Origin of the sequence: Methylobacterium oryzae (assembly GCF_021398735.1) — a bacterium.
GTDB lineage: Bacteria > Pseudomonadota > Alphaproteobacteria > Rhizobiales > Beijerinckiaceae > Methylobacterium.
On the sequence record NZ_CP090349.1, the window covers coordinates 502,501 to 558,519 of the forward strand.

Annotated in this window: 51 protein-coding genes, 1 tRNA gene, 2 pseudogenes and 1 other annotated feature (1 of these 55 only partly in view); of the genes and pseudogenes, 30 read left to right on the top strand and 24 right to left on the bottom strand. The window is 72.6% G+C overall.

Features of this window, described 5'->3' with window-relative positions; translation table 11 throughout:
• Positions 1-4 precede the first annotated feature (4 nt).
• Positions 5-1,233 (bottom strand): annotated as a pseudogene (locus LXM90_RS02385) (IS3 family transposase).
• Positions 836-952: a sequence feature (AL1L pseudoknot), on the bottom strand. It overlaps the preceding pseudogene by 117 nt.
• Positions 1,234-1,280: 47 nt before the next feature.
• Here LXM90_RS02385 and LXM90_RS02390 point away from each other — a divergent pair.
• Positions 1,281-2,290 (top strand): annotated as a pseudogene (locus LXM90_RS02390) (transposase); the annotation flags it as partial.
• A 279-nt stretch (positions 2,291-2,569) separates the two neighbouring features.
• On the opposite strand, the gene LXM90_RS02395 reads toward LXM90_RS02390, so the two are convergent.
• Together LXM90_RS02395 and gcvA are read right to left on the bottom strand one after the other, a co-directional pair.
• Positions 2,570-4,714, bottom strand: coding sequence for a helicase-related protein (locus tag LXM90_RS02395; protein WP_234081631.1), 2,145 nt, complete (start codon positions 4,712-4,714; stop codon positions 2,570-2,572).
• Between the two features lie 198 nt (positions 4,715-4,912).
• Positions 4,913-5,800, bottom strand: coding sequence for a transcriptional regulator GcvA (gcvA, locus tag LXM90_RS02400; protein WP_234081632.1), 888 nt, complete (start codon positions 5,798-5,800; stop codon positions 4,913-4,915).
• Positions 5,801-5,893: 93 nt separating this feature from the next.
• Between gcvA and LXM90_RS02405 the strand changes: the two genes are divergently transcribed.
• Positions 5,894-7,165, top strand: coding sequence for an MFS transporter (locus LXM90_RS02405; RefSeq protein WP_234081633.1), 1,272 nt, complete (start codon positions 5,894-5,896; stop codon positions 7,163-7,165).
• A 123-nt stretch (positions 7,166-7,288) separates the two neighbouring features.
• Here LXM90_RS02405 and LXM90_RS02410 read toward each other — a convergent pair whose 3' ends face one another.
• The gene (locus LXM90_RS02410) at positions 7,289-9,013 is read right to left on the bottom strand and encodes an adenylate/guanylate cyclase domain-containing protein (protein ID WP_234081635.1); all 1,725 of its coding nucleotides are present in this window, start codon (positions 9,011-9,013) and stop codon (positions 7,289-7,291) included.
• A 153-nt stretch (positions 9,014-9,166) separates the two neighbouring features.
• Here LXM90_RS02410 and LXM90_RS02415 point away from each other — a divergent pair, with 153 nt between their 5' ends.
• The 14 genes from LXM90_RS02415 to LXM90_RS02480 all read left to right on the top strand — a co-directional run bounded on the left by LXM90_RS02415 (position 9,167) and on the right by LXM90_RS02480 (position 22,700).
• Entirely contained in the window at positions 9,167-9,745 is a 579-nt protein-coding gene (locus LXM90_RS02415) for a DNA-3-methyladenine glycosylase (RefSeq protein WP_234081637.1), read from the top strand.
• A gap of 109 nt (positions 9,746-9,854) precedes the next feature.
• The gene (locus tag LXM90_RS02420; RefSeq protein WP_234082917.1) at positions 9,855-11,000 is read left to right on the top strand and encodes a zinc-dependent alcohol dehydrogenase; all 1,146 of its coding nucleotides are present in this window, start codon (positions 9,855-9,857) and stop codon (positions 10,998-11,000) included.
• Positions 11,001-11,010: 10 nt separating this feature from the next.
• A complete protein-coding gene (locus LXM90_RS02425; protein WP_020096065.1) occupies positions 11,011-11,505 on the top strand; it encodes a hypothetical protein in 495 nt (164 codons plus the stop codon).
• Positions 11,506-11,615: 110 nt separating this feature from the next.
• Positions 11,616-12,770, top strand: coding sequence for a transporter substrate-binding domain-containing protein (locus tag LXM90_RS02430; RefSeq protein ID WP_020096064.1), 1,155 nt, complete (start codon positions 11,616-11,618; stop codon positions 12,768-12,770).
• Positions 12,767-13,393 carry an ANTAR domain-containing response regulator gene (locus LXM90_RS02435; RefSeq protein ID WP_020096063.1) on the top strand — a complete coding sequence of 209 codons (627 nt, stop codon included), beginning with the start codon at positions 12,767-12,769 and terminating at the stop codon, positions 13,391-13,393. Before LXM90_RS02430 ends, LXM90_RS02435 begins: the two co-directional genes overlap by 4 nt.
• 175 nt (positions 13,394-13,568) lie before the next feature.
• Positions 13,569-14,414, top strand: a complete 846-nt coding sequence (locus LXM90_RS02440) for a nitrilase family protein (protein WP_020096062.1) — start codon at positions 13,569-13,571, stop codon at positions 14,412-14,414.
• Positions 14,415-14,451: 37 nt separating this feature from the next.
• Positions 14,452-15,618 carry a substrate-binding protein gene (locus LXM90_RS02445; protein ID WP_020096061.1) on the top strand — a complete coding sequence of 389 codons (1,167 nt, stop codon included), beginning with the start codon at positions 14,452-14,454 and terminating at the stop codon, positions 15,616-15,618.
• Between the two features lie 357 nt (positions 15,619-15,975).
• Complete coding sequence (locus LXM90_RS02450; RefSeq protein WP_020096060.1) at positions 15,976-16,809, top strand: branched-chain amino acid ABC transporter permease; 834 nt, start codon at positions 15,976-15,978, stop codon at positions 16,807-16,809.
• On the top strand, positions 16,802-18,631 hold the full coding sequence (locus LXM90_RS02455) for an ABC transporter permease subunit (protein WP_020096059.1): 1,830 nt from the start codon (positions 16,802-16,804) through the stop codon (positions 18,629-18,631). The genes LXM90_RS02450 and LXM90_RS02455 overlap by 8 nt, the downstream gene beginning before the upstream one ends.
• Positions 18,624-19,367, top strand: a complete 744-nt coding sequence (locus tag LXM90_RS02460; protein ID WP_234081639.1) for an ABC transporter ATP-binding protein — start codon at positions 18,624-18,626, stop codon at positions 19,365-19,367. Before LXM90_RS02455 ends, LXM90_RS02460 begins: the two co-directional genes overlap by 8 nt.
• Positions 19,368-19,516: 149 nt before the next feature.
• On the top strand, positions 19,517-20,449 hold the full coding sequence (locus LXM90_RS02465; RefSeq protein WP_020096057.1) for a DUF1028 domain-containing protein: 933 nt from the start codon (positions 19,517-19,519) through the stop codon (positions 20,447-20,449).
• On the top strand, positions 20,430-21,842 hold the full coding sequence (locus tag LXM90_RS02470) for an amidase (protein ID WP_020096056.1): 1,413 nt from the start codon (positions 20,430-20,432) through the stop codon (positions 21,840-21,842). The genes LXM90_RS02465 and LXM90_RS02470 overlap by 20 nt, the downstream gene beginning before the upstream one ends.
• A 166-nt stretch (positions 21,843-22,008) precedes the next feature.
• Positions 22,009-22,239 (top strand): hypothetical protein, encoded by a 231-nt coding sequence (locus LXM90_RS02475; protein ID WP_020096055.1) that lies wholly within the window; start codon positions 22,009-22,011, stop codon positions 22,237-22,239.
• A gap of 44 nt (positions 22,240-22,283) precedes the next feature.
• Positions 22,284-22,700, top strand: a complete 417-nt coding sequence (locus LXM90_RS02480) for a DUF1236 domain-containing protein (RefSeq protein ID WP_020096054.1) — start codon at positions 22,284-22,286, stop codon at positions 22,698-22,700.
• 203 nt (positions 22,701-22,903) lie between these two features.
• Here the strand turns inward: LXM90_RS02480 and LXM90_RS02485 are convergent, their stop codons facing one another.
• The 5 genes from LXM90_RS02485 to LXM90_RS02505 all read right to left on the bottom strand — a co-directional run bounded on the left by LXM90_RS02485 (position 22,904) and on the right by LXM90_RS02505 (position 31,588).
• Positions 22,904-26,380: a CheR family methyltransferase gene (locus LXM90_RS02485; RefSeq protein ID WP_020096053.1), complete on the bottom strand. Its 3,477-nt coding sequence runs from the start codon at positions 26,378-26,380 to the stop codon at positions 22,904-22,906.
• A complete protein-coding gene (locus LXM90_RS02490; protein WP_020096052.1) occupies positions 26,361-26,921 on the bottom strand; it encodes a PAS domain-containing protein in 561 nt (186 codons plus the stop codon). The genes LXM90_RS02485 and LXM90_RS02490 overlap by 20 nt, the downstream gene beginning before the upstream one ends.
• Positions 26,922-27,148: 227 nt before the next feature.
• A complete protein-coding gene (locus LXM90_RS02495; RefSeq protein WP_234081641.1) occupies positions 27,149-29,731 on the bottom strand; it encodes a PAS domain-containing protein in 2,583 nt (860 codons plus the stop codon).
• 235 nt (positions 29,732-29,966) lie between these two features.
• Complete coding sequence (locus tag LXM90_RS02500; protein ID WP_026605381.1) at positions 29,967-30,323, bottom strand: hypothetical protein; 357 nt, start codon at positions 30,321-30,323, stop codon at positions 29,967-29,969.
• Between the two features lie 164 nt (positions 30,324-30,487).
• On the bottom strand, positions 30,488-31,588 hold the full coding sequence (locus tag LXM90_RS02505) for an SMP-30/gluconolactonase/LRE family protein (RefSeq protein WP_020096049.1): 1,101 nt from the start codon (positions 31,586-31,588) through the stop codon (positions 30,488-30,490).
• 226 nt (positions 31,589-31,814) lie between these two features.
• Between LXM90_RS02505 and LXM90_RS02510 the strand changes: the two genes are divergently transcribed.
• The 4 genes from LXM90_RS02510 (at position 31,815) to LXM90_RS02525 (ending at position 35,412) form a co-directional block, all read left to right on the top strand.
• Entirely contained in the window at positions 31,815-32,069 is a 255-nt protein-coding gene (locus LXM90_RS02510) for a DUF6894 family protein (RefSeq protein ID WP_020096048.1), read from the top strand.
• Complete coding sequence (ruvB, locus tag LXM90_RS02515) at positions 32,070-33,092, top strand: Holliday junction branch migration DNA helicase RuvB (RefSeq protein WP_205833905.1); 1,023 nt, start codon at positions 32,070-32,072, stop codon at positions 33,090-33,092.
• A gap of 67 nt (positions 33,093-33,159) precedes the next feature.
• A complete protein-coding gene (locus tag LXM90_RS02520) occupies positions 33,160-33,780 on the top strand; it encodes a glutathione S-transferase N-terminal domain-containing protein (RefSeq protein ID WP_234081644.1) in 621 nt (206 codons plus the stop codon).
• Between the two features lie 60 nt (positions 33,781-33,840).
• Complete coding sequence (locus LXM90_RS02525) at positions 33,841-35,412, top strand: ABC transporter substrate-binding protein (RefSeq protein ID WP_020096318.1); 1,572 nt, start codon at positions 33,841-33,843, stop codon at positions 35,410-35,412.
• A 28-nt stretch (positions 35,413-35,440) separates the two neighbouring features.
• Here the strand turns inward: LXM90_RS02525 and LXM90_RS02530 are convergent, their stop codons facing one another.
• Positions 35,441-37,360 (bottom strand): putative bifunctional diguanylate cyclase/phosphodiesterase, encoded by a 1,920-nt coding sequence (locus LXM90_RS02530; protein WP_020096317.1) that lies wholly within the window; start codon positions 37,358-37,360, stop codon positions 35,441-35,443.
• 446 nt (positions 37,361-37,806) lie between these two features.
• Here LXM90_RS02530 and LXM90_RS02535 point away from each other — a divergent pair, with 446 nt between their 5' ends.
• Positions 37,807-38,151, top strand: coding sequence for an MliC family protein (locus LXM90_RS02535; RefSeq protein WP_020096316.1), 345 nt, complete (start codon positions 37,807-37,809; stop codon positions 38,149-38,151).
• 120 nt (positions 38,152-38,271) lie between these two features.
• A complete protein-coding gene (gene gph, locus LXM90_RS02540; RefSeq protein WP_020096315.1) occupies positions 38,272-38,970 on the top strand; it encodes a phosphoglycolate phosphatase in 699 nt (232 codons plus the stop codon).
• Positions 38,971-38,977: 7 nt separating this feature from the next.
• Here the strand turns inward: gph and rclC are convergent, their stop codons facing one another.
• The 4 genes from rclC to LXM90_RS02560 all read right to left on the bottom strand — a co-directional run bounded on the left by rclC (position 38,978) and on the right by LXM90_RS02560 (position 41,856).
• Positions 38,978-39,601 carry a reactive chlorine resistance membrane protein RclC gene (gene rclC / locus LXM90_RS02545; RefSeq protein ID WP_020096314.1) on the bottom strand — a complete coding sequence of 208 codons (624 nt, stop codon included), beginning with the start codon at positions 39,599-39,601 and terminating at the stop codon, positions 38,978-38,980.
• Positions 39,602-39,637: 36 nt separating this feature from the next.
• Positions 39,638-39,985 carry a carboxymuconolactone decarboxylase family protein gene (locus LXM90_RS02550; protein ID WP_020096313.1) on the bottom strand — a complete coding sequence of 116 codons (348 nt, stop codon included), beginning with the start codon at positions 39,983-39,985 and terminating at the stop codon, positions 39,638-39,640.
• Positions 39,986-40,072: 87 nt separating this feature from the next.
• Entirely contained in the window at positions 40,073-41,056 is a 984-nt protein-coding gene (locus LXM90_RS02555) for a cupin domain-containing protein (protein ID WP_020096312.1), read from the bottom strand.
• 86 nt (positions 41,057-41,142) lie between these two features.
• The gene (locus tag LXM90_RS02560) at positions 41,143-41,856 is read right to left on the bottom strand and encodes a TetR/AcrR family transcriptional regulator (protein WP_051123804.1); all 714 of its coding nucleotides are present in this window, start codon (positions 41,854-41,856) and stop codon (positions 41,143-41,145) included.
• 165 nt (positions 41,857-42,021) lie between these two features.
• On the opposite strand from LXM90_RS02560, the gene LXM90_RS02565 reads away from it, so the two are divergent.
• From LXM90_RS02565 to LXM90_RS02580, 4 genes are all read left to right on the top strand, one after another.
• Positions 42,022-43,227, top strand: coding sequence for an acyl-CoA dehydrogenase family protein (locus LXM90_RS02565; RefSeq protein ID WP_020096310.1), 1,206 nt, complete (start codon positions 42,022-42,024; stop codon positions 43,225-43,227).
• A gap of 124 nt (positions 43,228-43,351) precedes the next feature.
• The gene (bktB, locus tag LXM90_RS02570; RefSeq protein WP_205833904.1) at positions 43,352-44,530 is read left to right on the top strand and encodes a beta-ketothiolase BktB; all 1,179 of its coding nucleotides are present in this window, start codon (positions 43,352-43,354) and stop codon (positions 44,528-44,530) included.
• Between the two features lie 17 nt (positions 44,531-44,547).
• Positions 44,548-45,588 carry a phosphotransferase family protein gene (locus LXM90_RS02575; protein WP_205833903.1) on the top strand — a complete coding sequence of 347 codons (1,041 nt, stop codon included), beginning with the start codon at positions 44,548-44,550 and terminating at the stop codon, positions 45,586-45,588.
• Complete coding sequence (locus LXM90_RS02580; protein WP_091683258.1) at positions 45,585-45,914, top strand: DUF6285 domain-containing protein; 330 nt, start codon at positions 45,585-45,587, stop codon at positions 45,912-45,914. Before LXM90_RS02575 ends, LXM90_RS02580 begins: the two co-directional genes overlap by 4 nt.
• Positions 45,915-46,052: 138 nt before the next feature.
• On the opposite strand, the gene LXM90_RS02585 is transcribed toward LXM90_RS02580, so the two are convergent.
• The 6 genes from LXM90_RS02585 to LXM90_RS02610 all read right to left on the bottom strand — a co-directional run bounded on the left by LXM90_RS02585 (position 46,053) and on the right by LXM90_RS02610 (position 50,150).
• Positions 46,053-46,448: a CsbD family protein gene (locus LXM90_RS02585; protein WP_020096306.1), complete on the bottom strand. Its 396-nt coding sequence runs from the start codon at positions 46,446-46,448 to the stop codon at positions 46,053-46,055.
• 79 nt (positions 46,449-46,527) lie between these two features.
• Complete coding sequence (locus LXM90_RS02590; RefSeq protein ID WP_020096305.1) at positions 46,528-46,731, bottom strand: CsbD family protein; 204 nt, start codon at positions 46,729-46,731, stop codon at positions 46,528-46,530.
• Positions 46,732-46,828: 97 nt separating this feature from the next.
• The gene (locus LXM90_RS02595; RefSeq protein WP_020096304.1) at positions 46,829-47,752 is read right to left on the bottom strand and encodes a hypothetical protein; all 924 of its coding nucleotides are present in this window, start codon (positions 47,750-47,752) and stop codon (positions 46,829-46,831) included.
• A gap of 77 nt (positions 47,753-47,829) precedes the next feature.
• On the bottom strand, positions 47,830-48,333 hold the full coding sequence (locus LXM90_RS02600) for a CsbD family protein (protein ID WP_020096303.1): 504 nt from the start codon (positions 48,331-48,333) through the stop codon (positions 47,830-47,832).
• Positions 48,334-48,423: 90 nt separating this feature from the next.
• Positions 48,424-48,594, bottom strand: a complete 171-nt coding sequence (locus LXM90_RS02605) for a CsbD family protein (protein WP_020096302.1) — start codon at positions 48,592-48,594, stop codon at positions 48,424-48,426.
• A gap of 95 nt (positions 48,595-48,689) precedes the next feature.
• A complete protein-coding gene (locus LXM90_RS02610) occupies positions 48,690-50,150 on the bottom strand; it encodes a helix-turn-helix transcriptional regulator (protein ID WP_205833901.1) in 1,461 nt (486 codons plus the stop codon).
• 260 nt (positions 50,151-50,410) lie between these two features.
• On the opposite strand from LXM90_RS02610, the gene LXM90_RS02615 reads away from it, so the two are divergent.
• On the top strand, positions 50,411-50,830 hold the full coding sequence (locus tag LXM90_RS02615) for an RNA polymerase subunit sigma-70 (protein ID WP_234081646.1): 420 nt from the start codon (positions 50,411-50,413) through the stop codon (positions 50,828-50,830).
• 383 nt (positions 50,831-51,213) lie between these two features.
• The gene (locus tag LXM90_RS02620) at positions 51,214-51,597 is read left to right on the top strand and encodes a hypothetical protein (RefSeq protein WP_020096299.1); all 384 of its coding nucleotides are present in this window, start codon (positions 51,214-51,216) and stop codon (positions 51,595-51,597) included.
• 53 nt (positions 51,598-51,650) lie between these two features.
• Here LXM90_RS02620 and LXM90_RS02625 read toward each other — a convergent pair whose 3' ends face one another.
• Both LXM90_RS02625 and LXM90_RS02630 read right to left on the bottom strand, forming a co-directional pair.
• Positions 51,651-52,979, bottom strand: a complete 1,329-nt coding sequence (locus LXM90_RS02625; protein ID WP_103985951.1) for an alpha-amylase family glycosyl hydrolase — start codon at positions 52,977-52,979, stop codon at positions 51,651-51,653.
• A gap of 270 nt (positions 52,980-53,249) precedes the next feature.
• Positions 53,250-53,325: transfer RNA gene (locus LXM90_RS02630), tRNA-Ala, on the bottom strand.
• 123 nt (positions 53,326-53,448) lie between these two features.
• On the opposite strand from LXM90_RS02630, the gene LXM90_RS02635 reads away from it, so the two are divergent.
• Together LXM90_RS02635 and LXM90_RS02640 are read left to right on the top strand one after the other, a co-directional pair.
• A complete protein-coding gene (locus LXM90_RS02635; RefSeq protein ID WP_020091350.1) occupies positions 53,449-53,751 on the top strand; it encodes a YggT family protein in 303 nt (100 codons plus the stop codon).
• 12 nt (positions 53,752-53,763) lie between these two features.
• Positions 53,764-54,807 (top strand): MaoC family dehydratase, encoded by a 1,044-nt coding sequence (locus tag LXM90_RS02640; protein ID WP_020091349.1) that lies wholly within the window; start codon positions 53,764-53,766, stop codon positions 54,805-54,807.
• A gap of 50 nt (positions 54,808-54,857) precedes the next feature.
• Here the strand turns inward: LXM90_RS02640 and LXM90_RS02645 are convergent, their stop codons facing one another.
• Together LXM90_RS02645 and LXM90_RS02650 are read right to left on the bottom strand one after the other, a co-directional pair.
• Complete coding sequence (locus LXM90_RS02645; protein ID WP_020091348.1) at positions 54,858-55,490, bottom strand: outer membrane protein; 633 nt, start codon at positions 55,488-55,490, stop codon at positions 54,858-54,860.
• A 93-nt stretch (positions 55,491-55,583) separates the two neighbouring features.
• Positions 55,584-56,019, bottom strand: the 3' portion of a protein-coding gene (locus LXM90_RS02650) for a formaldehyde-activating enzyme (protein ID WP_012321386.1). It continues 113 nt past the right edge of the window; 436 of the gene's 549 nt are visible here — the last part of the coding sequence; its start codon lies beyond the right edge, outside the window — the gene reads right to left on this strand; it ends in the stop codon at positions 55,584-55,586.

The window sequence follows — 56,019 nt, forward strand, 5'->3', positions numbered from 1 at the left end:
TGGCTCAGGCGGCCAAGGCTTGGACCTCGGCCTGGGCATAATAGCGTGCCTCCGCCTCGGCGGGAGGGATGTGGCCGATTGGTTCGAGCAGCCGACGGTGGTTGAACCAGTCCACCCATTCCAGCGTGGCGTACTCGACCGCCTCAAAGGACCGCCACGGCCCGCGTCGATGGATGACCTCCGCCTTGAACAGGCCGATCACCGTCTCGGCGAGAGCGTTATCGTACGAGTCGCCAACACTGCCGACGGAGGGTTCGACGCCCGCCTCGGCCAAGCGCTCGGTGTAGCGGATGCTCACATATTGCGATCCGCGATCCGAGTGACAGACGAGGCCGCTGCCGGCGAAGGGGCGGCGCTCGTGCAGGGCCTGCTCCAAGGCATCGAGCACGAAGTCGGCCCGGGCCGAGCGCGACACACGCCAGCCCACGATCCGGCGGGCGAAGACGTCGATCACGAAGGCCGCATAGACGAAGCCGCCCCAGGTGGCGATGTAGGTAAAATCCGCCACCCATAGCCGGTTCGGGCATTCGGCCCTGAACTGTCGATTGACCCGGTCGAGCGGGCAGGCCGCCGCCGGATCGGGAACGGTGGTGCGAACCCTCCGCCCCCGGACGACGCCAGCCAAGCCCATCGTTCGCATCAGCCGGACCACCGTGCAGCGCGCCACAATGATCCCTTCGCGGGCGAGCTGCCGCCAGACCTTGCGCACGCCGTAGACCCGGAAGTTTGCCTCGTACACGCGCCGGATCTCGACCATGAGTGCCGCGTCCCGCTTGGCTCGAGCCGACAGCCTCCCGGGATCGGCTCGTCGCGCGGCATGGGCGTGGTACGTCGACGGGGCGATCGGCAGAACCTTGCAGATCGGCTCGACCCCGTAGAGCGCACGATGATCGTCGATGAAGGCGATCATGACCGGAACCGGCGGTCGAGCTCCGCCTGGGCAAAATACGCGCTCGCCTTCCTGAGGATCTCGTTGGCCTGCCGGAGCTCGCGGTTCTCCCGCTCCAGCGCCTTGATCCGCTCGCGCTCATCCGTCGTCGGTCCGGCCCGCACGCCCCGGTCGCGCTCGGCCTAACGGACCCACTTGCGCAGCGTTTCGCCAGAGCAACCGATTTTGGCCGCGATCGACTGGATCGCGGCCCATTGCGAACCGTGCTCGCTCTCATGCTCCCGGGCCAGCCGGACTGCCCGCTCGCGAACCTCAGGGGAAAAGGGTGGGGTATGCTTCGTCATGGCTCCAGTCTCTCAAGAGTTGGAGCCTCCGAAAATCCCGGGGCGATTCAGATCGCTGGCATTTCCTTCTGAACGCGCGCCAGATGCTGGAGCGCTGGTTGGTCGGCGCTCATGCCCGCTTGCGTGCCATTCCCGTCCCCTCCGGCTCGGCGGCTCCCGCTCCTGATTACGCCCGCGACCACGCCTTCCACGCAGCCGCACAGATCAAGCTGCCGCGCAGGAGGCACAACGTTGGAGAGCCGTGCGTCATGCACAGGTCCAGCGCCGCCGCGCGGCCGGCGAGTCGATCATGGCGATCGCGCGCGATCCCTCTGGCACCGGCAACGGTGCGGCGCTACGCCTCCATGGATAGGCCCCCGGAACATGGCGAACGGCGGATCGGATCGAGTCAGCTCGACCCCTGGCTGGCCTATCTCAAGCGCCGCCGTGCCGAGGGCTGCGAGAACGGATTGCAGCTCCTGCGAGAGCTGCGCGAACACGGTTACGCGGGCGGCTCGCGGCAGGTCCACAAATGGCTGCAGAGTCGACGGACGAAGGTCGCGATCACCACACCCCGACGCTGGCGTGACGCCATCCCCGGCATGACGGCCCCGGCTCGGCCGAGCTGCCGGCGCGGCGCGAGCAACTGTCGGGATCGAAGGTCCTCGCCTGGATCATGACGGTGGCGCCGGACCGGCTGAGCCCGGCCGATAGCGCTCTTCTCGTGCGCATCGTGCAGGATCCCGACGCGGCCACCCTACACAGGCTCATCCAGCGCTTCGTCGTGTTCGTACGCGAGGCCGGGAGGAAAAGGAACGGATCGTCCGCACATGGCGATCGACGCCTGGCGGCGTTCGGGGCTTGGATCGTCGAGGCGAAGGCGAGCGGCATCCGAGCCGCGCAGACGTTCGCCAGCGGGCTCGTCGTTGATGCTGCCGCGGTAAGGGCAGCGTTGACGATGCCGTGGAGCTACGCTCAATCCGAGGGCCAGATTACGAAACTGAAGCTGATCAAGCGACTGATGTACGGCCGGGCCGGCTTCGACCTTCTACGCCGTCGCGTGCTTCTGGCTCCTTGACCCACACGAAATGACGAAGAGCCACTGAACCGAAGCACGTCCAAAAGGAAGTTGAGCCTGTCTCGGGTTGAGAGGCTACTCCGGTAATTTCGGTATAACTCTTTCGATCAGTCGCGAGAATAGAGCGTTGCATTCCCTCGTAATCAACGATCTGTGCTCAGAACGAATCGCCGGATTGCGCCGAGATCGGGTGTTGCGGGGACCCGCAACCAACGTCATCTGACAGAGCCCGCTGCGCCGAACGCGCAGCGGGCTTTTTTCATGGCCCGATGCCGCGTCTCACCGCGCCCCGACAGGTCGCCGGCTGCGCCGCTCGGCCTTGCGGGTCGCGGTCTCGCGCAGGTGCTGCTCGATGGCGTCGTTGGCCCGGCCGCGCATGTGGCGGATGGCGTCCACGTCGTCGAAGGTCTCGGGGAAGCGCCGCGACAGCCACAGATAGGCGCTGGCGAGCTTCACGGTCCGCTCCTGGTAGTCGAGCGCGCCCGAGAGGTTGCCGCGCAGAGCCGGGACCGTGAGGCCGGCGGCGCGCGCCTGGCACCAGCGCTCCAGCAGCCCCATGGCGATCTCGTCGCGCCGGTCGATCGGGCAGACCGAGAAGGCGAACTTCTCCTCGATCGGCAGCCGCGCCCGGTCGACGATCCGGGCCACCTCCAGCACCTCATCCAAGGCCGAGGGCTGGAACGGCGAGCCCGCGTAGAAAGTCGCCCGGGCGAAGTGGGTCAGCACCTCGTGCAGGCTGTGCGTGCGCATCTCCTCGGCCACCGAGCGGATCGCCCCGAGATCCGGGCGGACGAAGAAGCGCGTGTCGGCCGCCGGCGCCGTCGGGGCACCCGAGAGGGCGGTGCGGATCGGCTCGGCGCCGTACGGGTCGGTCGCCGCCACGTAGCCGACATCCTGGTGGCCGTAGCGGCCGGCCCGGCCGGCGATCTGCCGGATCTCGGAATGGGTCAGCGCCCGCTCGGCGGTCCCGTCCCACTTGCGCACCGCCGAGAACACGATCCGCTTCAGCGGGCCGAGGTTGAGCCCCATGCCGATCGCGTCGGTGGTCACCAGCACGTTGGCCTCGCCGGAGCGGAAGCGCGCGGCCTCGGCCCGGCGGACCTCCGGCGACAGGGCGCCGTAGATGGTCGCGACCCGGTGGCCGCGGGCGACGAGGACCTCGCGATTCTCGTGCACGGCCCGGCGGGAGAAGGCCACGACCGCGTCCCCGGCCTCGACCTTCTCCAGCGGCACCGGCTCCTCCAGCAGCAGGAGCGGCGACTTGCGGGTGAAGGGGATCACCTCCAGGGACTCGTCGGCGGCCTCGGCGGCGCGGCGGACATACGACAGGGCGTCGTCGGAGCCGCAGACGATCACGGTCCTGGCGGCGACGCCGAACAGCGCGTTGGTCCAGGCCCAGCCGCGGTCGGGGTCCGACAGCATCTGGATCTCGTCGATCACCGCGACGTCGATGGGGCGGGTCAGGTCGGCGGTCTCGATGGTGCGGGCGGTGTGGGTCGGGTCAGCCTCGCCCAGCACTTCCTCGCCGGTGATCATGCCGGCGCGCAGGCCCCGCTCGCGCAGGGTCTCGTAGTTCTCCAGCGCCAGCAGCCGGAGCGGCGCGAGATAGGCCCCGGTCTCGGCCGCCGTCAGGTGCTGGAGGGCCGCGTAGGTCTTGCCGGAATTGGTCGGCCCCATGTGGAACACGATCTTCCGGTCGAGGCGCCGGGCGGCGGTGAACCGCTCGATATAGGCGCCGAAGCCGACCTGATCGCGCAGCCGCCGCAGGCGCGAACCCTCGCGCGCCACCGCCTTGGCGTGGCGGCGGACGGGGGTGAGCGTGTCGTTGAGGCCGCGGGCGAGCTTCGGGCCGTACGTGAAGACCCGCGACCGGAGCGAGCGGTCCATGTGGGCGATGTAGGCGGCGGCGTCAGCCCCGACCTCGCGCAGGTCCACGAGGAGCTGCGCCCGCAGCCGGTCGACCGGCTTGTGCAGGGCGCGGGTCGCCTGGAGGGCCGTGCGCGCCACGGCCTCGCGCAGGTCCTCCAGCCGGTGGGCCGGGTCGTTCCGGGCGGCCATGCGGGCGAGGATCTCGGCCGCCTCCGGCTCGGGGGCCATGTCGAGGCGCAGGTCCAGGCGGCCGTTGTCGAGGAGCGGGATCTCGGTCCGGATCAGCCAAGTGATGCGGTGGTCCTTGGTGACCACGGCCCGGAGGTTGGGGATCGCCTTCCGGATCGCCGGGACGCCGGTCTCCGCGAAGGCCCGGGCGGCCCGCATCTCCCGGAGCGCCCGGGCGACGCGGTCGTCGTCGACCTCGGCGCCGTAATCGGGCAGGTCGAGCTGGGCGAGCAGCCGGTCGAGGTCGACCGCCTCCGGGGCGACGCCGAGCCGCCCCAGGGACTCGATCAGGCTCTCGATCGTCGGGCGGAGACGCTTGCGCGCCATGCGGTCACCTTCGGCAGAAGCGTCTGACGCCAACCCCGACGCGGTCGGGGGCGTTCCGGATCCGATCCATGCGCCGAACTGCGTTCGGGCGCTACGGTGACATCGTCTTTGCGAGCGCAGCGAAGCAATCCAGCAGCGCCACGGGTCCCAGCGTTGCGCGACACTGGGTTGCTTCGCTGCGCTCACAAAGACGGAATCTCACGGATGCCGCGCCGCCTCGGCGAGCCAGCCGCAGAAGGCCCGCACCGCCGGATCCTCCGCCCGTGGCTCCGGGACGTAGGTGTAGTAGCTCCGCGCCGGCAGGGCGGGGCCCGGGAAGGGCAGGGTCAGGCGGCCGGCCGCGACGTCGTCGGCGATCAGCCGCTCGGGCCCCATGGCGACGCCGAGCCCGTCGAGGGCGGCCTGGAGGGTCAGGTAGAAGTGCTCCAGCGTCACCGTGGCCCGCGGCGCCAGCTCCGGGACGCCCGCCGCCCGCAGCCAGTCGGGCCAGACCCGCGGCAGCGTCGCGGCGTGCAGCAGCGTGTGTTGCCGGAGATCCGCCGGCACCCGGAGAGGCAGCCGCCGCAGCAGGTCCGGGCTGCAGACCGGGATGCGCCGCTCGGACAGGAACGGCTCCGCGCGGTGGCCCGGCCGGCTGTCCGGCCCGCCCCGGATCGCCACGTCGAACGGCTCCGCCAGGCTGGCGAGGGGCACGTTCGAGGTGGTCAGCCGCACCTCGATCGACGGGTTGGCCCGCTGGAAGCCCGACAGGCGCGGGATCAGCCAGCGGAGTGTGAAGGTGGCCAGCGCGTTCACGTGCAGCAGGCGCGGCCGGCCGCGCTCGGCCTGCCGGGCGGTGGCAAGGGCGATGCGGTCGAGGGCGGCGCCGATCTCGGTGGCGTAGGCCGTGCCGGCCTCGGTGAGGACCACGCGCCGGTTGTGGCGCTCGAACAGCGGCAGCCCGAGCCAGCCCTCCAGCGTCTGGACGTGCCGGCTGACCGCCCCGTGGGTGACCCGCAGCTCGCCCGCCGCGCGGGTGAAGCTCCCATGCCGCGCGGCCGCCTCGAAGGCTTTCACGGCGTTGAGGGGCGGCAGGCGACGGTGCACAGGTCAGGTTTCCTCACGCGAGCGTCAGCATAAGTCGTTTGTCAGCTCCGGGCCAGGGCGCCATCCTGCCGCCGCACCACGAAGGATGGCTGGATGTCCGTCGCGTCCGATCTGACCGCGTCTTCCGAACCCGCGTCTTCCGAACCCGCGTCTTCCGAAACTGCGTCCTCCCGGGCCGCGTCCCTGCCGGACGCCCGGCGCACGCTGGTGGCCACCGGCGTGAACCACGCCCTGCACGACGGCTACACGGACCTGATCTACGTGCTGCTGCCGGTCTGGCAGGCGGAGTTCGGCCTCGACTACGTCGCCCTGGCCTTCCTGCGCTCCCTCTACAACGGCGCACTGGCGGCGCTGCAGATGCCGGCGAGCCGCCTCGCCCAGGCCTGGGGTGCCCGCACCGTGCTGGTGCTCGGCACGGTGCTCAGCGCGGCCGGCTACGCGATCGCCGGCGCCTCGGGCGGCCTCGTCGGGCTCGGGATCGGCCTCCTGCTCGGCGGCGCCGGCAGCAGCACCCAGCATCCGCTGGCCTCGGCGGTGATCGCCCGGGCCTACGGACCCGGCGCCCGCGGCCCGCTCGGCACCTACAATTTCACCGGCGATCTCGGGAAGGCGGCGGTCCCGCCCCTGGTCGGCCTGCTGCTGACCCTGACCGGCTGGCGGCACGCGCTCTGGGTGATCGCCGGCGCGGGGATCGTGGTCGCGCTCGCGGTCGCGCGCCTGCTGCCGCGTGATCCGGCGTCACGCAGCTGCGCCGCTGCGCGTCCGGCGCCCCATCCGTCCGCGACCGGGCGGGGGAGCGGCACGGGCTTCCGCCTGCTCGTCGCGATCGGCATGCTCGACAACGCCGCGCGGCCGGCCTTCCTGCTCTACCTGCCGTTCCTGCTGCAGGAGAAGGGCGCGGCGCTGACCACGGTGGGCCTCGCCCTGTCGCTGGTCTTCGTCGGCGGCGCGCTCGGCAAGGCGGTCTGCGGGCGCCTCGGGGAACGCCTCGGCGTGACCCGGACCGTGATCCTCACCGAGACCGGGACCGCGCTCGCGATCCTGGCGGTGATCGTGCTGCCGCTGGCCCCCGGGCTGATCCTGCTGCCGCTGCTCGGCGTGATGCTGAACGGCACCTCGTCGGTGCTCTACGGGACCGTCCCGGAGTTGGCGCCCGGCGGCCGGGTCGAGCGGGCCTTCGCGGTGTTCTACACCTGGACGCTCGGCGGCAGCGCGCTGGCGGCACCGCTGCTCTACGGCCGGCTCGGCGACGCCGCCGGCCCGCACTGGGCGGCCGTGGCGGCGGCCGGGACGGCGCTCGCCGTGGTGCCGCTGATGCTGGCCCTGGCGCCGCGCCTGAGGACGGCGCACCGGCAGCGGGCCTGAGGCGCGCCGTCCGCTCGGATCACCCGTCATCGCGAGCGCAGCGAAGCGACCCAGGGCAGCGGGACTTCTCGGCAGCGCGACGCCACCCTGGATTGCTTCGCTCCGCTCGCGAAGACGTTTGCGTCAGGCGTTTCCGAGGGTGCTGACCCTGACGGCCTCGGACCGGCCGTCCACCGCCACGTCCCGGATCTCCGCCGGCGCCACGCGGGCCGCCGCGTAGACCGCCTCCGACACCACCGCCACGCAGCCGAGGACCTTGGTCAGGCCCTGGAGCCGGGCCGCGACGTTGACGGTGTCGCCGAGCGCCGTGAACCGCGCGTCGGTGGCGTCGCCCATCTCGCCGACGATCGCCGGGCCGGCATGCACGCCGATCCCGTACCGGAGGGTGTGCTCCAGGTCGGCCGCCAGGAGCCCGTTCAGGGTGTCGACCGACTCGGCGATGAGGTCGATCGCCTTCAGGGCCTCCCGGGCGGCTGCCTCGGCTTCCGTCTCCAGGCCGAACAGGGCCAGCAGACCGTCGCCGAGGAACTGGTTGGTCGAGCCGCCGGCCTCGCGGACGGCGTCGCCGACCGCGCCCAGGAAGCGGTTGATGATGAACACCGTGTCGTAGGGCAGGCGCTCCTCGGCGAGCCGCGTCGAGCCGCGCAGGTCGACGAACATCGCCACGATGAAGCGCTCCTCGCCGGACTGCGCCCGGTCGAGCAGGTCGGCCTGGCGCATGCGCGGCTGCGGCGGCAGCAGCGGCACCACGGCCATGTCGGTCTCGGGCCGGAACTGGCAGGCGAGGCGCACCCCCGGGCCGGCCGCGATGCGCTCCAGCACCGCCCGCTCCGTGCGGCCGGGCGCCGGTGCCCCGTCGCTGCCGTCCGTCACCCGGATCCGGCAGGTCGAGCACCGGCCGCGGCCGCCGCAGACGCTGGCGTGGGGGATCCGGTTGCGCCGGCTCGCCTCCAGGACGCTCGTGCCGCGGGGCACCCGCACCACCCGGCCGTCCGGGTAGCTGAGCCGGATCGTGCCGCGCTTGATCTCGGCGAGCGTCCGCGCGCCGCGGGCCGCGATCACCGCCGCCACGAGGCCCGCGTAGGTCCCGAGCAGCCCGTCCCGGATCGCGGCGAGCCGCGCCACCTGTTCGGGCAGCCCGACATGGACCGGCCGGAGCGCCGCCGCGCGCCACGCCGGATCCTGCGCCAGGGTCAGGACCATCCGGCCGCCCTGCGCGAAGCCCAGCAGCGACAGGACCGGAACCAGCACCGCGAGCGCCAGCAGCCAGGGCGCCATGCGGTCGAAGCCGGGCTTCAGCCGCAGCCAGAAATACAGGCCCATGCAGCCGTGGATCCAGGCGACGACCAGGACCGTGACCTGCATCAGGCCGAGGATCGGCGAGGCGATCCAGAAGGCGTAGAGTTCCTGCGCGTAGCCCTTGTCGAGCCCCTCGGTGACGAAGGAGACCCGGGTCCCGACGATGTGGCTGATGAGCAGCGGCGGGATCAGCAGGCCCGAGACCAGCTGCAGGGTCTCGGACGGCCGCCAGTGGAAGAAGCGGGCCGCGTAGAGGGCCTGGAGCCCGAGCAGCAGGTGGACCACCAGGGCGCCGTAGAGCAGCGTCAGGCCGACGGGGTTGAGCCAGACGGCCGTGACGAGGTCGAGGCCGTCTTCCATGGCGTCGAGGGAGACGTTGCCCAGGGCGTGGTTCAGCAAGTGGGTCAGCACGTAGCCGAACAGGATCAGGCCGCTGGCCAGCCGGAGGCGCCGCAGGTTCAGGCGGAGCCGCGCGGCGCGCGGGGCGGACCGGGGTTGCGCGCCCGACTCGGCGGACCGGAGCGTCGCGATCGAGGCTGTGCGCACCATGCTGGAGGTCCGAGGGGATCGGTTCTGGGCCCGCCATTCACGGGCCCCTCGTACCAGCAAGACTTCCGCGGCGTCCGATTTATTTCTAATCGCCCGCGCTCCGCCGGATCCCGGCGACGCGGATCGCGCGGGGCCGCCCGCGCCGGAGCCCCGATGCTGGATACGTTCTTCGCCCGCGCCGCCGCCGCGGTGGCCTCTGACCTGATCGGCGCCCGCCTGTTCGTCGGCGCGGCCGGCGGGATCATCGTCGAGACCGAGGCCTACGACAGCACCGATCCGGCCTCCCACAGCTTCCGCGGCCCGACCCGGCGCAACGCCAGCATGTTCGGCCCGCCGGCCCACGCCTACGTGTACCGGTCCTACGGGATGCACTGGTGCCTGAACCTCGTCTGCGAGCCCGGCAGCGCCGTGCTGCTCCGGGCCCTCGCGCCGACCGAGGGGCTTCCCGCGATGCGGGCGCGCCGCGGCCTGGAGGATCCGCGCCTCCTCTGCGCCGGCCCCGGCCGCCTCTGCCAGGCCCTCGGCGTCACCGACGCGCTCGACGGGGCGCCCCTCGCGCGGGCGCCGTTCCGGTTCGAGCCCCGCGCTGCGGGTGATTCCGGGGGCGTCGACGTGGTCAGCGACCGGCGCATCGGCATCACCCGCGGCGCCGAGACGCCCTGGCGCTTCCTGCTCGCCGGCTCCCGGTTCGTGAGCCGCCCGGCGCGGAAGGCGGGGCCGGCCGCCGGCTGAGGGCGGCCGCCCGCCGCGCCCCACCTCGCGCCCCGCCGCGGCCGCCGGGAACTTGGGCATCCGCCTGCGGTTCCCCGGTCGTGGACGAGGGAGCCCCAGCATGCTGGCGATGAACTACCGCGGACCGTACCGCGTGCGCGTCGATCGCAAGCCGATCCCGGTGTGCGAGCATGTTGAGGATGCGGTCATCCGAGTTACGCGGACCTGCGTCTGCGGATCTGATCTTCACCTGTACCATGGAATGGTGCCGGATACGCGCGTCGGCATGACGTTCGGCCACGAATTCACGGGCGTTGTTGAGGAGGTCGGCTCCGGCGTGCGCAATCTCGCCGTCGGCGACCACGTGCTGGTCCCGTTCAACATCGCCTGCGGCCGCTGTCACTTCTGCAAGCAGGGGCTGTTCGGGAACTGCCACGAGGCGAACGCGCAGGCGACCGCGGTCGGCGGCATCTACGGATACTCGCACACCGCCGGCGGCTACGACGGCGGCCAGGCCGAGTACGTGCGGGTGCCCTACGCCGATGTCGGCCCCTGCAAGATCCCCGAGACGATGGACCTCGACGACGCGGTGCTGCTCACCGACGTCGTGCCGACCGGCTATCAGGCGGCCGAGATGGGCGGGATCCAGCGCGGCGACACCGTCGTGGTCTTCGGCGCCGGACCGGTCGGCATCATGGCGGCGCGCTGCGCGTGGCTGTTCGGGGCCGGGCGGGTGATCGTCATCGACCACGTCGAGTACCGGCTCGACTTCGCGCGGCGGTACTGTCCCGCCGAGGTCTACAATTTCCGCTCGATCGGGGATCCCGTGGTCTTCCTGAAGAAGACCACCGACTCCCTCGGGGCCGACGTCTGCATCGACGCGGTCGGCGGCGACGCGGCGGGGAGCGCCCTGCACACCCTGATGGGGACCAAGCTGAAGCTCGAGGGCGGCTCGGCGGTGGCGCTCCACTGGGCGATCAACTCGGTCAAGAAGGGCGGGATCGTCTCGATCGTCGGGGTCTACGGGCCGACCGGCAACCTGATCCCGATCGGCAACGTCCTGAACAAGGGCATCACCATCCGGGCCAACCAGGCCTCGGTGAAGCGCCTGCTGCCGAAGCTGATCGCCCATATCGAGGCGGGCCGCCTGAACCCCAAGGAACTGATCACCCACAAGGTGCCCCTCGAGGAGGCCGCGGATGCCTACCACCTCTTCTCGGCCAAGCTCGACGGCTGCATCAAGCCGGTCCTGGTCCCCCCGACGGCACGCGCGTGAGGAGGGGGCGATGAGAAACCGTCCGATCGATCCGTCGACGGTCCCGGGCTGGGGCGTCGACGCGGATCCGCAGAACGATCCGACCTACCCGATGCGCGACATCGCGCGCGACGACAGCCGGGGCATGAACTGGACGCGGCCGCCGCAGCAGCGGGCGCGCGTCGAGGTCCTCACCTCGATCGAGTACAACGCCCGGCCGGCGGTCGTCGGCACGTCGACCCCGCCGCGCGGCGTGAGCGGCGTCATCCGCCGGCAGGCGTTCCGCTACAGCGAGTCCCAGTGGGCGCACTGGCTGATGCTGATGGCCGCCGACCGGGTGAACGTGGTCGAGGGCGTGGTCGACGACCTCGCGCGGGGCCGCGTCCCCAACGTCCCGGCCGAGATGGGCGCCCGGGCCGAGCTGGCCCACAACCGGTCCGGGCTGGCGGCGAAGCTCGCGCTGACCGGCGCGGCGATCGGGCTCGGGATCCTGGTCTCGCGCCTGGCCCGGGCGCAGCGGCGCTAGGGCCGCCCCCGGACGACGGCGCGGGGAACGGCTTTCGCGGCGGGTCCTCCCTCGGCTAGGACAGCGGGGCGCGCAGCCCTCCGGGTGCCTGCGGCGAGCCCGGGGGGACCATGGCGGCCAAGGATGAAGCGACGTGGCGGGTCGGCGTCCTGTTCTCCCGCAGCGGGGTGAGCGGCATCACCGAGACCGAGCACTTCCTCGGCACCGCCCTGGCGATCGAGGAGATCAACCGGGCGGGCGGCGTGCTCGGGCGCCCGATCGAGCCCGTCTGCTACGACCCCGCCGGCGACAACGACGCCTACCGCACCCTGGCCCGGCGGATGCTCGCCGAGGACGGGGTCGAGGTGGTGTTCGGCTGCTCGCTCTCGGCGAGCCGGAAGTCGGTCATGTCCACCGTGGAGCGGCACAACGGCCTGCTCTGGTACCCGTCGATCTACGAGGGCTTCGAGTACTCGGAGAACATCATCTACACCGGCGCGACCCTCAACCAGAACGTCTTCGCCCTGGCCGACTACCTGATGCAGGAGCACGGGCCGCGGATCTTCCTGATCGGCTCCGACTACATCTACCCGCGGGAATCGAACCGGGTCATGCGCGACCTGATCGAGGCGAAGGGCGGGACCATCGTGGGCGAGCTGTACGCGGCCCTCGACGCGGACGACGCGGCCCACGCCGCCATGATCGCGGCGATCCGCGACGCCGCTCCGGACGCGGTCTTCTCCACGGTGGTGGGGCGCGGCGCCGAGCGGCTCTACCGCGCCTACGCCGCGTCCGGCATCGACCGCGCCCGCTGCCCGATCGCCAGCCTCACCCTGGCGGAGGGCCAGATCCGCGCGATCGGCCCCGAGCACTGCACCGGCCACGTCCTCGCGGCGCCGTATTTCGGCGCGCTGCCCGGCGAGGAGAACCGGCGCTTCGTCGCCGCCTTCCAGGCCCGGTTCGGGCCTGAGCGCCCCACCAGCATGTGGTCGGAGACCGCCTACGCGCAGGTCCACCTCTTCGCCCGGGCGCTCGCGGAGGCCGGCACCCTCGACGCCGAGCGCCTCGGCGCGGCGGCCCTGCGGCAGCGCCTCGCGGCGCCGGAGGGCGAACTCGCCTTCGACGGCGAGACGCGCCACATCTGGCTCACCCCCGGCATCGGGGTCGCCCGCGCGGACGGGCAGTTCGACGTCGTCTGGCGGGCGCGGCGGCCGGTGCGGCCCGACCCGTACCTCGCGTGGTCCCGGTTCGAGACGAACTGGCTGGAGGAGGGGCTCGCCGCGTGACCGCCCCCGCCCGCAAGATCCTGGACGACCTGCGGCGCGCCCGCGCCCTCGTCATCCATCCCCGGGACGAGGAGGCCGCCGCTTTGCTGGAGCAGCTCCGCCGCCTCGGCTGCGCGGTCTCCCTGGCGTGGCCGCCGCCCGCCGCCCTGCCGGCCGACATCGACACGCTGTTCATCCAGCTCGACGACGCCCAGGTGATGCACCTGCTGCCGTCGATCGAGGCGATCGAGCCGGCGGTCATCGCCATCGTGGCCTACGAGAGCCCGACCTCGCTGAAGGCGATCGCGGACGTCAACGCCCACGGCGTGCTCAACAAGCCGCTCCACCCGCGGGGCGTGCTCACCCAGTTCGCCCTGGCCCGCTACCGGCGCGGTTACGAGGGCCGGCTCACCAGCAAGATCAACCGGCTGGAGGAGACCATGAAGGGCCGCCGCACCGTCGAGAAGGCGGTCCGGCTGCTCGTGGACCTGAACCGGATCGACGAGGACGCCGCCTACAAGATGCTCCGGGACCGGGCCACCGCCGCCCGTGTGCCGATGGCGAGCGTGGCCGAGAGCGTGGTCTCCGCCCACGAGGCGATGAGCGGACTCGGCCTGCGCATCGCGTTGGCGGAAAAGACTTGATCGCAGCAGCCTGCCGCATTTATGGTCTTGCGGTCTGTTTCGGGGTGCGTATCGTAGTCTAACCGGGCAAGGTTGCCCCGCAGCAGCAGTGCTGCACGACATCACGGCTTTGAAGCCTCTGGTTCGCGGATGATCTGTCTCCGCGCCCAGGGGCTTTTTGCGTTTCGGAGCTCTCATGGTCCAGGCGAACGATCCCGCGCGCCCGCCGATACGGGTGTCGTGCATCCAGTTCGAGCCGGAATTCGGCGCGGTCGACGCGAACATGGCGCGCGCGTCGGACCTCGTCCGCGCGGCCGCCGCCGAGGGCGGCCGGCTGATCGTGCTGCCGGAACTCGCGAGCACCGGCTACGTGTTCGAATCCGCCGCGGAGGCCGCCGCGCTGGCCGAGCCGGTGCCGGACGGCCCGACCACCCGCGCCTGGGCGGCGCTCGCCGCGGAGCTCGGCGTGCACATCGTGGCGGGCATCGCCGAGTCCGCCGGCGAGACCCTCTACAACGCCGCCGTGATCGTCGGGCCGGAGGGCTACATCGGCACCTACCGTAAGGCGCATCTCTGGGATCAGGAGAACGTGTTCTTCGCCAGGGGCGATCTCGGCTTCCCGGTCTTCGACACCGCGCTCGGGAAGGTCGGCGTCGCCATCTGCTACGACGGCTGGTTCCCCGAGACCTTCCGGCAGCTGGCGCTCGCCGGCGCCGAGATCGTCTGCATCCCGACCAACTGGGTGCCGATGCCCGACCAGCCCGACGGTGAGGCCGCCATGGCCAACACCCTGCACCGGGCCGCCGCGCACTCGAACGGCATCTTCATCGCCTGCGCCGACCGGGTCGGCGTCGAGCGCGGCCAGCCCTTCGAGGGGCAGAGCCTGATCATCGGCCCCAAGGGCTGGCCGCTCGCCGGCCCGGCGAGCCGCGACCGGACCGAGACCGTCTCGGCGCTGGTCGACCTCGACGCGGCCGGGCGCAAGGACCTCAACGCGTTCAACTCGCTCCTGCGCGACCGCCGCGCCGACATCTACGGCTGAGCCCGCTTCGCACCGTCGTCATCCAAGGAGTTCGTTCATGGTGAAATGGTCCCTCGTCGGCGCCGCCGCGCTCGCCCTCGCCGCCGCGCAGGCCGCCACGGCCGCGCAGGCCGCCGACGGCAAGCCGATCGTCATCGGCATCCCGATCGGCCTGTCGGGCGCCAACAGCGTCGTCGCCCCCTCGGTGGTGCAGTCGGCCGAGCTCGCCGTGGAGGAGATCAACGCCAAGGGCGGCGTCCTCGGCCGCAAGCTCGTCCTAGAGGTGGCCGACGACGCCTCGGGGGCGGCCGGCGCCCAGAAGGCCTTCGACAGCCTGATCTACCAGAAGAAGGTCGACGTCCTGATCTCGATGGAGACGAGCGCGGCCCGCAACGCCGGCCTGCCCGCCGTCACCAAGGGGAAGGTGCCGTACATCTACACCTCGTTCTACGAGGGCCATTCCTGCAACAAGAACATGTTCGTGGACGCCTGGGTGCCGGAGCAGCAGGTGCCGCCGGTGGTGGACGCCTTCAAGGCGAAGGGCGCCAAGACCTACTTCCTGATCGGCAGCGACTACGCCTTCGGCCGCGGCATGCTGGGCTTCGCCAAGAGCTACGTCGAGAAGACCGGCGGCAAGGTGGTCGGCGAGGAGTACCTGCCGATGGACGGCAGCGACTGGACGGCGATCATCTCCAAGCTGAAGGAGGCCAAGCCCGACGCGCTGATCACCTCGACGGCGGGCGGCGCGCCGAACGTGACGCTGACCAAGCAGCTGCGCGGCGCGGGCGTGTCGCTGCCCTTCGCCAACCTCGCGCTGGACGAGGGCACCGCCAAGAGCATGGGCGCGGACGCTGAGGGCGTCTACCTCTCGGCCTCCTACGTCACCGGGATCGACAGCCCGGAGAACAAGGCGTTCCTGGCGGCGATGCAGAAGAAGTTCGGCGCGGAGCTGCGCACGCCGAACGACCTCTCGGTGCCGGAATACGAGGCGATCTACCTCTACAAGGCCGCCGTCGAGAAGGCGGGCGGGACCGAGACCGCCAAGGTGCTGGAGGCGCTCCCGACCGTGAGCTTCACCGGGCCGCGGGGCACGATCACCATGAGCAAGCAGCACCACGCGCCGCTGACCATGTATCTCGGCCAGATCCAGAAGGACGGCACCGTGAAGGTCGCCGGCACCTTCAAGGACGTCGATCCCGGCGAGCAGTGCCCGAAGCTGCAGTGAGGGGCGGGGCACGAGGCCTCGCCCGGGCGGGCGACGATATCCACCCGTCTCGCGCCGACGTCGATGACGGAGCGCCACGTGCCCCCGCTCCCGTGCGGGAGAGGGTTGGGGTGAGGGATTAGACGCTCCAGGATCGAGTGCGCCGTCGTCGCGCTGTCTCGGACGAGACTTCTCCGGAGAGGTCACACCCCTCACCCTGTCCCTCTCCCGCACGGGAGAGGGGACCCGCGCCCGGTCCGGAAGCCGCGGTGCCGTGGTCGATACGTGACTCGGCAAGCCCGCAGAGGGGGAGGGGACCGTCGTCACCCGCCAAATCCCTCCCTCAGCCCGCGACGACACGCGCACCCGGAATCCCCGATGCTGCTCACCCTCGACATCCTGACCACGGCGGCGATCCTGTTCATCGTCGCGATCGGCCTCCTGGCGATCTTCGGCGTGCTCAAGATCATCAACTTCGCCCACGGGGCGTGGCTGACGGTCGGCGCCTACTGCGCGGTGGTGACCGCCAGGCTCGGGCTCAATCCGTGGCTCGCCCTGCCGCTCGCCTTCGTCGTCGGCGCGGCGCTCGGCGGGCTCGCCGAGCACTTCATCATCCGCCCGCTCTACCGGCGGCCGCTGGACGCGATTCTCGCCACCTGGGGGCTCGGCATCGTGGTCGGGCAGCTCATCACCCTGGCCTTCGGCCGGGACGTCCAGCTCACCCCGAACCTCTACGCCGGCACCGTCGCGTTCCTCGGCGTCGACTACTCGGCCTACCGCCTCGTGGCGCTCGGCATCGCGCTGGCGATCGGCACGCTGTTCGCGCTCACCATCGAGCGGACACGGCTCGGCCTCTCGGCCCGGGCGGTGATCATGAACGAGACCCTGGCGCGCAGCCTCGGCATCGACACGGGCCGGGTGCGCCTCGTCGTGTTCATGCTCGGCGCCGGCTTCGCGGGCCTCGCCGGCGTCCTGCTCACGCCGCTCACCAGCGTCGATCCGAACATGGGCGTCTCCTGGCTGATCGGCGCCTTCATGCTGGTGATGGTCGCCGACGCCTCGTACCTGGCGCTCGCGGCGGCCTGCCTGGTCTTCGGGGCCGCGCAGGTCCTGATCAGCACCTTCGTGAGCCCGATCCTGGGCAGCATCGCCGTCGCGGTGCTCGCCGCCCTCGTGCTGCGGATCAGCCCGAAAGGTTTCTCCCGTGCTTGAGACCCTGCCCGTCGCCGAGCGTGCCGCCGCGGCGCCCCGCGGACGCCGCCTGTCCCGCGCCGCGCCCTTCGTGGTCGCGGGCCTGGCGGCGCTGGCCCTCTGGATCGCGCCGCTCGTCCTCGACACCTTCGCGGTCAACGTCCTGACCCGCTCGATGATCTACGCGGTGCTGGCCGTCACGGTGGACCTGCTCTGGGGCTTCGCGGGGATCCTGACCTTCGGCCAGGCGGCGTTCTTCGGCATCGGCGCCTACGCCACCGCGATGATCCTCGCCGCCTACGGGGCGACGCCGCTCGGGATCGCCGCGGCCATCGCGGCGGCGCTCGTCGCGCCGGCCCTGCTCGGCCTCGCGGTCGGCTGGCTGTCCTTCTACCACCGCTCGACCCCGCTCTACGCCTCGGTGATCTCGCTCGTCGTCCCGATCGTCGTCGTGCAGCTCATCTACGCGGGCGGGGAATGGACCGGCTCCAGCAGCGGCCTCGTCGGCTTCGACGTGCTGCCCTTCGAGACCGAGGGCTATTTCCGCCTCGCGGCCCTGTTCCTGATCGCCGTCACGCTGGCGGCCTGGATCCTGGTCCGGGCCGATGCCGGCCGTGCCCTCGTGGCGCTCCGGGACAACGAGGCGCGCTGCGCCTATCTCGGCCTCAACCCGCGGCGCCTGCAGATCCGGCTCACCGCGTCCCTCGCCGCGGTGGCGGGGCTCGCGGGCTTCCTGTTCGCCAACGCCTCGGGCGTGGTCGCGCCCGAGAATGCCGGCTTCCTGTTCGGCACCGAGCTGGTCATCTGGGTGGCGCTCGGCGGCCGCGGCACGCTGCTCGGCCCGGTGCTCGGCACCGTCGCGATCGACTACCTCGCGGCGAATCTCTCGGGCGACCTGCCGTTCCTCTGGCAGCTCCTCCTGGGCTCGGCCTTCGTGGTCATCATCATCCTGCTGCCGGGCGGCCTCGCCGACCTCGTCGGCCGCCTCTGGCGGGCGCTGCCGGTGGGCCGGCGGCAGCCGGCGCCGCCGCGCCTCGTCGCGCGGGCGGCCGGGACCGAGGCGGCCGGGCCGGAGGTGACCGGCACCGAGGCGACCGGGACCCCGATCCTCAAGGTCGAGAACCTCGCTAAGGCCTACGGCGCCCTGACGGTGCTGGAGGGCATCGACCTCGAGATCCGGGCGGGCGAGCTCGTCAGCCTCGTCGGGCCCAACGGCGCCGGCAAGACCACGCTGATGCGCTGCCTCAGCGACGGCACCGAGCCGTTCAAGGGCGCGATCGCCGTCGGCGGCACGCCGATCACCGGGCTGACGCCGAACCGGATCGTCGGCCTCGGCGTCGGGCGCAAGTTCCAGGTGGCGAGCGTGTTCGAGAGCCTGTCGGTGGCCGACTGCCTCCGCCTCGCCCGGGCGTCCCACGACGGCCTGAGCCCGGTCGGGCGGGCCGAGACGCTGGGCCTGCCGCAGCCCGCCCTCGACGTCCTGCGCATGACCGGCCTCGACCGCCAGCTGACGCAGCCGTCGCGCCTCCTGTCCCACGGCCAGAAGCAGGCGCTGGAGCTCGCCATGGTGGTGGCGCTGGAGCCGCGGCTGATCCTGCTCGACGAGCCCACCGCGGGCCTGACCAAGGCCGAGCGCACCACCATCGGGACCGTCCTCAAGGCGCTCACCGCCGAGGGCCGGATCGCCGCCGTGCTGGTCGAGCACGACCTCGATTTCGTGCGCGAGATCTCGTCGCGGATCGTGGTGCTGCACCAGGGCCGGCTGGTCCTGGACGGCACGGTCGAGGACGTCGTGGGCTCCGAACTGGTCCGGACCATCTACTCGGGAGGCGCCCATGGGTGAGGCAGCACGGCGGGCAACACGGCAGATCGCGCCGGCGGGGGCCGCCCTCGCCCTCGACGGGGTGTCGAGCGGCTACGGCGCCGTCGCCATCGTGCGGGACGTGTCCCTCTCGGTCGGGCCGGGGGAGATCGTGGCGCTGCTGGGCAAGAACGGCATGGGCAAGACCACGCTGCTCAAGACCGTCCTGGGCATGGTGGCCCTGCGCGGCGGCGCCATCACGGTCGGGGGCCAGGCGCTCGCCGGCCTCACGCCGGCCAAGCTCAACGCGCTCGGCGTCGGCTACGCGCCGCAGGAGCAGCCCCTGTTCCAGGACCTGTCGATCCGCGACAACCTGCGCCTCGCGGTGCCCTCCGACCGGATGCTGCCGGAGGCGCTGGAGCGGCTGTTCGGCCATTTCCCGTTCCTGAAGGACCGGCTGGCCCAGCGGGCCGGCACCCTCTCGGGCGGCGAGCAGAAGATGCTGATCCTCGGGCGCGCCCTGATGCTGCGCCCGCGCCTCCTGCTGATCGACGAGATCTCCGAGGGCGTGCAGCCCTCCATGGTCGAGCGCCTGCGCGGCGTGCTCCAGGCCGAGCGGGCCGCGGGCGTGTCCATGCTGGTGGTGGAGCAGCACGTCGCCTTCGCGCTGGCGCTCGCCGATCGCTACGCCGTCCTCAAGCTCGGCGAGATCGTCGACAGCGGTCCGGCGCAGGCGCCGGACGCGCGGGCACGCGTCATCGACCATCTGGCGGTGTGAGGTCGACCCGGATCCGCCACCGTCATCGCGAGCGCAGCGAAGCGACCCAGGGTCGCGCCACGCTCCCGGACGGGGCGCTGCTGGATTGCTTCGCTGCGCTCGCAAAGACGGCGGTGGATCGGGAGCAGGGAGGAGGAAGCCGTAAGCGCATGAGAGAACTCAACACCTTCTCGATCGCCGCCCGCTGCCCGCGGACCGGCCAGCTCGGCGTCGCGGTGGCGAGCGCCGTCCCGGCGGTGGGCGGCCTGTGCCCGTTCCTCAGGGCCGGGATCGGGGCCGTCACCACCCAGTCCTGGGTGAACCCCTACCTCGCCGCCCGCATCCTCGACGGGCTGGCCGGCGGGCAGGATCCCGACGCCGCGCTGGCGGCGGCCCTCGCCACCGACGACCGTCCGGACCTGCGCCAGCTCGGCCTCGTCGACGGGCAGGGGCGGGCCGCCGCCTGGACCGGCGCCGGATGCACGCCGGCGGCCGGCCACCGCACCGGGCCCGGCTACGCGGTCCAGGGCAACATGCTCGCCGGGCCGGGCGTGGTCGACGCCATGGCGGCGGCCTTCGAGGGGAGCGCCGCCCAGGATCTCGACGAGCGGCTGATGCGCAGCCTGGAGGCCGGCGACGCGGCCGGCGGCGACCGGCGCGGCAAGCAGTCGGCGGCGCTCAAGATCGTCGCCGGCGAGGATTACCCGCACCTCGACCTGCGGGTCGACGAGCACGCCGAGCCCGTCGCCGAGCTGCGCCGGGTTCTCCTGGTCGCCCGCCGTCAGCTCGTGCCGTTCGTGGCCGGCATGCCCCGGAAGGACGGCCCGGCCGGCGCCCTGCCGGACGACGTCGTGGCGATGCTGCTCAGGCCTCCCGCCGAGCGGCCGGGCGCCGCCGGGGATGCAGCCCCCGACCTGCTGCGCGACGTCGTCGGCCTGCGCCAGGAGCCCCAGCGGGTCGCCCACCTGCTGGCGCAGTTCGCGCCGGTGCTCGCCGAGATCGCGCGGCTGCGCGACCTCGACCTCGCGGACATCCACCCGCCGGTCGTGTTCGATCCGACGCTCCCCTACCGCCGGGTGCCCCATGACGACCGCCGCGACTGACGCCCTCTGGCAAGCCCCGATCACCGAGCTCGCGCGGCGGATCGCGGCGCGGGAGCTGTCGAGCGCCGAGCTCGTCGGCGCCAGCCTCGACCGGATCGCGCGCCTCGACGGCGCCCTGAACAGCGTCGTCCACCTCTCGCCCGCGGCCCTCGACGCCGCGCGCGCGGCCGATGCCGAGATCGCCCGGACGGGGCCGCGCGGCCCGCTCCACGGCATCCCGATCGCCGTCAAGGACAACTACACCACCGCCGACATGCCGACCCGGGCCGGCACGGCTGTGGAGGCCCTGACCTTCCCGGCGGCCGACAGCCACGCCGTGGCGCGGCTGCGGGCGGCCGGCGCGGTGATCCTCGGCAAGACGCGGATGCACGAATTCGCCTGGGGCATGGTCACGCCGCCGACCCGCAACCCCTGGGACCCCGACCGGGTGCCCGGCGGCTCCAGCGGCGGCTCGGGCGCGGCGGTCGCGGGCCGCCTCTGCCCGGCCGCGCTCGGCTCGGACACGGGCGGCTCGATCCGGATCCCGGCCGCCCTGTGCGGGATCGTCGGGCTCAAGCCGACCTACGGCCGGGTCGGCCGGTCGGGGATCGTGCCGCATTCCTGGTCCCTCGACCATGCCGGGCCGCTGACCCTGACGGTGGCCGATGCCGCCCTGATGCTGCAGGCGCTCGCCGGCCCGGATGCCGGCGATCCCGCGGCCAGCGCGGCGCCGGTCCCCGACTACACGGCCGGGCTCGACCGGCCGATCCGGGGCCTGCGGGTCGCGGTGATCCGCAACCACTTCTTCGACGCAATCGACGACGACGTCGCCGCCGCCGTCGAGGCGGCGCTCCGCTTCCTCGAAGACCGGGGCTGCGCGGTGCGCGACGTCGCGGTGCCGTCCCTGCGCCACGGCCTCGGCGCCATCTACGCCATCGAGCTCGCCTCCTCGACCGCCTACCACGACCGCAGCCTCGCCCGGGGCCACGTGGCGGGCTTCGCCGCCGACGTCCGCGACCTCGTGGAGATGGGCCGGCTCGTGACCGGGCCGGACTACCTGCGGGCCGAGCAGGTGCGGGCCCTGATCATGGACGAGATGGCCGCCGTCCTGGCCGAGGCCGACGTGATCGTCGGCCCGGCCTCGCCGCTGACCGCGTGGCGGACGGACGAGTCGGCGGTGACGCTCGGCGGGCGCGCGGAGAGCGTGCTGGCGGCCTCCTGGCGCCTGACCTACCCGTTCAACCTCGCGGGCCTGCCCGCCATCGCGCTGCCCTGCGGCTTCGACCGGCGCGGCCTGCCGATCAGCCTCCAGATCGCCGCCCGGCCCTTCGCCGAGGCCGAGATCCTGCGCGTCGCCCACCAGTACGAGCGGGCGCACGCGTGGTGCTCCCGGGTGCCGCCCCTGGCCGGCTGAGGCGTCGCTCCCGTCCCGAACAGCTAAGCGGGACCGGGGCGGTCGATTGTACACAACCAATACCGTGCCGCATCGCGAATATCCGCGTGATCTACCGATCAATGCGCGTGGAACCCTTTCTCCGCCGCTGCCGTTGCTGGCTTCGATTGAAGTCAGGAGGCCAACCATGCGGACCATCATTCTCTCGGGCGCCCTGTTCGCGGCCCTGTGCGGCGCGGCGAGCGCCGAGGAGACCACCGTCATCCGCCGCGACGGGCCCGCCGTCGTCGACCACCGCGACACCGTCGTCGAGAAGCGCGAGGTCACCACCGGCAGCGTCGATTGCGGTTCGAAGACCGTCCACAAGGAGGACGGCATGGGCAACTCCAAGACCGTCCACAAGGAAGGCTGCAACTGATCCTCGGCGGACAGCCGCGCCCTGACGACCCTGGAGATCTCAGCATGACCAACAAGCTTCTTCTGTCGCTGGCGACGGCCGGCCTCCTCGCCCTCCCGGCGGCCGCCCAGGCGCAGGGCACCCTGCGGGGCGCGGCCGAGGGTGCGGCGGTCGGCGCCGACGCGGCCGGTCCGGTCGGCGGCATCGTCGGCGGCGCGGTCGGCGCGGCGACCGGCACGGTCGGCGGCATCCTGGGCGTCGACGACCGCCCGCGGTTCCGCAGCTACGTCCGCGAGCGCGGCGCGCGCTCCTACAGCTGGGGCGGCCCGGTCCGGGTCGGCACCGTGCTGCCGGAGGACAGCGTCACCTACTACGACGTGCCCACCGAGTACCGGGTGCGTCCGGGCTACCGCTACACCATCGTGAACGACCAGCCCGTCCTGGTCGATCGCGGCCACCGCATCGTCGAAGTCATCGACTGAGGGGGGCGGGGCGCCGGTTCGTCCGGCGCCCTCCGGCATCGTGACTCCTCCCGAACCCGCGGTGAAGGATCGGGAGACCTCGCCGTCTTTGCGAGCGCAGCGAAGCAATCCAGGGTCGCGCAGCATCGGCAAGCGTGGCGCCGACTTGATTGCTTCGCTGCGCTCGCAAGGACGGCCGACGCACGGATATCCCTGAGCGCGCGTCAGCCCCGCAGGAGTGCCGCCTCGGGCAGATGCAGCGTGATCCGGTACTCGGCGGCGTCGTGGCTGCGCGTCACGGTCGCTTCGAGCTGGCGCAGGGACATCTCCACCAGCATCGTCCCGAAACCTCGTCCGGGCCTCGGCTCCGGGACACGGGCCATCCGCTCGCACCAGTCCAGGACGAGTCCCGCCTCCTGCCGGTCCCAGGTGACCGACAGCGCGCCGTCGTCGGCCCCGAGCGCGCCGTACTTCACCGAGTTCGTCGCCCACTCGTGCAGGATCATCGCCAGCGACGACACGTGCCGCCAGTTGATCGCCACGAGGGGGCCCTCGATCACCGTGGGGACGTGGTCGCGGTACGGGCGCAGGGTCGCGCCGATCAGGCCCGCGAGATCGCTCATGCCCTGGCCGTCGGACGGGTCGGCCAGGGAATGCGCCCGCCCGAGGGCCGAGATGCGGTCGCGCATGTCGGTGGCGAAGACGCCGATCTCCCGGTGCGTGCGGGCGCCCGCCGAGATCATGCCGCCGATGATCGCGAACAGGTTCTTCACCCGGTGGTTCATCTCCCGCAGCATCAGGTCGCGGGTCTCGGCGAGCGCGTATTCGGGCGACACGTCGATGCAGACGCCGACGATCCGCTTCCGGTCGCCGCTCCGGGTCAGGCGCCCGTAACTGCGGATGTGCCGCGGCGCGTGGTCGGCGGCGCGCACGCGGATGCGCGCCTCGAACTCGTTTAGCCCGTGCGCCGCCTCGGACAGCGCCGCCTCGAAGCCGGGACGGTCCTCGGGCAGCACGCTGGCCGCCAGGGACGCGGTGGGGTGCGGGGTGTCGGGAGCGAGGCCGAACATCGTGCCGGCGATGCTGTCGACCACGACGGTCCCGGCATCCGGGCTGTATTCCCAGACGCCGATGCCCCCGGCCTTCACGGCCAGTTCCAGCCGCTCGCGCTCCGCGGCGAGCTGGCGCTCCAGCGACAGCGCCTCGGTGATGTCGGTGAGCACCAGGGTGGCGCCGTCGACGCTGCCGTTCTGCAGGCGGTAGGGCAGCACCCGCAGCGAGAGCGTGCGCTCCCCGTCCCGGGTGGCGACGCGCCGCTGGATCACCGAGCCGCCGGCGCAGACCTCCTGGGCGTCGTGCAGGTACTCGTGCCCGGCGAGCCGGCTCGACACGTCGGCGAGGGGGCGGCCGCGATCGCCCGGCTGCAGCGGGAAGATCGTGGTGGCCGACGTGGTGAAGCTGCGCACCTTCAGCTCGCGGTCGAGCACCACGACGGCGAGGTCGGTGGATTCGAAGAAATTGCGCAGGTCGGCATTGGCGATGGTGAGCTGCTCGACCTTGGTCTTCAGCTCGTCGTTGACCGTGGACAGCTCCTCGTTCGTCGACTGGAGCTCCTCGTTCATCGACATCATTTCTTCGTTGGAGCTCTTCAGCTCCTCGTTCGTCGTCTCCAGCTCCTCGACCGCCGAGCGCAGCTTGTAGCGGGTGCGCAGCAGCTCCTCTTCCAGCGCCTCGACGTGGTCGCCGCCGGCATCCATCTCGATCAGGTCGAGGTTGTCCGCCGCCCGGAAGGCGCCGGTGTCGCGCAGGACCAGGAGCATCGAGCCGTCGGGCAGGGGATCGCAGATCAGCTCCACCGGCTGGACGCCGTATTCCGAGCGGATCTCCACGTCGCGGACGACCACGCGCTTGCGCGCGTCGCGGGTCTGGCGGAGCAGCGGGCCGATGACGTCGCGCAGGCCCGGGCGCGCCAGGGTGATGGCGCTGGTGCCGCCGGTCCGGGTCACCGGGAAGTCGAAGTAGCGGCTCAGGCGCCCGTAGGCGGCGATGATGCCGCCGTCCTCGTTGAGCACCATGCTGGGCGGGGCGTAGCGCTCCATGACGCGGCGCACCGCCACGGTCTCGTCGGCGATCGAGGGCTCGCCGCGCCGCTCCTCGCGCCCGCCGCGCCGGGCCTCGCCCCGGCGGGCGCTCCCCGGCAGGTCGATCGGGTATTGCGGCGCGCCCGGCGGCCGCTCGAACAGGCGGGCGTGCTGGTCGATGACCGGGAACAGGTGCTCGAAGCGGCTGACGCTCTCCGAGGGGCCGAGGAACAGGTAGCCCCCCGGCCGGACCGCGTAGTGGAACAGCGGCACCACCGATTGCTGGAGGCGCTCGTCGAAGTAGATCAGCAGGTTGCGGCAGGACAGGAGGTCGACCCGCGAGAAGGGCGGGTCCTTGACCAGGCTGTGGCTGGAGAAGCGGATCAGGTCGCGGATCTCGGCCGCGACGGTGAAGCGCTCGGCGTGGAGGACGACGTAGCGCTCCCGCAGATGGGCCGGGATGTCGGCGAGCGCGGCGGCCGGGTAGGTCGCCTCCCGGGCGATCTGGAGCATGCGCTCGTCGATGTCGGTGGCGAAGATCTGGACCGCCGGCGGCAGGCCGAGGCGGCGGGCGGCGTCGGCGAACAGCATGGCGATGCTGTAGGCCTCCTCGCCGCTGGAGCAGCCCGGGATCCAGACCCGGATGTCCTCCTCGGGATCGCGGGTGCGCAGCAGGGGCTCCACCACGCGCTCCCGGAGGAGCTCGAACATCTCGGCGTCGCGGAAGAAGCGGGTGACGTTGATCAGGAGGTCGCGGAACAGCGCCTCGCACTCGGTCTTGTCGGCCCGGACGCGGCCGAGATAGGCCCGGCCGGACTCGAGCCCGAGGACGTGCATGCGCCGCTCGACCCGCCGGACCAGGGTGGTCCGCTTGTAGCCGGCGAAGTCGTGGCCCACCGCCGCGCGGATGACCCGGCAGAGGTCGTCGATGTGGTCGGCGACGAGGCGGGACTCGGCGTCGACGGCGTCGGTGCCGCGGCGGCGGAAGAAGGTGGTGAGGCAGTCGACGATCTCGCCCGGCGGCCGCACGAAGTCGACGAGGCTGGTCCCGACCGCCGAGAGCGGCATGCCGTCGTAGCGGGCGGTGTCGGGCTGCTGCACCACGCAGACGCCGCCGTGCTCCTTGATCGCCCGCAGGCCGGTCGTGCCGTCGGCCCCCGTGCCCGACAGGATCACGCAGGCGGCGTTGGCCTGCTGGTCGACCGCGAGCGACAGGAAGAAGTCGTCGATCGGCCGGCGCAGGCCCCGCGGCTGGACGAAGTGGGTGAGTTCGAGGACGCAGTTCTGGATGACGAGGCCCCGGCCGGGCGGGATGATGTAGACCTTGTCGCCCGCGATCCGCTCCCCGCCCTCGCACTGGAGCACCTCCAGCTCCGTCTGCCGGTCGAGGAGCTGCGCCAGCATGCTCTCGTGGTTGGGGTCGAGGTGCTGGACGATGACGAAGGCCATGCCGGTCGGCGGCCGGGCGCGCGCCAGCATCTCCCGCAGGGCCTCGAGCCCGCCCGCCGAGGCGCCGATGCCCACGACCGGCCCGGCGAAGGGCGGCGCCGTCACCGTGCCGGCGCCGTCCAGGACCTCCGAGGCCTCGCCTCCGGGGGCGTTAAGGAAATCCTGGTGCATCGAGATCCGCGAGCGTGAGCTTGGCCTGCGCGACCGTGGCGACCGTGTTGGCGATCGTCATCAGCGAGCCCTCGATGACGAGCCCACTCTCCGCAAGCGTCGGGGTCAGCCGGGACAGGGTCCGGCCCAGTTCTGCATCGTAGGCGGAAAGCAACTCGGGTTGCGAGCGGCTGACGTCGAATTGGGATGCGAAAAGGTAGCGCACCTCGCCCGAGAGCGCCTTCAGTTTGGACATGTACAGCAGGTTGACGAAGGGCTTCCCGTCCTTGCGGAAATTCACGATCGGCGTGCGCACCGTGTCCTGACGGTCGTTCTCCAGGAAGGCGTGGATCTTGGCCCGCGCCTCCCGGTTGTCGGCGTCGCGCTGGAGGAGGCGGCAATTGCGCCCGACGACCTCCGCGCCCGTGTAGCCGGTGAGCTGGTGGAACCGCTCGTTCACCAGGAGCAGGACGTTGTCGTCGCCCGCCGCGGCCAGCGCCAGGGCGATGTGGGATTTCTCGAAGAAGGTCGTGAGTTCGGCCGGGATGGTCTGCGTGTCCACGGTAGCTTCCCTGTCGCCTCCGTTCGGCGCGGCCCTGCCGGTCCGCTCCCGGGCCCGCCCGCCCGCCGGGCCCCGTGCCGAGGACGCCCGCGATGGTGCCCGCGAGGACGCCCTCATGGGCGCGCCGCCGCGGTATGGCAATGACGCCCGGGCCGGCGAACCCGTTCCGCACGTCCCTGCGACGCCGTGTGCCCCGGGGGCACCGCCCGCCCGGGGCCGTCCGGATCTCAGCCCTCGCCGCCGATGATGCCGCGGATGCGGGTCGCGAGCGCCTCCAGGGCGAAGGGCTTCGTCATCACCTGCATGCCGGGGCCGAGATGGCCGTGGTTGAGGGCGGCGTTCTCGGCGTAGCCGGTGATGAACAGGACCTTCAGGTCGGGCCGGTGCTGGCGGCCGGCATCGGCCATCTGGCGGCCGTTCATGCCGCCGGGCAGGCCGACATCGGTGATGAGCATGTCGACGCGCACGTCCGACTGGAGGACCTTCAGCCCCGAGGCGCCGTCCGCCGCCTCGATCGCCGCGTAGCCGAGATCCTCCAGCACCTCGGTGACCAGCATCCGCACGGTCGGCTCGTCGTCCACAACCAGGACCGTCTCGCCCTGCTCGGCGCGGGGCGCGTGGGCGAGGTCGGGCAGGATCACCTCGGCCTCCGCCTCGCCGAGATGGCGGGGCAGGTAGAGGCAGACCATCGTGCCCTGGCCGACCTCCGAGTAGATCCGGACCTGCCCGCCGGACTGCTTGGCGAAGCCGTAGATCATCGACAGGCCGAGGCCGGTGCCCTCGCCGATCGGCTTGGTGGTGAAGAACGGGTCGAAGGCCTTGGCGACCACGTCGGGGGTCATGCCGGTGCCGTTGTCCGAGACGCAGAGCGTCACGTACTGCCCCGGCTCCAGCTCGCGCTCCTGGGCGGCCCGGTGGTCGAGCCAGCGGTTGGCGGTCTCGATGACGATGCGCCCGCCCGCCGGCATCGCGTCCCGGGCGTTGATGCACAGGTTGAGCAGCGCGTTCTCGAGCTGGCTCGGATCGACCAGCGTCGGCCACAGGCCGCCGGCCCCGACCGACTCGATCGCCACCGCGGGGCCGACCGTGCGGCGCACGAGCTCCATCATGCCCTCGACCAGGCGGTTCGCGTCCGTCGGCTTCGGGTCGAGGGTCTGGCGGCGGGAGAAGGCCAGCAGGCGGTGGGTCAGGGCGGCGGCGCGCTTGGCCGCGCCCTGCGCCGCGCCGATGTAGCGGTCGAGGTCGCCGACCCGGCCCTGCAGCATCCGGGTCTGCATCAATTCCAGCGAGCCGACGATGCCGGCCAGCATGTTGTTGAAGTCGTGGGCGAGCCCGCCGGTGAGCTGGCCGACCGCCTCCATCTTCTGCGACTGGCGGAGGGCCTCCTCGGCGCGCATCAGCTCGGCCGTCCGCTCGGCGACCCGCTGCTCCAGGGTCTCGTTGAGGCTGCGCAGCGCCGCGGCGACGCGGTCCCGCTCGGCCTCGACGGCGCGGCGCTCGTCCACGTCGATCAGGACCCCGGGGAAGCTCAGGGGCGTGCCGTCGGGCGCGTGGTCGACGCGGCCGTTGGCCTCCAGCCAGTAGTAGCGCCCGTCCGCCCGGCGGACCCGGTACTGGTGCGCGTAGGCGCCGCCCCGGGCGACGGCCGCGTTGATGGCCGCGGCCAGCCCGGGCTGGTCGTCCGGATGCACGGTCGCGACGATCCGGGCGAGCGGGATGCCGTCCCGGCCCAGCGCCGGGTCGAGGCCGAAGCTGCGGGCGAAGCCCTCGTCGACCGTGAACCGGTCGCTCGGCAGGTCCCAGTGCCACGTGCCGATGATGGCGCCGGCCGCGAGGGCGAGCTGCACGCGCTCGATGTTGGTCCGGGCGAGCGCCTCGCTGGCGCGCAGGGCGTCCTCCGCCTGCCGGCGCGCGGTGATGTCCCGGAACAGCACCGAGACCTGGCGCCGGCTCGCCGGCCCGATCCGGGCGGCCGAGACGTCGATGAAGCGGTCGGCCTGGGCGAAGAAGCGCTCGAACCGGATCGGGACACCGGTGCGGAGCACGCCGCCGTAGAGCTCGAGCCAGGCCTCCGCGTCCTCGGCCGACACGAGGTCGCGCAGCGTCCGCCCGACGATGCCGGCGATGCCGGTGTGGCGCTCGTAGCCGGGATTGGCCTCGACGTGGACGTAGTCGCTCAGCGGGCCGTGCGGGCCGTCGAAGAACTCGATGATGCAGAAGCCGTCGTCGATGGCCTCGAACAGCGTCCGGTAGCGCTCCTCGCCGGCGCGCAGGGCGTCGCGGGCCTCGCGCTGCTCGGTGATGTCGCGCGCCACCCCGGAGAACCGCACCGGCCGCCCCGCGGCGTCGCGCTCGATCTCCCCCTGCCGGGCGATCCAGCGGATCTCGCCGGTATCCGGCCGCCGGATCCGGTAGGCGACGTCCCGCGGGGGGTCGCCGCGGCGCCGGCTCGCCGCCGTCGAGACGAGGGCCCGGTCCTCCGGCAGGATCAGCGCCTCGACCAGCTCGGCCGGGTAGGTGTCGCGCTCCGGCAGGCCGTAGAGCCGGCAGAATTGCGGGGTCGGGTGCAGGAGCCCGTCCGCGACCCCCACGGTGAACAGGCCGATCCCGCCCGCCTCCTGCGCCCGCAGCAGGCGCGCCTCGGCCTCCCGGAGGGCGAGGCCGGCCCCGGACAGGTCGGCGGGGGGCTGCGGGAGCGTCGGGGCGTCCGCCTCAGCGCCGGTGGCGGCCGCCCGCGCCCGGAGTCCGGCGGCCTCCGCCTCCAGCGCGCGGGCGCGCCGCAGGAGCGCCTCGGTCCCCGTCTCGTCCACGCTCAGCGCCCGTGCGTCGCGATGGACTCCCCCGCCAGCCGCGCGGGGCGGTCGGGGCGGATCGCCAAAATCGGGAGGGCGGGGGATACGGGCACGGGGCTGGCGCTGCGACAGAGGGGCGGGGCGTGGGCGCCTTCTGCCGGAAACGGACCTGGGACGCCACGGGACCGGACCATAACGCGCGGAAACCGCTAAGGCTGCGTCGGCCGGCCCGGCGGGCGACGGGGGCCGCCGGCTACGGCTCGGCGAGGCGGCAGGTGGCGCTGCTCGCGCGGGGCCAGCCGTAGTAGATCGTCTCGGCCTGCACGTCGGCGAGGCTCACGACCTCCGGCACCGAGGCCTGCTGCGTGTCGAGCACCGTCCCGCCGGCCCCCGTGAAGGTGCACAGCACGGTCACGTTCGTCGCGAGGTCCGGGCCGGTGTTGCGCAGGTTGACCATCGCCCGCTGCGGCTCGTGCGAGTCCGGCGGCGTGTGCAGCCGGGTCTCCCGCAGGACCAGGGCGGCGTCGGCCCGCGCCGGCGGGGCGAACGCGACGACCAGGCCGGCAGCCAGGAAGGCGCCGGCCCACCGCGACGACTGCATCCTGCGCATGGTCGGTCCATCCTCTCCTCGTGCCGGGCCTCGGTGCCGGATCCCGGTACAGGGTCCCGGGCCCGGCACCCGCCTCGATCCAACTTGTAACCCGGGTTCCGGGTTCGGCGTCAGCCGCCGCCCGCCCGACGCGAGGCCGCCCCTGGGACCGGGCCGATCCATCCTCAGTTGCGCAGCGGCTCGGCGTCGATCTGCATCCGGTAGATCGTCGTCGGGAACTTGACCGTCGAGGCCGCGCCGCCGCTCATCGCCGGTGTGCGGTTCATCTGCGCCGCCGGGATCCACAGGCCGCCCTGCTCGTCGATCCACATCGCGTCGACCCAGACGAGCCGCGGGTCCTGCACCAGCGTGCTCATCGTCCCGTCCGGCGCGATCTTGAGGATCCGCAGGCCGTCCGTGTCGCTCGCGTAGATGGTGCCGCCCGCGTCGATGGCGGTGCCGCCCGTCGCCACCGTGGCGGCGTGGAGCTTCACGTGCCGGGCGCGCTCGTCGTCGCTCACGGCCGCGTCGTCGAGGTACCGGGTCTCGATGCTGTAGAGCGGCCCGGTGCACGCTTGGTAGTAGAAGGTCTTGCCGTCCGGCGAGACTTCCAGCTGGTCGGCGTGGATGAAGAGCAGCTTGTCCTTGTCGTCCCGGAGCACGCGGCCCTGGCCGGTCAGCGGGCGCTGCGCGATCGTCGACCAGTGTCCGTCGAGCACCCGCCGGAGGCCGCCGGTCTCGCGGTCGAGGACGATCAGACCGGGCTGGCCGGCATCCGTCAGGTAGATGTGGCCGCCGTTGAACCGGAAATCGTCGATGAAGCTCTTCTCGGTGGTCGCCGCCTGCAGCGGGTAGACCCTGCGCACGGCGTTCGTGGCGAGGTCGATCTGCACGAGCTTCGGGCCGCCCGGCAGCGGCGCAGCGCCCATGCCGGGCGCGCCCTTGTCGACCACCCAGAGATCCCCGTCCGGCCCGATCCGGATGGCGTTGACCGCCACGAAGGCCTTGGCCGGGTCGTCACCCGTCTTCCAGGCGTTCCAGGCCGCGTCGGGGTACGGGACCGCCTTGCCGTCCCGCCACTCGCCGAGCTCGATCCCCTTGTCCTGGCTCTGCCGCTGGAACGGCGAGAACAGCCGGCCGTCCGCGGACCGGGTGATGCCGTTGAAGACGAGGTCGTTCGACTCCACCATCGGCTTCAGGGCGTCGGACCCGGCCGGCGCCTCGGCGGCGCGGCCGGGCGCGCCGAGGCCGGCGGCCAGCAGGAGGGCGAGGAGCGTGGCGCGCATGGTGGGTTCCCGGTCCGGCGGTGAGGCGTCTCGCCCGGTAAGCCCGCGGGGCGCGCGGTGTTCCGGTCCGGTCCCATCGGCCGCAGTCGTGAGTCCGGCGCGGGTCTGGCGCGGGTCCGTTCCGGGGACGCCTGCGACGCTTCGCCGGGGCTGGATACGGCCGAGAACAGAACATATAGTGAACACAGGGTGAGCGCCGCGCGGGGCGGCCGAGGAGGAGCGAGGGATGGCCAAGTACCGGTTCCACTGCACCAACGGCCTCGAATGCGTGTTCGACGCCCGCGGCACCGAGGTCCGCGCGACGGCGCGCCTCGTCGACCGCGCCCGCAAGGTCGCCTCCGACGTGCGGCGCTCGCTGGCCAACCGCACCGACTGGGCCGAGTGGCGGGTGAGCGTGCACGACCTCTCGGGCCGGCGGGTTCTGGTGCAGCCCTTCGTGCAGCCCTTCGAGAAGGCGTCGGGTCGCGCCAGGGCGGCCTGAATGGCGACGCCGATCAGGACGGTCGCGCAGGGGTCCGGTGCGGCGGCCGCGGAGCCGGATCAGACGATCCGCCCCCTGAGCCTGTCCGAGTTCATCGGTCAGCGCGCGGCGCGGGCGAACATGCAGGTGTTCATCGAGGCGGCGAGGAAGACCGGGCAGGCGCTCGACCACGTGCTGTTCGTCGGGCCGCCGGGCCTGGGCAAGACCACGCTCGCTCAGATCGTGGCGCGCGAACTCGGCGTGAACTTCCGCTCGACCTCCGGGCCGGTCATCGCCAAGGCCGGGGATCTGGCCGCCCAGCTCACCAACCTGGAGGAGCGCGACGTCCTGTTCATCGACGAGATCCACCGGCTCAACCCGGCGGTCGAGGAGATCCTCTACCCGGCCATGGAGGATTACCAGCTCGACCTGATCATCGGCGAGGGCCCGGCGGCGCGCTCGGTCAAGATCGAGCTGCCGAAGTTCACGCTGGTCGGCGCCACGACGCGGGCGGGGCTGCTGACGACGCCGCTGCGCGACCGGTTCGGCATCCCGATCCGGCTGGAGTTCTACGAGATCGACGAGCTGGAGCAGATCGTGGCGCGCGGCGCGCGGGTGCTGGGCCTGGGCATGTCGGCGGAGGGCGCCAACGAGATCGCCCGTCGGGCGCGGGGCACGCCGCGGATCGCGGGGCGGCTCTTGCGGCGGGTGCGGGACTTCGCGGTGGTGGCGGAGGCCGAGACGGTGACGCGGGCGATCGCCGACCGGGCGCTGCAGCTCTTGGACGTGGACGGGGCGGGTCTCGACGTGATGGACCGCAAGTACCTGAGCCTGATCGCGCGCGCGTTCGGGGGCGGGCCCGTGGGGATCGAGACGATCGGGGCGGCGCTGTCGGAGCCGCGGGACGCGATCGAGGACATCATCGAGCCCTACCTGATCCAGCGCGGCTTCGTGCAGCGCACACCCCGCGGACGCGTCCTCACCCGACACGCCTACCGGCATCTCGGCCTGCCGGAGCCGGAGCCGGCCCCGGTCGCCGCCTGAGCGCCGGCCGAATTGCCGGATCCCGTCACGGGCCCTAGCTTCCCTCGGCACAGCGGAGGCGCCCGCGATGATCGATCTCTACGCCTGGAACACCCCCAACGGCCGGAAGATCAGCGTGGCGCTGGAGGAGATGGCGCTGCCCTACCGGGTCATCCCGGTCGACATCACGCAAGGGGCGCAGTACGCGCCGGACTTCCTGGCGATCAGCCCGAACAACCGCATCCCCGCCATCGTCGATCCGGACGGGCCGGACGGGTCCCCGATCCCGGTGTTCGAGTCCGGCGCGATCCTGCTCTACCTCGCCGAGAAGACCGGCCGCTTCCTGCCCGAGGACCGGCGGCAGCGCGTCGCCGCCCTGGAATGGCTGATGTGGCAGATGGGCGGCTTCGGGCCGATGCCCGGCCAGGTCCACCACTTCCTGTCCGTCGCGGAGGCCGACCGCGCCTACGGGCTCGCCCGCTACAGCAAGGAGACGCACCGGCTCTACGGCGTGCTGGACCGGCGCCTCGCGCAGGTCGCGTACGTCGCGGGGCCGCTCTCGGTGGCGGATTTCGCGATCCTCGGCTGGGCGTGGCGCCACGAGCGCCACCAGGTCGACCTCGCCGACTACCCGCAGGTCCGGCGCTGGTACGACCGGATGATGGAGCGCCCCGCCGTGCAGCGGGGCTTCACCGTCCCGCTGAGCTGAGGCGGGGCGCCCCCTGGTCCGGCGCTTGCGACGCCGGGATCCACCGTTCGGGGAGTGACGATGAGGCGACGCACCTTCCTGGCCGCTGGGGCCGCGGCCCTGGCGGCCCCCTCCGTCGGGCGGGCGCAGGGCGCCCGGGTCCTGCGCATGGTCCCCCAGGCGAACGTCACCTCCATCGATCCGATCTGGACGACGGCGATCGTGACCCGCAACCACGCCTACGTGGTCTACGACACGCTGTTCGGCCTCGACGCCGACCTGCGGCCGCAGCCGCAGATGGCGGCCGGCCTCAAGGTCGAGCAGGACGGGCGCCGGGTGACGATCCCCCTGCGCGCGGGCCTGCGCTTCCACGACGGCACGCCGGTCCTGGCGCGGGACTGCGTCGCCAGCATCCGGCGCTGGGCGGCCCGCAACGGCTTCGGCCAGACCCTGATGGCCGCCACCGACGAGCTCGCCCACGACGGCGACACCGACATCGTGTTCCGGCTGAAGGCACCGTTCCCGCTCCTGCCGCAGGCGCTGGCGAGCGTCAGCCAGCCGGCCTTCGTCATGCCCGAGCGGGTCGCCCAGACCGACCCGTACAAGCAGATCACCGACGCCACCGGCTCCGGGCCGTTCCGCTGGAAGGCCGACGAGTTCAACTCGGGCAGCCTGATGGTCTACGAGCGCCACCCCGGCTACGTGCCGGCGCCCGGCACACCGAGCCTGACGGCCGGCGGCAAGGTCGCCCATTTCGACCGGATCGAGTGGCGGATCATCGCCGACGGCGCCACCGCGGCGGCGGCCCTGCAGAACGGCGAGATCGACTGGTACGAGCAGCCGCCGCCCGAGCTCCAGCAGCTGCTCGCCCGCAACCGCGACATCGTGGTGGAGGGCCTCGACCGGCTCACCAACCCGGCGATCCTGCGGATGAACCACCTGCAGCCGCCCTTCGACGACGTCGCGGTGCGCCGGGCGGTGCTGCCGGCGATCGTCCAGAGCGACTTCATGGCGGCGATCGTCGGCGACGATCCCGGGGCCTACGACGACCGCTGCGGGATCTTCACGCCCGGCACACCGATGGCGAGCCAGGTCGGCCTGGAGGCGCTCACCGGGCCGCGCAGCCTGGAGGCGGCCCGCGCGGCGCTCAGGGACTCGGGCTACGACGGCGCGAAGATCCGGCTCATCGGCCCCACGGACCTGCTGGCGCCCGCGGCGCTGACCCAGGTCGCGGCCGACCTGCTCCCCCGGATCGGCTTCAACGTCGACCTGGCCCTGAGCGACTGGGGCACGGTGATCCAGCGGCGCGTCTCCCGCGAGCCCGTCGAGAAGGGCGGCTGGTCGGTGCTGCTCACCACCTTCTCGTCCTTCGACAACGCCGACCCCGCCGCCCTGCAGCCGCTCCGGGCCAGCGGGCCGAACGCGTGGTTCGGCTGGCCGTCGGTGCCGCGGCTGGAGGCGCTCCGGACCGCGTGGTTCGCGGCCCCCGACGCGGAGGCGCGCCGGGCGATCTGCGCCGACATGCAGCGGATCGCCCTCGAGGAGGTCGTGTTCGTGCCGGTCGGCTCCTACCGTTCGATGACGTCCTACCGGCGCGACCTCACGGGCCGCCTCCCGGGCTTCCCGATCCTCTGGAACCTCCGGCGCGCCTGAGGCGGCTCCGCCTCGCGCCGGTGCCGCCTCAGGCCCTCCGGCGCACCGTGCCGGCCTCTGCCTCTGCCTCTGCCGCTACCTTCGCTTCCGCCGCGCCCTCGCGCTCCAGCCGCTCCAGCAGGTCGCCGAGGGGCATCGGGCGGCCGATGTGGTAGCCCTGGGCGTAGCGGCTGCCGTGCCGCCGCGCCACGTCGAGCTGCGCCTCCGTCTCGATCCCCTCGACGATCCCGTCGAGGCCGAGGTTGCGGCACAGGTCCAGGATCGTGGAGACGAGGCTGCAGCCCCGGTCGGTGTCGATGTCGGCCATGAAGCCGCGGTCGATCTTGATCTTGTCCAGCGGCAGGCGGTGGACGTAGCCCAGGCTGGAATAGCCGGTCCCGAAATCGTCGAGCGCGATCTTGATGCCCAGGCTGCGCAGGGTGGTGATGGCCGCCTTGGCGTGGTCGAAGTCGCGCATCAGGGCGGTCTCGGTCAGCTCGAGCGTCAGGCGGCGCGGGTCGATGCCGCTGCCCCGCACCGCCGCCAGGATCGACAGGACGGTCTCGGGCGAGGCGAGGTCGTGGGCGGACAGGTTGAAGGACAGGCCGGTCCCGGGCGGGAGCTGCGCGCAGTCGGCGAGCGCCTTGCGCAGGAGCAGCAGCGTCACCGTGTGGATCATGCCGCCGCGCTCGGCGGCCGCGATGAACCGGTCCGGCGCGACGCGGCCCAGCGTCGGGCTCGTCCAGCGCGCCAGACCCTCCACGAAGGCGGTCCGCCCCGTGGCGAGGTCGAGGACCGGCTGGTAGTGCAGCACCATCTCGGCGGCGAGGTCCGCCGTCCGCAAGGCCGTCTCCACCGCCTGCTCGGCGCGGATCGCGTCCTTGTGCTCCTGCGAGAACAGGGTCGTCGCGCCGCGCCGCTGCTCCTTGGAGTGGTAGAGCGCGTAATCGGCGCGGTCGAACAGGGCGTCGGCGTCGTGCGAGACCCGGCAGGGCAGGGCGAGCCCGCCCGAGCAGCCGGTGACGACCTGGATGTCGCCGATCCGGATCGGCCGCTGCAGCGCCGTGCAGACGCCGTCGCAGAAGGCGAGCGCCGCTGCGGCCGAAGCCGGCGCGCGCAGGATCACGCCGAACTCGTCGCCCCCCAGCCGCGTCACCACCACGTCCGCCCCCGCGAAGGCCGCGAGGCGCCGGCCGGCCTCCGCCAGGACGCGGTCGCCGACATTGTGCCCGTAGGTGTCGTTGATCGGCTTGAACCGGTCGAGGTCGAAGATCGCCAGGGCGAAGGCCATGTCCGCCCCGGAGGACGACCGGAGCGCCTCGTCGAGCTTCTGGAAGAAGTAGCGCCGGTTGGGGAGGCCGGTCAGGCTGTCGGTCTGGGCGAGGCGCGCGTTCTCCTCCGAGAGCCGGCTCGCCACGGCCTGGGACGCGACGAGGGCGACGAAGGCCCGGTAGTTGGTGTTGAGGATGCGGACCATCACGGCCGTGACGAAGGCCGTATTGGCCGCGATGGCGAGGAACACGTGGTTCCCGCTCGTCACGCAGCAGAACAGGAACACGCCCATGACGATGCCGGTGACCAGGAAGGCCGCCAGCGGCAGGTAGGTCAGGCAGAAGATGCAGGCGATCACCGTGACGGCCACGAAGATCGCGACGTGGCCCTGCTCGTAGGGGCCGCCGAACGTGTTCAGGACCATCGCCCAGATCACGAAGGCGACGGAGAAGAAGACCGTGAGCACCGTCGTCCGCCGCAGGTGGCGGGCGGCCTGCGCCTCGTCCAGGGCCTCGGGCCTCAAGCGCCACCAGTGGATCGCGCGCAGGAGGCACAGCGCGATCACGGTCCCCGGGATGCCGAGGGTCAGGTAGGCGGGCGCCAGACCGTAATGCGTCACCGCGAGGGCGCCGGCATTGACCGAGAGCAGTCCGTAGAGGGACGGGATATGCTTCTGCAGTTCCGCGAGCTGACGCATGGCCGTCAGACCCGGGGCGGATGCGGTCGACCTCCCGATCAATATCGAGAAAGGATATTTCGGACGGTTCATCGAAGCTGCGTCTGAGAGATTGCCGTATTATTATACTCCTAACATTAAAGAGATATTTAAGCCGCGAGCTGTCGCGGCGGTCGTCCACGGCTCTATTCCCCGCGCCGGACCGGCGCATCGCGGCGCTCGGGAGACAATCCACCGGGCGGCCGAGCCGACGATTTACCGATTCCGTCCCAAGTTGAGCGGGAAGTGCCCCGGTTCGACTTGTATCGAGGATCGTACAATTGCCTCGCTGCTCCATCTACTCTTCCAGGGACTGGTGGATGGGGGTCGGCCGACCGCCTCGCGTGCCGTCGGCGCCGATTGCCCGGACAGGACATCCCGGCGATGATCGTCGTCGCGGCCGCGGCCGCGGGGCTCAGGAGAGGCCGATGAGAATCCGTGTCCACGTCGCCCGGCTGGCGATCCTCGTCGGCGGGCTGCTCGTGGCCGCCGCGCCCGCGCAGGCCGAGACGATCGACGTGACCTTCGCCTGTCCGAACGGTCGGACGCTGGCCGTCACCTTCCTGAACGCCGCGGGGCCGGAGCGGGCGGTTGTCCGGCCGGACAACGGCGCCGCCGTCACCCTGCCGGTGCAGCTGAGCGGGTCGGGGTTCCGCTACGCCGACGCCACGCACGAGCTGCGGGGCAAGGGGCGGTCGGTCACGTGGACCGACGGCGCCGGCACGCCGGTCACCTGCACCGACCGGACGCCGGCCGACGCCAAGCCGCGCTAGGCTGCTCGGGGCGCGTGCCGGACCCTGGCCCGGCAGCGCCGGACCCGCTAGGAACCGCCCGTCCCGGAGATTGAGGCGTCGGCGTCCCGCCGCGCGTCGCCCGCGACGCGGAGACGTTCCTTGCCCGCGCCCGCGCCCCCGTCGCGCTTCGACGCCGTCCTCCTCGACCTCGACGGCACCCTCGTCGACAGCCTGGCCGATCTCCGGACGGCCCTGAACGCCACCCTGGCGCGGGAGGGCCTGCCGCCGGTCGGGACCGCCGCGATGCGGGCCATGGTGGGCGACGGCGCGGTGGCGCTGCTGCGGCGCGCCCTGCGGGCCTCGGGCGGCGATCCGGAGCGGGCGCCGGACCTGCTGCCGGCCTTCCTGGCCGTGTACGAGCCGCTCGCGGCCGCCGGTACCGCCCTGTTCCCCAACGCCGCCGCGGCGGTCCGCGACCTCCGGGCGGCGGGCTACGCGCTGGCGATCGTCACCAACAAGCCGGCCCGCGCCACCGGCCTGATCCTCGACGCGGTGGGGCTGGCGCCGCTGATCGACACGGTCGTGGGCGGCGACACGCTGCCCGAGCGCAAGCCCGATCCCGCGCCGCTGCGGGAGGCCCTGCGTCGCCTGCGGGTCGAGCCCGGGCGGGCCGTCATGGTCGGCGACATGCACCACGATATCGCGGCCGCCCGCGCCGCCGGCACCGCCGCCATCCTGGCCCGCTACGGCTACGGGCGCCCGGACGACGCGCGGACCGCCGACGCCGTCCTCGACGACATCGGCGGCCTGCGGGCGATGATCGGGGCGCTGCCCGCGGGCGGCACCCCGGCCTCCTAGGGGACTCCTAGCGGCTTGCCGCGAGGTCGAGGCGGGCGGGGGCGCCCGGCGCCCGGGCCTGCCGCTCGAGGACGGCGCGGGCGCTGTCGGCGAGGACGAGCCACGCGCCGGCCATGAGGGTGACGTCCTTGAGGACGAGGCGCCCGGCACCCGAGAGGTAGGGGAAGCCGTGCTCGGCGTCGCCGAGCGCGGCGACCCAGGCCTCGGGGGTGGTCACGAGGAACGACAGGGTCACCACCGGGGTGAGGAAGGCCAGCACCGCGCCGGCCAGACCCAGCCGCCGCGACGCCAGCCCGACGAGGACGAGCAGGCCGATCAGCAGCTCGACCGTGCCGAGTCCGCGGGAGAACGCGTAGGTGTGGTTGGCCGTCTGCCACGCGCGGGCGGCGAGGTTGAGCTCGCCCTCGTGGGTGAGGTGCTGCGCGTACTGGTCGGGGTGGGCGTAGAAGAACGCCATCACCGGGCTGTTGGCGACGAAGGGCGTGATGCTGTCGGCCTCGTAGGGCACGAACTTGAGCGCGCCGATCCAGAGGAAGATGACCGCGATGGCGACCCGCATGGCCTGGAGGCCGAGGCGGTTCGAGCCCGGCCCGGAGACGAGGCCGAGGACGCGGCGAACCTGCGTGTTCATGGCACGATTCCTTGCTCAATCGGATGGGGGGAGGGGCTACGCCTCGGCGGAGGCCGCGAAGGCGTCGAGCGCGCGGGTCGCGTAGACGACCGCGGCACCGGCATTGAGGCTGGTGGCGACCCCGAGGGCCTCGGCCAGCTCGGCCTCGGTGGCGCCGAGCTTGCGGGCGGCGTCGGTGTGGACCGTGATACAGCCGTCGCAGCGCAGGGAGATCGCCACCGCCACCGCGATCAGCTCACGGGTCTTGGCGTCGAGCTGGCCGGTCTTCTGGCCCGCCGTGCTGAGGGTGCCGTAGCCCCGCACCGTGTCGGGGCTGAGCTTGGCGAAGTGTCCGACGCCGGCGGTGACCTGCTGGCGGTAGCTGTTCCAATCGATCATGTGCATGACGACCTCCTTCGTGATGACGAGGAAGGTAGTCGGGGCCGGCCGCGCCCTCGATGACCGCGCGGCGCAGGCCGATGACCGGGCGGATCAAACCGCCTGCGGGGGCGCCTCGGCCTGCCGCGCCTGTCCGGGGCGGATCCCGTACTTGCGCAGGAACGCCCGGCTGAGGGCGGGCGCGGACTGGTAGCCGACCTCCGCGGCGAGACGGTCCAGCGGGACCGTCTCGGTGCGCAGGCGGTGATGGGCGAGCCCGAGCCGCAGGTCGGTGAGGAATTCCAGCGGGGCGACGCCCGCCGCCCCACGGAAGGCGCGCACGAGGCTCGCCCGCGACGCGGCGGCCGTCGCGGCCAGTTCGTCCAGCGTCCAGGGATGCACCGGGTCGCGCACCATCGCGAGCACCGCCCGGGCGGTGAGCGGCTGCCCCAGGAGGCGCAGCAGGCCCTCGGCCGGGGCCGACGCCTCGAGATGCGCGCGGAGCATCATCATGAACAGCGCGCTCGCGAGGTTCTCGGCGACCGCGACCGACCCGGCGCGGAGGTCGTTCAGCTCCTCGCGGATGCCCGCCAGGAGCGGCGCGAAGCGGGTGGCCAGGGGCTCGGTGCCGACGCTCAGGACGAGGAGGTCGGGCAGGGCGGTCACGATCAGGGTCTGGGGCGCCGCCTCGAAGGCCAGGCGGCCGCAGATCAGCTCGACGTCCGGCTCGGCCCCGACGGTGGTCTTGAACCGCAGATCGTGCGCGTGGCGGACCGCGACGGGCAGGGGCGTCGACGGCGGCGGCCCCGCGCCGTGGAACAGGTGCGCGTCGCCGCGCGGCAGGAGCAGGATGTCCCCGGCCGCGACCTGCAGCGGCGCGCCCCCAGGCCGCCGCAGCGTGGCGCGGCCGCGCGTCACGAGGTGGAAATAGGCCTGCCGCGTCGGCTCCGGCGCGTGCGGGGCGGCCCAGGCGCCGCCGAACCGGCAGACGTCGTCCAGGTGCGGCCGCACGCGCAGCAGCGGCGCGAGGCCGCTCAGCGGATCGTCGATTCCGGCGGTTCCGTGTGCGTCCGCGCGGCGCCCGATCGGTCCGGCCATGCTCCCCGCGCTCCGGAATGCCCTCCGGGCCCGGCATAAGGGCGCGCGGCGGCCCCGACCAGGGGGTGTTCGTCCGCCGCGCCGGTTCAGCCCGCCGCGATGGCCTTCTCGACGAAGGCGGTCACGCCGGCGATGTAGCGCTGGATCGGGATCCCGCGCTTCCGGTGCTTGGCCCGCTTCACGTACCAGTCCTGCAGGAGCGGCTTGATCAGCGCGGCGGTGAGGTCGACGTCGGCGACCGCGAAGACGCCCGCCGCCGCGCCGCGGGCGAGGACTTCGGCGAAGATGCGCTCCGTGGCGGCCTCGCTCTCCGTCGCCATCGTCCGGGCGGGGGCCGGGAAGCCCTTCGCCTCCATGAAGGCGAAGACGAACCAGGGCTGCATCGCCTCGGTCAGGCGGATATGGGTCTCGATCAGCCAGCGCAGATGCGCGGCCGGATCCGCCGCGAGCCCCGCCGGGGCCTGCCGCAGGACCGCCTCGGCCGTCTCGGCCACCTCGGTGAGGATCATGACCAGCAGCGTGTTCTTGTTGTCGAAGTACGAGTAGAGCCCGCCCATGCTGAGCCCCGAGGCCCGGGCGAGGTCGCGCAGGCTCGTCTCGTGGAAGCCCTGCCGGCTCGACAGCTTCAGCACCGCCTCGATGATCCGCGCGAGGTTGGCGACGGCGACATGGTCCTTCCGGACGCTGATCCGGTCCCGGTGCCGCGCCAGGATCCGCGCGCAGATCGCCTCGGTGGCGTAGGCGTCCTTCACCGGAAGGTGTGCCGGAAAGTTCGCCGGAAGAGCGTCTGCGGGGCTCATCGATCCATCGTCGCGCCGTCGTCGTTTCGTCGTCGCGCCAGCCCGCGGTGGCCACGACCGGGAGCGGCTCCCGAGGTCTAGCCCGTTGCCAGGCGCGAATCCAGGCGATAAAAAGCGAGCGCTCGCTCGATTTTCGTCGTCGGCACCGACCCAGGAGGTGGGCCCGTGGATTTCACCATCTCCCCGCGCGTCGAGGATTACCGCGCCCGGATCGCGGCCTTCGTGGACGCGCACATCTTGCCGCTCGAGGCCGATCCGGCCGCCTATGACGGCCACGGCAACATCAGCCTCGCCGAGCTGACGCGGCTGCGCGGCCTCGCCCGCGCAGAGGGCCTGTGGTGCCTGCAATTGCGGCCCGAGACCGGCGGCGCCGGGCTCGACAAGGTCGGCATGGCGGTCTGCTACGAGGCCATGAACCGCTCGATCTTCGGCCCGGTCGTGTTCAACTCGGCCGCGCCCGACGACGGCAACATGATGGTGCTGGAGAAGGTCGCGACCCCGGACCAGAAGGCGCGCTGGCTCGCGCCGATCGTGGAGGGGCGGGTCCGCTCGGCCTTCGCCATGACCGAGCCGCATCCCGGCGGCGGCTCCGATCCCGGCATGATCCAGACCCGGGCCGAGCGGCGGGGCGACGGCTACGTGGTCACCGGCCGCAAGTGGTACATCACCGGCGCCGAGGAGGCCGAGCACTTCATCCTGATGGCGCGCACCTCCGACGACGCGCGGAAAGGGCTGACCGCCTTCCTGTTCCACAGGGACCAGCCCGGCTGGCGGATCCTGCGCCGCATCCCGATCATGGGGCCGGAGGAGCACGGCGGCCATTGCGAGCTGCTGTTCGAGGGCCTGGAGATCCCGGCCGAGAACGTCCTGATGAACGAGGGCGACGGCCTGAAGCTCACCCAGATCCGCCTCGGGCCGGCGCGGCTGACCCACTGCATGCGCTGGCTCGGCCTGTCGAAGCGCTGCGTCGAGATCGCCCGGGCCTACGCGGCCGAGCGGCACGGCTTCGGGATCCGGCTGGCCGACCGGGAGAGCATTCAGCTGATGCTGGGCGACCTCGCGATGCGGATCGAGATCGGCCGCCTCCTGGTGATGAAGGCTGCCTGGGCCCTCGACCGGGGCAGCTTCGCCCGCAAGGAGGTGTCGATGGCCAAGGTCCACGTGGCCAACCTCCTGCACGCGGCCGCCGACACGGCGATCCAGATCAACGGCGCGCGGGGCTACTCCACCGACACGCCCCTCGAGTGGATCTACCGCTACGCCCGGCAGGCGCGCCTCGTGGACGGGGCCGACGAGGTCCACAAGATGGTCCTGAACCGCAATCTCGAGGCCGAGGGCGACGCCTTCTGGTCGTGGGACGTCGGGGCCTGAGCGTCGGGGCCTGAGCGTCGGGGCCTGAGCGTCGGGGCCTGAGCGGGGCCGACACCGTCCGCCCGCCGCGCGGGGCGCGTCGGCAGGCCGAGCCAGACAGGGAAGCCGAGAGGAAGCCGAGAGTATGACCGAGGTCGTGATCACAGGCGCGGTGCGCACCGCGATCGGCACGTTCGGCGGCGCGCTGGCCGGCACGCCGCCCTCCGTCCTCGCCGCAAGCTGCGTCGCGGAGGCGCTGCGCCGCGCCGGGACCGCGCCCGAGACGGTCGGGCACGTGGTCCTCGGCAACGTCATCCCGACCGAGCCCCGGGACGCCTACATCGCCCGCGTCGCGGCGATGGAGGGCGGGATTCCCGCGGAGGTGCCGGCCATGACGGTCAACCGCCTCTGCGGCAGCGGCCTGCAGGCGATCGTCTCGGCCGCGCAGTCCATCCTGCTCGGCGACGCCGAGACGGCCGTGGCCGGCGGCGCCGAGAGCATGAGCCGCGCCCCCCACCTGCTGACCACCGGGCGGACCGGGTCGCGCATGGGCGACGCCGTGCTGGTCGACTACATGCTCGGCGCGCTGACCGACCCGTTCGGCAACGGCCACATGGGCGTCACCGCCGAGAACGTGGCCGCGCGCTACGCCGTCCCCCGCGACGCGCAGGACGCCTTCGCGGCCGAGAGCCAGGCCCGCGCCGCGCGGGCGATCCGCGAGGGCCGGTTCCGGGAGCAGATCCTGCCGATCGAGGTCCAGCGCAAGCGCGAGACGGTGGCCTTCGACACCGACGAGCACCCGAAGGCCACGACCGCCGAGGACCTCGCCAAGCTGCGCCCGGCCTTCTCCAAGACCGGCAGCGTCACGGCCGGCAACGCCTCGGGGCTGAACGACGGCGCGGCGGCCCTCGTCCTGTCGAGCGCCGCACGGGCCGCGCGCGACGGCGCGACGCCGCTCGCCCGCATCGTCGGCTACGCCCACGCCGGCGTGGACCCGTCCGAGATGGGCATGGGCCCGGTGCCGGCGGTGCGGCGGCTGCTGGAGCGGACCGGCCTGCGGGCGGCGGATTTCGACGTCGTCGAGTCGAACGAGGCCTTCGCGGCGCAGGCCTGCGCGGTCTCCCGCGCCCTCGACCTCGATCCCGACAGGGTCAACCCGAACGGCGGCGCCATCGCCCTCGGCCACCCGATCGGCGCCACGGGGGCGATCATCACCGTCAAGGCCCTCTACGAGCTGGCCCGGACCGGCGGCCGCTACGGGCTCGTGACCATGTGCATCGGCGGCGGCCAGGGGATCGCCATGGCCCTCGAGCGCGTCCCGTGACGCGGCCCTGAGGCACCATGCTGGACGCGGATCAGAGGACGGCGCTCTGCGCCTGGATCGGCCGGACCCTGGGGACCGGGTCGGTCGCGCTCGACGACGCCCGGCCGCTGACCGGCGGCTCGATCCAGGAGAACTGGATGCTGTCGTGCCGGGTCGACGGCGCGCCCCGGAGCTTCGTCCTGCGCAAGGACGCGGCCGCCACCATCGCGTCGAGCCGCTCGCGGGCGGAGGAGTTCCGGATCCTGCGCGCCGCCTTCGCGGCCGGCGTGCGGGTGCCGGAGCCGGTCGGATTCTGCGCGGATCCGGGGGTGGTCGGGGCGCCCTTCGCGCTGATGGGCCTCGTCTCCGGGATCGGGCTGGGGCCGCGGGTGGTCAAGGACACGAGCCTCGGCGGCGACCGCGCGGCCTTGGCCGAGCGGCTCGGCCGCGAGCTCGCCCGGACGCACGGCATCCTGCCGGCGGCCGGCCCGGGCACCGCCCCGGCGGACGACCTCGCCTTCCTCGGCGCGCCCGAGCCGGAGCCGGCCCTGGCCGAGATCCGCGCGCTCCGGGCGAGTCTCGACGGGATCGGCGCCGCGCGCCCGGCCCTCGAATGGGGCCTGCGCTGGGCCGAGCTCCACGCGCCGCCCTGTCCCCGGCCGGTCCTGGTCCACCGCGACTTCCGCACCGGCAACTACATGGTCGATGCCGAGGGCCTGACGGCGATCCTCGACTGGGAATTCGCCGGCTGGGGCGACCCGGTCCAGGATATCGGCTGGTTCTGCGCCGCCTGCTGGCGCTTCGGCCGGCCCGACCTGGAGGCCGGGGGCATCGCCCCGCGGGCCGCCTTCTACCGCGGCTACGAGGCCGAGAGCGGGCGCGCGATCGAGCCGGAGGCGGTGCGCTACTGGGAGGTCATGGCGCATCTGCGCTGGGCGGTGATCGCCCTGGAGCAGGGCCACCGCCACGTCTCCGGTCAGGAGACGTCGCTGGAGCTGGCGCTGACCGGCCGGATGGTGCCCGAACTCGAGGCCGCGATCCTGCGCGAGACCGCACCCGAGCGGTGGGGAGCCCGATGAGCGAATCCTTCCCGGACGCGCCCGCGGGCGCCGCCCTCCTGTCGGTCGCCCGGCAGAGCCTCCTCGACGAGGTCGCGCCGGCCCTGTCGGGGCGCCAGCGCTACGTCCTGCTGATGGCCGCCAACGCGATGGGCGTGGTCATGCGGGAGATCGCGCAGGCGGGCGCGGCGGCCGGGGCCTGGGAGCGGGCGCTGGGCGGCGCCGGATCGCCGGCCGAGCTGGTCGCGGCGATCCGCGCCGGCCGGCGCGACGGGGACGCGGCGCTCCACGCCGCGCTCGTCGAGACGACACGGATCGCCGCCGGCATCTGGAAGGCCCCGGGCTAGCGATCCCGGGCTCCGGATCCGGGCGTCAGTAGGTGCGGCCGGTGCCCCGGCGTCGGTCGTAGCGGCGCCCGAGATAGGCGATGAGCTTCGGCACGATGAAGGCCGTCAGGAGCTTGCGCAGCATCGGTAAAACCTCCGTCAGCGCGTGCGGCGGACGAGCCATCCCGCCGCGAAAGCGACGGCGGCCAGGCCCAGCAGGGTGTTGGTGCGGTTGGCGTCGGCCGTGCGGATCGCCTGCCGGCCGTAATCGGCGCCGCGGCGGCGCGCGTCCCGGGCGCGGTCCCGGCCCTCGTCGATCAGGTGGTCGGCCCGCCTCCGGGCGGCCTCGGCCAGATGGCGGCTGTCCTCCGCCAGGTCCTCCGCGAGGTCCTCGGCGCGGTCGCGGGCGCGGCCGTAGGCGTACTGCGCGCCGCCGGCCACCTGATTGACGGCGCCGCGCACTTGGCGGGCCGGGTCACCGGTCAGGCCGCCCAGGGCGGTCTGGGCGCGGCCCTTGAGGTGGCGGGACGCGCCGCGGATCTGGTCGCGGTTCATGCAGCTCTCCTGGTGTCGGGGAATGGAGCCCCGCCTCGGCGGGGGCGGCGGCGCCGGGGAGCCGGCGCCGCGGGACGGATCAGTGCTTGCCGGTGATCTTGTCGGCGACGGACTTGGCGCCGTCCTTGACGTCGCCGACGGTCTTCTGCGCCTCGCCCTTCAGCTCCTGCGCCTTGCCCTCGGCCACCAGCTTGTCGTTGCCCGTCGCCTTGCCGGCCGCCTGCTTGACGTTGCCCACCGCCTCGTTGGCCAGGCCCTTGATCTTGTCGGTCGTGCTGCTCATCGCGTGTGCTCCTGCTTCGCTGGTGAGGCCGGTCTCCCCGGCCGGTGGTGGCCCCCGCGATCGACGCGGGGGCCGGTGAAGGTGTCAGAGGGAGGTGTCAGACGCGCCGGGTCTCGTAGGCGCCGAGCAGGGTCGCGGGCTTGGGCGCGCCCATCCGGCCGCCGACATACGCCGCCAGCGCACCCAGGATCAGCGCCAGCGCGGCGTAGAACGCGCCCTGCGTGGCCGCCGACTTCGCCGTCACGGCAGCGGCCTCGGCCTTCTGCTTGGCGCTGGCCACCGCCTGCTCGTACTGCTTCTGGTAGTCGTCGATCTGCGCCTTGGCCTGATCCGGCGTGATGCCCTGCGCCTTGGCCAGGGCGTCGGCGGCGCGGGTCTTGGCCTGCTCCTTCTGGGCCGGGTCACCGGTCAGGACCGCCTTCACCGCCGCCACGGCCGCGTCCTTGGCGGCCTGCGGGTCCTGGCCGGCGGCCTGCTGGCGGACCTTGTCCTCGATGCCGTCGAGCGGGTTCGAGATCTTCGACAGCGACGGCGCCGCCGCCTGGGCGGCGGTCTGCACCGTGCCGCCGACGAGGTTGCCGGCGCCGCCGAGCGCGCTCGAGACGGTGCCGAGCGTGCCGCCGACCAGGCCGCTGGCGGCCGAGGTCAGCATGTACAGCACCACCAGGGTGGTGACCGCCCAGGAGACCAGCCCGTGCAGGGCGGCCGCACCCGGAAGGGCCTTGCCCGAGAGCCGCCCGGCAATGAGGCCGCCGGCCAGCGAGGCGACGAGGCCCGAGGCGACGAACCACGCGCCCGCACCCATCGAGACGGTGGAGGCGGAGGGATTGTCGGCGGCGGTCGTGCCGACCGAGGCCAGCCCGACGCCGACGCCGACGAGGTTGATGATCACCTGGGTGACCAGCGCGGTCACGGCGCCGGCGAAGATGGCGCCCCAGGAGACTTGGTTGAGCAGGACGGCGCGCGTGTCGGCGTGCGCGTCCGGCGCGAGGGGCGTTGCAACGGTCTGGATGGTGGTCACGCTGTCACTCCGGTGGTGGATCGCTGAAATTCGTGGGGCCGCCGGCCCGGACGGCCCAGGGGCGGCCGGGACGCGGCTCAGTCGCGGCGGGCGCTGACGAGCAGGCCGAGGCCGAAGCCCGCGATGCCGGCGATGAGCAGGGCGGCGAGCGGGTACTCGGCGACCTGCTGGCCGACCTCGCGGGTGCCGCGGCGCAGGGCGTGGCTGCCGCGCGCGTAGGCGTCCTCGGCGTAGTCGTACGCCTCCTCGGCGGCGTGGCGGACGCCGCGCTCGGCGCGGGCGTACTGGTCCTGCGCGGCGCCCTGGGCGCGGCGGGCGCGGGCCTCGACGTCGTCGGCCCCGAGATCGTCGACGGCGTCGCGAACCCGACCACCGAAGTCGCGGGCCGCGTCGGCCACGTGGTCGGCCGCGTCGCGCACGGTGTCCTTGGCCTGGCCGTAGAGGGTCTCGGCCTGTCCGGCGGCCTCGCGGGCGCGGCCCTCGACCGAGTCCCGCCGCGAGCCGGTCAGGTCGCCGAACGCGCCCTGCACCTTGCCGCCGAGTTCCCGGGCCGCGCCCGTGATCCGATTGGTATCGACCATGTCGTTCTCCTTCGTCGTCGCGTCGGCGACCGCCTCCGCGATCGCGCTCGTGGTGGGGGCGCCTCACCGTGAGGCGCCGGGTGACGTCCGTCAGCGCGGGCCGGAGCCCGCGGGCCCGGAGCCGGCCTTCGATCCGGGCGCGTCGCGCTTCTGGCGCCGGCCCTCGGTCTCCGTCCGGGCATCGCCGGTCAGCTTGCCGATGGCCTCCTTCACCGAGCCCTTGAGGTGCTCGGCGGACGGTGTCTTCCTGTCTTCGGTCATGGGCGCCTCGTCATGCGTGAGAAAACCCTTGCCGAGCGGAAGATGTACGCCGGGCGCGCCGGATCAATGGTTTAGTTGTACCAGTATGGCGGTATTCATCCGTCAGAGATGTTCAGGGGAAAGCCGTTCTCGCGCCCCCAAACGACTGCCTCGCTGCGCTTGTGGATGCCGATCTTGCGGTACAGGGCGGCGCCGTGATTGCGCACCGTGTTGCGCGACAGCCCGAGCTTGCGCGCGATCGCGTCGTCGCCGAGCCCCGCGCAGATCAGGTTGAGGATCTGGCGCTCGCGAACGGTCAGGCTCGGCGCCGCCGCGTCGCCGCCCTCCCGGGCCGGCCGGCGCAGGTTCGCCAGCTTCTCGATCAGCCCGCGGCTGAACCACGACGTGTCGGCCATCACCGTCTCGATCGCGTCGAACAGCTCCCGCTCCGAGTGCTTGCGCGCGGTGATGTCCTGCAGCACCAGCAGAACGAAGGCCGTCTCGTTGATCTCGACCCGCTCGGCCGAGACCAGGCAGTCGAGGTTCGCGCCGCTCTCGTGGCGCAGGCACACCTCGAGACCCAGCACGTAGCCCTGCCGCTCCAGGGCGGCCTCGACCTGCAGGCGCTGCTTCTCGGCGACCCACAGGCCGGCCTCCTCCAGCGAGCGGCCGACGACGCGGTCCCCGCCCAGGCCGAAGACCCGGCTGAACGCCTCGTTCACGCCCGTGACTTGGCCGTCCTCGGCCCGCACCAGCACGGTCGGGATCGGCGTCATCCGGAACGCCTTGGCGAAGCGCTCCTCGCTCTGGCGCAGGGCGGCCTCGGCCTTCCGGCGCAGTTCCAGGTCCGCGAAGGTGAACAGCATGCAGGGCTCGTCGCCCATCTCGATCGGCTGCCCGGCGACGATCACGAAGCGGCTCCCGCCGTCGGGCAGGTCGAGGCAGGCCTCCATCTGCGGGATCGTGCCGCCCGCGTTGAGCCGCGCGACGGCGAGGTCGCGGTTGCGCGCGCCGGCCAGGACGTCGACCTCGTAGACGCTGCGGCCGATGACGGCGTCGCGGGTGTGGCCGGTCATCTCCAGGAAGCCGTGATTGACCTTGACGTGGCGCAGGTCGGACAGCCGCGTGATCACGGCCGGGGCCGGGTTGGCGTTGAAGGTGCGCTCGAACCGTTCCTCGGCCTCGAACTGGTCGGAGACGTCCTTCAGGATCAGCGCGAGGCAGCTCGGGTTGCCGTCGCGGTCCGTGGCCACGAGGCTGCGCAGCGAGTGCACGAAGTCCATGTCGGGCTTGTCGGCCCGCCGCACCTCGACCACCACGTCGTGGAAGCGCTCGCCGGCGATCACGCGCTCGATCGGGTACTGGTTGGGCGTGATATGGTTGCGGTATCGGAGGCAGAAGCGGTCGCGATAGGCGTCGACGGTTGGGCCGAGCTCGTCGAGGCTCTCGGCACCGTGCATCGCCAGGGCGGCCGCGTTGGCGTAGGCGATGGTCTGGTCGGGCTCGACCAGGATCACGCCCTCGCTCAGGCCGGCGATGATCTGCCGGAGCTCATGCCTGTCGACGCCCGCCGTCACAGCTTCTGCACCCCTTCACGCGGTCACTGCCCTGTCGGCAGCGGGGCACAAACGGGTTGCGCACAAGCCGGTTCCCTCATCTAAGTTATTTTCCTGGTATACGCGCACCATTGACGCGGGCGTTTTGAGCCAAAGATAAATGCTCGCAACGCCGCGACGCCGTTCCCGCGCGCTCTCGGCCCCCCTTCCCAGAAGACGTGGCCATGCCGACCGTGCAGGATATTGACCGACTAGTGCGGGGGACCGCGGAACACGGGGACGTGATCTCCGCCCCGGGTGCGACATCATGTACGAGTCGGCGCGAGAATTTTCCAGAAGTTGCAGAACTTGAGGAAAATTCGCGTCTAAGACGCCTGCTCGACCGCCTGTCGGAGGCCGCGGACGCCGCGGAGGCCGAGGGGCAGGTCCCGGTCGGCTTCGGGGCGGCGCTGGTCGACGCCGTGCCGGACCTGCGCCGCCGCGCGCTGATGCTGACCCGCGACGCCATCGCGGGCGATGTCCAGGGGGACGACCTCGTCCGGCTCACCCTCCTGAAGGCCTGGGAGCGCCGGGCGGCGTTCCGGCCTGGAACCGGGATGCCCGCATGGCTCGACACGTTCCTGCGCAGCCGCCCCGCGGGCGGCCGCGCCGGGCCGACCGGCCTGTCGCGGAACGGCGTGTCTGCCGGGATGGCCCGCTGAGACATGTCGGCGCGTGGCATCCCGCGGAGCCGGTGAGAAACACGGCGTACTGGTAAAAATATCTCATTCCCACGAATGTGTTAGGCCCCATATCGCGGTCGTGGAACGCGCCGTGCGCCGTCGGGCGCCGCCGGGTTCCGCGCCCCTTTCCCGAGGTTGTGCCGGGCGGATGGCCCTCTTGTCCGGCACGGCCGCGAGGCCGGGCGCCCGCGCCGCTCCCGGCGCGCGTCCGGCCCGTTGCCCTTTCACCCCGTGCTCCGGCTCCCGACGCTCCGTCGTGCGACCGCACCGACTGACGGTCCGCCCGCGCGCCGTGCCGCGCGACGGATCCCCCCGGCACGGAGGAATCCCATCCGAGATCCGAGACCATCACTGAGGAGACGATGACCCGACTTCGCGCCGCACGGCTCGCGCCCGCCCTGATCCTGACCGCCTGCACGACCGTCTGCGCCGCGACGGGAGCCTCCGCGGCCAACCGGTTCGACGGGTCATGGTCGGTCATCGCCACCGCGGAGAGCGGGAGCTGCACGGGGCCCTACAGCTATCCCATCGTGATCCGGGACGGGACCGTGGACGACGTCGGCGGCAACGGCGTCGACGCCTCCGGCCGGGCAGGGCCGGACGGCCGGATCACCGGCACGATCCGCAAGGGGCTGGCCAGCGTCTCGGTCACGGGCCGCCTGCGCGGGTCCGCCGGGACCGGCCGCTGGACGCTGTCCGGGCTCGGTGCCTGCGCGGGGCGCTGGACGGCCCGCCGCACCGGCTAGGGAGAGCGGGCGGTCGGCCTCTTTCCGGCCCCTTTCCGGCCGAGGCGCGGCGGTCACACGGTCAGGACGGCCCAGCCGTGGGCCGGAAGGGTCACGCGGGCGCCGGTGCTGCCGGCCTCGGCGAGATCGCCGGTGCCGGCCTCGATCGCCCGGGCTTCCGGCACCGGCAGCGTCGCGTCCGCGTCGGCGAGGTTCAGGGCCGTCAGCACCCGCGCGCTCCCGTCGCCCAGCGCGAGCACGATCTGCGCGTTGGCGAGGTGCAGCGCCCGCGCCCGCGCGCGGTGGAGTCCGGCGTGGCGCCGCCGGAGGGCGATCAGGTCCCGGTGCAGCCGGTAGATCGGCCAGCCGTAGGGAGCGAGATCCGCGGGCGTCGGCGGGAAGGCCGGCCGGATAGCGTCGTCGCCGCCGACCCGCTCCTCCTTCACGCCGCGGAAGGCCTGCTCGTCGCCGGCATAGATCGAGGGCGTCCCGCCGCAGGTCAGCAGGATCGCCAGCGCGTGCGGCAGGTGCCGCTCGTCGGTGAGCCGGCTCGCGATGCGCGTCACGTCGTGGTTGCCCACGAAGGTCAGGGGCGCGAACCTGTCGAGAAGGCCGTTGTGCCGGTCCAGGGCGTGGGCCAGCTCGAACAGGTTGCGATCGTTGAGGGCGCTCCAGATCGCCTTCCAGAGCTCGTACTGGGTCACCGAATCCATGCCGGTGTCCTGCACGATGCGGGCGTAGTCGCCGTGGATCACCTCGCCGACGATGTAGGCCTCCGGATGCGCGAGGCGGACCTGCCGCAGCACGCGCGCCCAGAAGCGCGGCGGCACCGCGTAGGCCGCGTCCAGCCGCCAGCCGTCGGCGCCCCGGGCGAGCCAGTGGCCCATGACGGCGGCGACGTGGTCAGCGACGCGCGGGTCGTCGTGGTTGAGCGTGACGAGCTGCCGGTGTCCCTCGAAGCAGGCGTAGTCCGGCTCGATGCCCGGGCCGGAGCCCCGCGGCCAGGACAGCCGGAACCAGCCGGCCCGCTCGGATTCGGGCCCGTGCCGCAGGACGTCCTGGAAGGCCGGGTGCGCCCGCCCGACATGGTTGAACACGCCGTCGAGCAGGACGCGGAGGCCGCGGGCCCGGGCCGCCGCGACCAGGGCGTCGAAATCGGCCTCGTCGCCGAGGCGCGGGTCGATGCGGAAATGGTCGATCGTGTCGTAGCCGTGCGTGGAGGCCGCGAAGATCGGCCCGAGCGCCAGCCCGGACGCGCCGAGCTCGACCGCGTAGTCGAGCCAGCCGTGCAGGTGGGCGAGGCGGTGCGTGACCGGTGCGGCCGGATCGGCTTCGTCGGGGGCTCCGACGAAGCCGAGGGGAAAGACCTGCCACCAGACTGCCTGTTCGATCCAGGACGCCACGCGACCTCCTCCGTCTCCGATCGGGACCGAACCCTGCCGCGCCGCGATGGTTGCAGGCTCGCCGCCGGCCCGGACGCGGCCTCGGCTCGCGGCGGGGGATCCCCGGGCAGCCCGGACCAAGATCTGGGGCGGGGCGCGGTCACGGGTCGGGATGTGGGATCGGGCAGGTGGCGCGGGGCGGGAAGAGATCTCCGCGGACCGGCGCTAAGTCCCGGCCGCGCCAGCGCTATCGCTGCGGAACCGGGACGCTGTCTTGTCACCAGGAAAGCCTGGTGGAGCTGAGGGGATTCGAACCCCTGACCTCCGCAGTGCGATTGCGGCGCTCTCCCATCTGAGCTACAGCCCCGTCGAGGCGCCGGCCTTGTAGGCGCGGGCGGCTCAGCCTGTCAATTCCCTGTTTCAACGTCGCCCGCCGCGCGCCGCTCCGGCGCTGGGGTGCGGGCGGCCCGAAGGATACGCGCGGACCCGCATGAACGCCCTGATCTGGCTCTTCGACACGGTCGTCCAGCTTTTCATCTACGTCCTCATCGCAAGCGCGGTTCTCAGCTGGCTCGTCGCGTTCAACGTGGTGAACGTGCGCAACCCGATCGTCGCGCAGATCGGCGAGGTGCTCTACCGGCTGACCGAGCCGGTGCTGCGGCCGATCCGCAACCTGCTGCCCAATCTCGGGGGCGTCGACATCTCGCCGATCATCCTCATCTTGCTGCTGCTGTTCATCAGCCGTCTGCTGCATGAATACGCCGTGCCCGCAGCTTACGTTTACACGCAGTAGGGTCGAACGCCCGTGAAGACGAATCCTGGCCGCTTCTTCGAGGATTTCCGCCTCGGCGAGACCATCCGCCACGCCACCCCGCGCACCGTGACGGTGGGCGACGTGGCGCTGTACACGGGCCTCTACGGGCCGCGCTTCGCCGTGCAGTCGTCGGACGCCTTCGCCCGGGCCATCGGCTACCCGAAGAGCCCGCTCGACGACCTGCTCACCTTCCACATGGTGTTCGGCAAGACCGTCCCGGACGTCTCCCTCAACGCGCTGGCCAATCTCGGCTACGCCGAGGGCGGGTTCCGGCGGCCGGTCTACCCGGGCGAGACGCTCTCCACCGTGTCGGAGGTGATCGGCCTCAAGGAGAGCTCGAACCGGCAGACCGGCGTGGTCTACGTCCGCTCGGTGGGCTCCGACGAGCGCGGCGAGACCGTGCTGAGCTATTGCCGCTGGGTGCTCGTGCGCAAGCGCGACCCCGAGGCGGCGATCGCCGAGGAGCACGTGCCGAGCCTCGCCAAGGTGGTCGACCCGCAGGACCTCGCGGGCGCGCTGCCGAAGCTCTCGGCCGCCGCCTACGATACCGACCTCGCCGGCAGCCCGCACCGCTTCGCGGATTACACGGTGGGTGAGAAGATCGACCACGTCGACGGCATGACCGTCGAGGAGGCCGAGCACCAGATCGCCACGCGCCTGTTCCAGAACACCGCCAAGGTGCATTTCGACGGGCTGGCCGCCAAGGACACCCGCTTCGGCCGGCGCCTGATCTACGGCGGCCACGTGATCTCGCTGGCGCGGGCGCTGAGCTTCAACGGGCTCGGCAACGCCTTCGCCCTCGCGGGCATCAACGCCGGCCGCCACGTGGCGCCGCTCTTCGCCGGCGACACGGTCTATGCCTGGAGCGAGGTGCTGGCGACCGCCGATGTCGGCCGCGACGATGTCGGGCTCCTGCGCCTGCGGACGGTCGCCACCAAGAACCAGCCCTGCGGCGCCTTCCCGGACCGCGCCGGCGACGGCTACGACCCGGCGGTGATCCTCGACCTCGACTACTGGGCGTTCGTGCCGAAATAGGCGGCCGCGCCCCGGACGGCACCGCTCGGCGAGGCCGGCGGGGGCGCGCCTCAGCGGATCCCGCCGCCGACCACGCCCGCCTCGACCGCCAGCGACAGGCGGTCCGTGACCGCCCACTCGACGCCCACGCCGGCCACCGGCCGGACCGCGATGTCCTGGCGCGCGAACGGCAGCGACCCCGGGGTCGGCCCGACGCGCAGCGTCTGGTGCAGGGCCAGGGCGCCGGTCTTGGCGTAGACCAGCACGTCCGGCGCGACGAGGGTGCCGACCTTCACCTCCAGGGATCCGGCGAAGTCGTTGGAATAGGCGAGCCGCCCGTAGCCCGGCGTGAGGTTGCCGCCGAGGCCGGCGAGATAGTCGAACCCGCCGCTGATGCCGTAGAGGATCGGGCCCTCCTGCCACATCCGGCCGCCCTCGAACCCGATGGTCGGTCCCGAATAGCTGCCGAGATGCCGGGACGTGCTGACCGCGTAGCCGGTCGACAGGCGGGCGTAGGAGCCGGTCCAGCGGCCGTACGCGTCCTCGGGCATCTGCGGCCACGCGAAGGAGGGCAGCGGCGCGAAGCCGATGGACGGCCAGAACAGCGCCTGGGCGGCGGCGGGACCGGCCGGGAGCCAGCAGGCCCCGAGCACGAGGCCGGCCGCGAGGCGGCGGAACGGACGGGAATCGGCGCGTCTGCTCATGCCGCCATCCTACCCGAAGGCACCGGATCGCGACAGGCTTGGCCGTGGCCGCCCGCGGGATCGTGCGCGCCCCGCCCGCCGCTGACCGGGCGCTCAGATTTTTCCGTCGAGGCCCATCTGGTAGTACTTGTGGGTGATCTTGTCCTGGTTCTCGAGGAGCCAGTCGATCGAGGGCTCGTTGGTCATGGCCTTGCGGATCGCCTCGGTCATGCCCCGGCGCTGGATGTCGAACAGCGCCTTGTGGTCGACGTGCTGGGCCTCGATGACGCCGGGGCTGAGCCAGACCGAGCAGATGATGCCGAGGTCGTTGGCCTTGTGCTTGGGGATGTAGCCGGCGCGCACGGCGTCCAGCACGCCGTTGGCGATGGCGAACTGGACGGTGCCCATCAGGATCGAGGTGTACTTGCTCTCGGTGACACTGACCTTGGACACGCACAGGGTGACCGGGCGGACCATGATGTCGGTGTTGAGCAGGGCGAAGACGCGGCTGTGGCCGACGACCTGATCGCCGGTCAGCGTGGCCAGGGCG

What these genes read in the sequence shown, in the direction of transcription:
- LXM90_RS02395 (WP_234081631.1), bottom strand. Translation starts at nt 4,714, where the DNA reads ATGGCGCGCAAGCGTCTCCGCCCGACGATCGAGAGCCTGATCGAGTCC.
- LXM90_RS02405 (WP_234081633.1), top strand. Translation starts at nt 5,894, where the DNA reads ATGTCCGTCGCGTCCGATCTGACCGCGTCTTCCGAACCCGCGTCTTCC.
- LXM90_RS02410 (WP_234081635.1), bottom strand. Translation starts at nt 9,013, where the DNA reads ATGGTGCGCACAGCCTCGATCGCGACGCTCCGGTCCGCCGAGTCGGGC.
- LXM90_RS02415 (WP_234081637.1), top strand. Translation starts at nt 9,167, where the DNA reads ATGCTGGATACGTTCTTCGCCCGCGCCGCCGCCGCGGTGGCCTCTGAC.
- LXM90_RS02420 (WP_234082917.1), top strand. Translation starts at nt 9,855, where the DNA reads ATGAACTACCGCGGACCGTACCGCGTGCGCGTCGATCGCAAGCCGATC.
- LXM90_RS02425 (WP_020096065.1), top strand. Translation starts at nt 11,011, where the DNA reads ATGAGAAACCGTCCGATCGATCCGTCGACGGTCCCGGGCTGGGGCGTC.
- LXM90_RS02430 (WP_020096064.1), top strand. Translation starts at nt 11,616, where the DNA reads ATGGCGGCCAAGGATGAAGCGACGTGGCGGGTCGGCGTCCTGTTCTCC.
- LXM90_RS02440 (WP_020096062.1), top strand. Translation starts at nt 13,569, where the DNA reads ATGGTCCAGGCGAACGATCCCGCGCGCCCGCCGATACGGGTGTCGTGC.
- LXM90_RS02445 (WP_020096061.1), top strand. Translation starts at nt 14,452, where the DNA reads ATGGTGAAATGGTCCCTCGTCGGCGCCGCCGCGCTCGCCCTCGCCGCC.
- LXM90_RS02450 (WP_020096060.1), top strand. Translation starts at nt 15,976, where the DNA reads ATGCTGCTCACCCTCGACATCCTGACCACGGCGGCGATCCTGTTCATC.
- LXM90_RS02460 (WP_234081639.1), top strand. Translation starts at nt 18,624, where the DNA reads ATGGGTGAGGCAGCACGGCGGGCAACACGGCAGATCGCGCCGGCGGGG.
- LXM90_RS02465 (WP_020096057.1), top strand. Translation starts at nt 19,517, where the DNA reads ATGAGAGAACTCAACACCTTCTCGATCGCCGCCCGCTGCCCGCGGACC.
- LXM90_RS02470 (WP_020096056.1), top strand. Translation starts at nt 20,430, where the DNA reads ATGACGACCGCCGCGACTGACGCCCTCTGGCAAGCCCCGATCACCGAG.
- LXM90_RS02475 (WP_020096055.1), top strand. Translation starts at nt 22,009, where the DNA reads ATGCGGACCATCATTCTCTCGGGCGCCCTGTTCGCGGCCCTGTGCGGC.
- LXM90_RS02480 (WP_020096054.1), top strand. Translation starts at nt 22,284, where the DNA reads ATGACCAACAAGCTTCTTCTGTCGCTGGCGACGGCCGGCCTCCTCGCC.
- LXM90_RS02485 (WP_020096053.1), bottom strand. Translation starts at nt 26,380, where the DNA reads ATGCACCAGGATTTCCTTAACGCCCCCGGAGGCGAGGCCTCGGAGGTC.
- LXM90_RS02500 (WP_026605381.1), bottom strand. Translation starts at nt 30,323, where the DNA reads ATGCGCAGGATGCAGTCGTCGCGGTGGGCCGGCGCCTTCCTGGCTGCC.
- LXM90_RS02505 (WP_020096049.1), bottom strand. Translation starts at nt 31,588, where the DNA reads ATGCGCGCCACGCTCCTCGCCCTCCTGCTGGCCGCCGGCCTCGGCGCG.
- LXM90_RS02510 (WP_020096048.1), top strand. Translation starts at nt 31,815, where the DNA reads ATGGCCAAGTACCGGTTCCACTGCACCAACGGCCTCGAATGCGTGTTC.
- ruvB (WP_205833905.1), top strand. Translation starts at nt 32,070, where the DNA reads ATGGCGACGCCGATCAGGACGGTCGCGCAGGGGTCCGGTGCGGCGGCC.
- LXM90_RS02520 (WP_234081644.1), top strand. Translation starts at nt 33,160, where the DNA reads ATGATCGATCTCTACGCCTGGAACACCCCCAACGGCCGGAAGATCAGC.
- LXM90_RS02525 (WP_020096318.1), top strand. Translation starts at nt 33,841, where the DNA reads ATGAGGCGACGCACCTTCCTGGCCGCTGGGGCCGCGGCCCTGGCGGCC.
- LXM90_RS02530 (WP_020096317.1), bottom strand. Translation starts at nt 37,360, where the DNA reads ATGCGTCAGCTCGCGGAACTGCAGAAGCATATCCCGTCCCTCTACGGA.
- LXM90_RS02535 (WP_020096316.1), top strand. Translation starts at nt 37,807, where the DNA reads ATGAGAATCCGTGTCCACGTCGCCCGGCTGGCGATCCTCGTCGGCGGG.
- rclC (WP_020096314.1), bottom strand. Translation starts at nt 39,601, where the DNA reads ATGAACACGCAGGTTCGCCGCGTCCTCGGCCTCGTCTCCGGGCCGGGC.
- LXM90_RS02550 (WP_020096313.1), bottom strand. Translation starts at nt 39,985, where the DNA reads ATGCACATGATCGATTGGAACAGCTACCGCCAGCAGGTCACCGCCGGC.
- LXM90_RS02555 (WP_020096312.1), bottom strand. Translation starts at nt 41,056, where the DNA reads ATGGCCGGACCGATCGGGCGCCGCGCGGACGCACACGGAACCGCCGGA.
- LXM90_RS02560 (WP_051123804.1), bottom strand. Translation starts at nt 41,856, where the DNA reads ATGAGCCCCGCAGACGCTCTTCCGGCGAACTTTCCGGCACACCTTCCG.
- bktB (WP_205833904.1), top strand. Translation starts at nt 43,352, where the DNA reads ATGACCGAGGTCGTGATCACAGGCGCGGTGCGCACCGCGATCGGCACG.
- LXM90_RS02575 (WP_205833903.1), top strand. Translation starts at nt 44,548, where the DNA reads ATGCTGGACGCGGATCAGAGGACGGCGCTCTGCGCCTGGATCGGCCGG.
- LXM90_RS02580 (WP_091683258.1), top strand. Translation starts at nt 45,585, where the DNA reads ATGAGCGAATCCTTCCCGGACGCGCCCGCGGGCGCCGCCCTCCTGTCG.
- LXM90_RS02585 (WP_020096306.1), bottom strand. Translation starts at nt 46,448, where the DNA reads ATGAACCGCGACCAGATCCGCGGCGCGTCCCGCCACCTCAAGGGCCGC.
- LXM90_RS02590 (WP_020096305.1), bottom strand. Translation starts at nt 46,731, where the DNA reads ATGAGCAGCACGACCGACAAGATCAAGGGCCTGGCCAACGAGGCGGTG.
- LXM90_RS02600 (WP_020096303.1), bottom strand. Translation starts at nt 48,333, where the DNA reads ATGGTCGATACCAATCGGATCACGGGCGCGGCCCGGGAACTCGGCGGC.
- LXM90_RS02605 (WP_020096302.1), bottom strand. Translation starts at nt 48,594, where the DNA reads ATGACCGAAGACAGGAAGACACCGTCCGCCGAGCACCTCAAGGGCTCG.
- LXM90_RS02620 (WP_020096299.1), top strand. Translation starts at nt 51,214, where the DNA reads ATGACCCGACTTCGCGCCGCACGGCTCGCGCCCGCCCTGATCCTGACC.
- LXM90_RS02635 (WP_020091350.1), top strand. Translation starts at nt 53,449, where the DNA reads ATGAACGCCCTGATCTGGCTCTTCGACACGGTCGTCCAGCTTTTCATC.
- LXM90_RS02645 (WP_020091348.1), bottom strand. Translation starts at nt 55,490, where the DNA reads ATGAGCAGACGCGCCGATTCCCGTCCGTTCCGCCGCCTCGCGGCCGGC.